This is a genomic window from Frigoribacterium sp. UYMn621, assembly GCF_040549525.1.
Lineage (GTDB): Bacteria > Actinomycetota > Actinomycetes > Actinomycetales > Microbacteriaceae > Lacisediminihabitans.
The window spans coordinates 57,672-114,510 of the sequence record NZ_JBEPTM010000008.1 but is presented as its reverse complement, the minus strand read 5'-3'; the positions used below and the strand labels follow the sequence as shown (position 1 = coordinate 114,510).

Sequence of the window (56,839 nt, the reverse complement as noted above, 5' to 3'; positions counted from 1 at the left end):
CTCATCGACACCGCCGATGCGTACACGACGGATGCCGACGGCCAGGGCCACAACGAACTGCTGGTCGCGGAGGCCCTGCGCGGTCGCACCGAGCAGGTGCTCATCGCCACGAAGGGCGGCCTGCTCTTCCGCGACGGCGGACCCTGGGATCGCAACGGCACACCGGCACACCTCAAGAAGGCCGCTCGAGAATCCCGCGCCCGCCTCGGCGTCGACGCGATCGGCCTCTACCAGTTCCATCGGCCGGACCCCTCGGTGCCGTATGAGGAATCCATCGGAGCGCTGCGCGAACTCCTCGACGAGGGTGTCATCCGCCTTGCGGGCATTTCCAACGCCACGGTGACTCAGATCGCCCTGGCCGACCATGTGCTCGGCGGCCGACTCGTCTCGGTGCAGAACCAGTTCTCACCGGCCTACCGGTCGAGCCTCGGCGAGCTCGACTACTGCGTCGCCCACGAGATCGCCTTCCTGCCCTGGAGCCCGCTCGGTGGCATCGGACGGGGCTCCGATGTCTTCGATGAGGACAGCGCTTTCAGCGAGGTCGCGGCGGAGCTCGGGGTGAGCCCGCAGCGCGTCGCCCTGGCCTGGGAACTCTCGCTCGGCCACTGCGTCATCCCGATCCCGGGGGCCAGCCGGCCCGAGACCATCACCGACTCCGCCGGTGCCGCGGAACTGACGCTGAGCTCCGAACAGCTGGCGAGACTCAGCGCGCCCTGAGGGCTCCCTCGTAGAGATCCCTCTTGCCGAGCCCGGTGGCGTCCGCAACTTCGGATGCCGCGTCCTTGAGCTTCGATCCGGCCGCGACGAGCGACTGCACCTGCGCGATCCCGGCGTCGAGATCGACCTCCTGCGCAGACCCACCCTCGACCACGATGCAGATCTCGCCCCTGACGCCCAGAGCGGCCCACTCGGAGAGTTCTGCGGCGGTTCCCCGACGCACTTCCTCGTAGAGTTTGGTCAGCTCACGACAGACCGCGACCCGGCGATCGGGCCCGAAGGCCGTCGCGATGTCTCCGAGGGCATCGGCCAGGCGGTTGGGCGACTCGAAGAACACCATGGTGCGGGGTTCCCTGGCGAGCTGCCGAAGTGAGGCGAGACGCCCTTTGCGCGGCAGGAAGCCCTCGAAGGTGAATCGATCGGTGGGCAGCCCTGACAGCGCGAGAGCGGTGATCACGGCCGAGGGGCCCGGCAGCGCGGTGACGGTGACACCGGCGGCCGCGGCCGCCGTCACGATGGAGAACCCCGGGTCGCTGATCGCGGGCATGCCGGCATCGGTGAGCACGAGCACATCGGTGTCGCGCGCGAGTTCGGCGATCTCGGCGGCCTTCTCGACCTCGTTGTGCTCGTGAAGGGCGATCAGTCGCGGGCGGTTCTCGATGCCGAGGGCGCGCATGAGGTGGATGGTGACGCGCGTGTCTTCCGAGGCGATGACCTCTGCATTGGTCAGGGCCTCCACCAGCCGGCGAGAGGCATCGCCGAGATTGCCGATCGGAGTCGCTGCGAGGATGATCATTTGCCCATCCTTGCAGCGAACCCTCGTTACCATTGCACCTGTGACCAGAGCCGACTTCGATGCCGTTGTCGGCGCCCCGCGAGCCTCTGGGCCTTCCTCGCATCCGGCCGAACCGACCGGCACCCGGCTCGACGCGTGGTGGGGTCGACGTCTCGACCTCCCGGGGGCGCAGCGGCTCTGGTACTGGGGCGGTCCGATCGCCGTCACCCTGCTCGCGGCCGTGCTACGTCTGGTGCGCCTCGGCGATCCGCGGTCGCTCGTGTTCGACGAGACCTTCTATGTGAAGGATGCCTGGACGCTCCTGCACCTCGGCTACGAGGGGTCCTGGCCCAATAATGCCGACCAGGCCTTCAACGCCGGCAATGTCAACATCTTCACAACCGACGGATCCTATGTCGCCCATCCACCCCTCGGCAAGTGGATGATCGCCCTCGGCCTGCGCGTCTTCGGCGCGGAGAACACCGTCGGCTGGCGCATCAGCACCGCTCTGGTCGGCATCCTCGCGGTGTTCATCCTGGTGATCGTCGCTCGCAAGCTCTTCAACTCCACCCTGCTCGCCACCATCGCCGGCGGCCTGTTCGCCATCGACGGTCACGCCATAGTGATGTCGCGAACCGCGCTCCTCGACAACTTCGTCATGATTCTCACGCTGCTGGGATTCGGGGCCGTACTGCTCGATCGCACTCAGAGCTCGGCACGCCTGTCACTGTGGCTCGCCCGCCGGGCAGAGGCCGGCCGCGGCATCGACTGGGGGCCCGCGATCTGGTGGCGCCCCTGGCTGCTCACCGCGGGCATCCTCTTCGGGGCCGCCACCGCCGTCAAGTGGAGCGGGCTCTACTTCCTCGCCGCCTTCGCCGTCCACACGCTGGTGGTCGATGCGCTGGCCCGGCGAGCGGCGGGCATCCCCTTCTTCGTCAGCGGCACGATCTTCAAGCAGGGCCCCGTCACCTTCCTTCTCACCATCCCGCTCGCGGCGGCGACCTACCTCGCCAGCTGGACCGGATGGTTCGTCACGAAAGACGGCTATTTCCGCAACTGGGCGGACGTGCCCGGCAACGCCGCGACGGGGTTTTTCGCCTGGGTGCCCCACTCGGTGCAGAGCTTTCTGCACTACCAAGCGAGCGTCTACGACTTCAACGTCAACGAACACAGCGCCCACCCGTACTCGGCGAATCCCTTCACCTGGCTCTTCCTCGTGCGTCCGACCGCGTTTTACTACGTCGGCCAGACCTCGGGGCAGGGCGGATGCACCGTCTCGAGTTGCGCGGAATACGTCACCTCCATCGCCAACCCCATTCTCTGGTGGGCGGCGACGGCCGCCCTGTTCTATCTCGTCTACCGGCTCGTGCGTCGGCGGGAGTGGCGGGTCGGCCTCATCCTGATGGGCATGGTCGCCGGCTACCTCCCCTGGCTGCTCTACTCCACCCGCACCATCTTCCAGTTCTACGCGATCGTCTTCGAGCCGTACATGATCCTCGGACTGGTGTTCGTGATCGGACTGGTACTCGGGCGACCGCAGGACTCCACCTATCGCCGAACCCGCGGCATCGGCCTCGTTGCCGTGTTCCTGTTGCTCGTCGTGCTGGTCAGCGCCTTCTTCTACCCGGTCTGGACGGGCCTCCAGGTGCCGGAGATCTTCGCGCGACTCCATTACTGGCTTCCCGGCTGGCGCTGACCCGCCGGGGGGCGGGCCGCACAGGACCGTCCCGTAGCATGACGCCATGTCCGCGCGTTCCGTTCTCGCCTACGTCACCGTCGCCCTTCCGCCCCTCGCACTCGCCGCCGTCGGGGTCACCCACCCGATGCATCTCACCGCGACGTCGGCGGAATACTGGCGGAACCTGCACATCGCGATACTGCCGGTCTTCCCTCTTCTCGCCTTCGCGCCGTGGCTGGTGGCGCGGGGTGCCGGTGCCCTCCTGGCCTGGATCGTCGGCATCCTCGGCTTTGTCTATGCCGCCTTCTACACCGCGCTCGACGTGCTCGCGGGGATCGGCGCCGGCGGACTCAAGCTCGACGGCATGGGCATGGCGACGGGCACGGTATTCGGGCTCGGCAACCACATCGGCGAGGTCGGCAGCGTGTCATTCATCGCGGCCAGCGCGATCGCGGCGGCGACGGCCATCGCGCGATTCCGCCTGGTCGCCCTTCCCGGTTCGGCACTCGTGGTCGTCGGTGCGGTGCTCTTCCTGCAGAACCACATCTACTTCCCCATCGGGGTGATCGGCCAGCTCTGTCTCGCACTCGGCTGGCTGTGGCTCTGCGGAGTGATCGAACGAACCGCGCGCGACCGCGAGCCTGTCGTCGAGCACGTGGACAACGCCGCGGTTCGGACCGACTGAGGCTCGGCCGACAGAAGGCTCGGCCAACAAACGGCTCGACCCACAAACGGATCAGCGGAACAGATCGAGGGCCTCGGCCAGATCCGGAGCTTCGACGATGGGAAGTCGGCAGACGAAGTCCCTGCACAGGTAGGCCGCTTCGCGATCCCGTCCATCGAACAATTCGAAGCCGGCCACCGCGAAGCGTACAGCCTGCGCCGGCGTCACCACAATGCTGAGCAGACCGCTGCGGAAGCGGGACCGGGCGAGGTCGGCCAGATCCGAATTCCGGTCCTCCCCCACCACGACGAGCTGCGCGATCGGCTGAGTGAGCGCGGAGGCCACCGCGAGGGTCGCACCGAACGACACCGGGCGCGGCACGGCGAGGGGCAACAGGCGCCGGACTACCCGGTCGGCGGCTTCCCGGTACCGCGGGTCGCCACCGAGCAGATGCAGTGAGACGCAGGCTCTCGCCAGAGCGCTCAGCCCGGAGGGGTAGGCCCCCTCCGAAGGGTCGTTCTCGATGGCGGTGCCCTGCGCCACCAGCACGGGGTCCGCACCTCCCGGCACGCCGAAGACGCCGGAACCCGCAGCGCCGAGAGTCAGATCGATCAGCGATCGGGCCACCGAGGCGTAGTGCACCTCCCCGGTCGCCGTCGCGAGGTCGAGCAGCCCGGAGGCGAGCATTCCGTAGTCTTCGAGGGTGGCGTGAGCCGACGACATCCGTCCGCCGATGGATGCTCTCACCAGCGTCCCGTCGGCGCGCAGGTGCGTGTCGATCACCGCGTCGGCTGCCCGTCGGGCGGCCACGATCCACTCGTCCCTGGAGAGCACGAAGCCGGCGGTCGCCAACGCTCCGATTGCCAGCCCGTTCCAGCCGGTGAGGATCTTGGCATCGATCGGCGGAGGCTCCTGCGCAGCACGCGCCTCTGCCCCGAGGGCGAAGTACGCCCCTTCCCGCCGCACGCCGTCGATGCTGCTTTCGCTGTCCTGCGCCGAGGCGAATCCCCCGCCCGGCCGCTGCATGACCCCCATGAGGAACGCGGAGATCCCCTCCGCGACCTCGACGGCCCAGTCCCGCGCCTCGGCATCGAGCTGGGCGAGCCTCGTGAACGCGGTGAGCAGCTGGGCGTTGTCGTAGAGCATCCGCTCGAAGTGGGGATCGGTCCAGTCCCGTTTCGTGGCGTAGCGGAAGAATCCGCCCTCCAGGCGGTCCCTCAGCGCGGCGGTCGGCTGGCCGGGGGCGGCATGTCGACCGGAGAGCGCGGCGAGCGAGCGGGAGGCGAGTGCCAGGGCCGGTGGGGCGTCGACGCCCCGCTCGAGCAGGAAGAGCAGCACCGGCGCGACCGGGAATTTGGGGGCGCCACCGAAGCCCCCGAATTCGGAGTCCTCGTAGGCAAGCAGTTCGGCGACCGCCGAATCGAACGGGCCCGTGCCGATCTCGCCGGAGACGGCGGTGTGCCCATCGAGCGACTGTCGCAGTGAGTCCGCGATCGCGGTCGCCGTGGATTCCACCTGGGGGCGTCGAGCGGTCCAGGCATCCGCCACCGCATCGAGCACCTGCCCGAACGACGGAATGTCTCCCACCGCCGTCGGCGGCCAGTAGGTCCCCGCGTAGAACGCCTTGCCCTCTGGCGTGACGAAGACGTTGAGGGGCCACCCCAGGTTGCCGGTGAAGGCTCCGGCCGCGGCGAGGTAACTCGCGTCAACATCGGGATGCTCTTCCCGGTCCACTTTCACCGCTACGAAGTGCGCGGCAAGGCGGGAGGCGATCACCGGATCGCTGAAGGACTCCCTCGACATCACGTGACACCAGTGGCAGGTCGAGTACCCGATCGACACCAGCACCGGCACATCCCGTCGCCGGGCTTCGGCAAAGGGCTCGTCGCCCCAGGGGAACCAGTCGACGGGATTCGCCGCATGGGAGCGCAGATAGGGGCTCACAGCATCCGCGAGTCGATCGGCCATGTCTCCAGCGTAGGCTCGCACTGTGTCTACGACAGCCATCACGTTAATCGGCGGCCCCACCGTACTTCTCGAGTACGCCGGCCTGCGGATCGTCACCGATCCCACCTTCGACGCTCCCCAGGTCTATGAAGATCCGGACGAGACCACCCTGGAGAAGACTGCCGGTCCGGCCATCGCCCGGACGGATCTCGGCCGCGTCGACCTCGTGCTGCTCTCGCACCACGGCCACAAGGACAATCTCGACTGGGAGGGTCTCGAGCTCATCGCGCAGGGCATCCCCACCCTGAGCACACGGCAGGCCGCCGACGACCTTTTCGGAGGCAGCGTCATCGGCCTCGACAACTGGGAGAGCTACGATTTCGGCGTCGTGACGATCACCGCGATGCCCGCCCTGCACGGGCCGCCCGGCTCGGAACCGATGGTCGGCCCGGTCATCGGGTTCATGCTCGAAGCCGAGGGTGAGCCGACGGTGTACGTGAGCGGCGACAACGCGTCCCTGCCGCTTGTGCGCCAGATCGCGGATCGGTTCGCCCCGGTGGATATCGCGCTGCTGTTTGCCGGGGCGGCCCGCGTCGACGAGATCGATGCCGACCTCACCCTCAACTCGACGGATGCCGCCGCCGCGGCCCACACGCTGGGGGCCCGGCTGGTGGTGGGCCTCCACACCGAAGACTGGACCCACTTCAGCCACACGCGACCCCAACTCGAGGCCGCCTTCGATGGCAGCGATATCCTCGCCGACACCCCCCGCGGCGTCCGCGTCGAACTGGGGGGTTAGGCGAAGCCTCGGCTACCGCGACGGGCTGTCGAGTCCGCGCGCGGTGTCGATGAGTTCGCGAGCGTGCTGGAGCCCGCTCTCTGATCCACTCAGACCGGAGAGCAGCCGCGCCATCTCCTCGATCCGCTCTTCCCCCTCGAGCTGTTGCACGCTCGAGGCGGTCACTGCCCCGTCGCTGTCTTTCACGACGCGCAGATGGTTGGTCGAGAAGGCGGCCACCTGGGCGAGATGGGTCACCACGATCACCTGGGCAGAGTGTGAGAGCCTGGCCAGTCGGCGGCCGATCTCGATGGCAGAGGCACCGCCGACGCCGGCGTCCACCTCGTCGAAGATGAAGGTGGGCACGGGATCGGTGCCGGCGATCACCACCTCTAGCGCCAACATCACCCGCGAGAGCTCTCCACCGGAAGCCCCTCGGCCGAGAGGGCGCGGTTCCGCGCCGGGATGCGGGGCGAGCAGGATCGCCACGACATCCCGTCCGCTGAGCCCGTAGTCCTGCCGCTCCGTGACCTCGACCGTCAACCGCGCGTTGGGCATCGCCAGCGCGACGAGCTCCTCGCTCACGCTCTCGCCGAGCTGGACTGCAAACTCGCGCCGCACCCTCCCGAGTTCGCCGGCGAGCTCGATCACCCGCGCGCGATCTGACTCGACCTCCGCGCGAAGGCTGTCGATGCGGTCGGAGTCCTGATCGAGTTCGAGCAGCCTCGAGCTGCCGCTGTCGAGATAGCGGATCGCATCGTCGAGGGAGGGCCCGTACTTGCGGCTGATCTCCCCCAGCTCCGAGCGCCGGTCCTGCACGGTCTCCAGTTCGCGGGCGCTGTCGCCGTCGAGGCCACCGAGGTAGCTCGAGAGCTGCGCGGACACGTCGGCGACGAGATAGCTGGCGCTCGCCAGCGCTTCCATGATCGGGGCGAGGGTCGAGTCGTGGCCCGATACCCGTTCGAGCTGGCGACGAGCCGAGTCCAGCAGCCCGAGCGCATCCCGAGACTCCACCAGGTCGTCGGATGACACGAGCTCGTGCGCCTCGGACGCCGCGAGCCGCAGGTCCTCGAGGTTCGTCAACCGGTCGGCCCGTTCGGCGAGCTCCCCATCCTCACCGGCCTGGGGCGCCACGGACTCGATCTCCGCCATCGCCTGGCGGAGTTCGGCGGCCTCGCTCTGGCGTGACTCCTGTTCGGCCACGATCACGTCGAGTTCGCCCTGGTTCGCCTGCCAGCGCCGATAGGTTGCCTGGTAGTCGTCGAGCACTGTCGACAGCGCGACTCCGGCGAAGCGATCGAGTGCCTCACGCTGCGCTGTCGCCGAGCGCAAGCGCACCTGGTCGGACTGACCGTGCACGACGACCAATTGCTCGCCGAGCTCTGCGAGCACACTCACCGGCGTGGTGCGGCCGCCGACGGTGGCGCGGCTGCGTCCCTCCTGCGAGACCGACCGGGCGAGGATCAACTCCCCCTCATCGAGGTCGCCACCGGCATCCCGCACCCGTTCCGCGACGGCGCCCTCTGGATCGACCAGCCAGCGCCCTTCGACGACAGCCGAGCCGCTCCCGTGACGGAGCACCGAACTGTCCGAGCGATCACCAAGGAGAAGGCCGAGAGCGGTGACCACCATGGTCTTTCCCGCACCGGTCTCGCCGGTGATGGCCGTGAACCCGGGACCGAGGGGAAGCCGAGCTTCGCCGATCACTCCGAGGTCGCGGATGAAGATCTCTTCGATCATGCGATCGCGCCGTCGCCCGGACCACGCCATCCGCTGGTCGGAAGGTGAAATTTGTTCACCAGCCGGTCGGTGAACGGCCCCCGGTGCAATCGCGCGAGGCGCACCGGCACCGGTGAGCGGCGCACGATCACCCGGGCGCCGGGCGGCAGGTCGTGTGTGCGCCGTCCGTCGCACCAGAGCACGCCGGTGCCCTGTGTGCGCGCGAGGACCTCCACCGCGAAGACCGACTCGGGCCCGACTACGAGCGGGCGGGCAAACAGCGCATGCGGGCTGAGCGGCACGAGCAGCATCGCCTCGAGCTCCGGCCAGACGATCGGTCCCCCCGCCGAGAATGAATAGGCCGTGGATCCTGTGGGCGTCGACATGACCACTCCGTCGCAGCCGAAGGAGGAGAGCGGTCGGCCATCCACCTCGATCACGACCTCGAGCATCCGCTCACGGCTGGCCTTCTCGACCGTCGCCTCGTTGAGAGCCCAGGTCTCGTAGATCACCTCGGCGTCGACCTTGACGCGCACGGCAAGCGTCATGCGCTCTTCGACCTCATAGTCGCGGCCCAGAGCGCGTCGCACCGTGTCAGTGAGGTTGTCGCGCTCACTCTCGGCCAGGAAGCCGACGTGGCCGAGGTTCACCCCGAGAAGAGGAGCGGAGCAGCCCCGCGTGAGCTCCGCAGCCCGCAGAATGGTGCCGTCACCGCCCAGCACGATGGCCAGCTCGACGTCCGCGACAGTCACACTGTCGCCGAGCACCGCCATGGCACTCAGCTCCGGCGCATTGTCGAGAACATCGTCGTGCTCGTCCTTTTTCATGACGGGCGTGACTCCGGCAGCCAGAAGCTGCCGGGAGACCGTCACGGCCGCATCGAGGGAGTCCTGGCGCCCCGTATGGGCGACAACGAGCATGAAGCGTTCGGACACCGGTTCTCCTTGTGCTTCTCGGGCGATCGCCGGCTGGGGATCACTGTCGGGGTCACTCACTGTCGAGATGGTCACTGCGGGACGTTCACTGTGCGGATGTTCACTGTGCGGTTTTCCCTGCGCGGTTCTTCACGGCCGCACCTCAGCGACTCAGGTGGGGATGGGTCGAGAGAGTTCGAGGACCCGCTCTCTCCATTCTGTCGGATTGCTGCCCGTGAGCGCGCTGAACCAGACCAGATACTCATGGTTTCCGGCGGCGCCGAGGATTGGTGAGGAGATGAGACCCGCCGTGGGCAGCCCCACATCCCAGGCTGCCCAGAGCACGTCGCTGATCGCGTCGGCACGAAGCCCCGGATCGTGCACGATGCCTTCCTTCACGCCGGTGCGGCCGACTTCGAACTGGGGCTTGATCAGCAGGAGATAGTCCGCCTCGGTGCCCACGGTGGCCACAAGCGCCGGCAGCACGGTGGTCAGGGAGATGAATGAGAGGTCCGCCACCACGATGCTCACTCGCACGGCGTGGCCGGCCGCGGCATCGAGCGCCGGCACGGTGAGCTCGCGCGCGTTGAATCCTTCGATCACCGTGACGGCCGGATTGTTGCCGATGAACGGATCCAGCTGACCGTGGCCCACATCGAGGGCGACGACCGAGTGAGCGCCGCGCTCGAGCAAGACCTGGGTGAATCCGCCGGTGGATGCCCCGACATCGAGGGTGTCGCGACCGGTCACCGGCACCGCGAAGGTGTCGAGTGCCGCGAGGAGCTTGTGGGCGGCCCGACTCACGTAGTGGTCGATCGCCGTCAGCGCGAGCACCTGGTCGTCCCCCACTCGGGCTGAGGGCTTGATCACCGTGCGGCCGTCGACGGTGACCGACCCCTCTGCTATCAGTCGAGCGGCATGGGTGCGGGACCGTGCGATCCCGCGTTCCGCCAGGGCGGCATCCAGTCGCGCCTCAGCCATGCGAGTTCGACGTGTCGACGCCCCCGTCTCGAACCGATCCCTCGAGCGTTGCCTGCAACCGGTCGTGGATCTGCACGAACGCGGCAGCCCGGGATTCGAGCGGTTGGTCCTCGATCACGCGCAGGCGCGGCAGCAGGGCGCTCGCATCGTCGGCAGAAGCACCGGGTGCTGCGGCAGAGGCATCGTCGATCGACTCAGGAGTCATGGTCCAACGGTACCGTCACGAATACAGCTCCGGTGCGACGTCGAGTCCGTAGATCGGCAGTCCGGATCCCCAGATGAGAGCCGTCGCCGCGCGCAGCAGATTGATCGGACGTTCGCCGGCGCGATCGATCGTCACAGTGGTCTTGGCGAGACGCACCGCCGCACCTCCCACGGTGACGACAGTGTCGCCGGTTCGCGGATCCGTGGTGCTCACGGCTCGGGGGTACTCCTCGGCAAGCTCGCGGAGATCGCCGAGAATGTAGGTGGGTCGGGACTTGGCATTCGCCGCGAGGGCCTGCTTTCGCCCGTCGATGCCCGTGAGCACGAGAACCGACTCCATCCCGGCGCGATTGGCCCCGAGGATGTCGGTGTCCAAGCGATCCCCGATGAACAGGGCCTTGGTGCCCCCGAAGCGGCGCACCGCTTCCTCGAAGATGGCGATCTCCGGCTTGCCGGCAACCACAGGCAGGCGTCCGACGGCATTGTGCACCGCACCGACCAGGGTGCCGTTGCCGGGGGCGATCCCTCGCGCGACGGGAATCGTCCAGTCGGTGTTGGTTGCCACCCACGGTCGTTCGGGGTCGTCGTTGAGCGCGAACGAGGCCTCCGCCAGGTCCTTCCATCCCACATCGGGAGCGAACCCCTGGATCACGGCAGCCGGCTGATCCAGCGCCGACCTGGTCACCACGAAGCCCGCCTGCTCGACGACCGAGGTGAGTCCTTCGCCGCCAACGACCAGCACTGTGGCGCCCGAGGGAACGAGCTCGGCGAGCAGCCGGACGGCGGCCTGAGGGGAGGTGACGACGTCGTCCTCCACCGCGGTCAGCCCGAGGCTCGCCAGGTGTTCGGCGACGGATGCGGCGGTACGGGAGGCATTGTTCGTCAGGTACCCGATGCGCCGTGTCTGCCCTTCGCCACCGCCATCGTCGCCGCCGCCGGCAGCGTTCAGACTCTCGACCGCGTAAGCGATGGCGGCATCGCCCTTGTAGACCACTCCGTCGAGATCGGCGAGCACGAGGTCGACACCGTCGAGCGGCGTGCGGCCGGTCATGCCCTCAGTCAACCGCGGGCTCCTGCTCGTCTTCTTCGAGAACAACACCGTCCTGGCCTTCCTCCACGATCTCGATCACGTCGTCTTCCGGCTCACGGTCGCCGGCCTCGATGGCATCTGACGCCCGCTCGGACCTCTGCCACCACTCCTCAGCCTCGGCTTCGCGACCCAGGTCCTCGAGCACGGCCGCGTAGGCATCGAAGAGGGCAGGACTCCACGAGAAAGCGGTGTTCGGATCGAGCTGCGGAATCTGCAGTTCGTCCAGGGCCGCATCCGTCTGCCCCAAGTCGAGGCGAGCCCCGGACATCGCGATGGCGAGCAACACCTGCACCTCGACGGCGAGGGAAGCCCTCGGCACGGATCGACCGAGCTCGAGGGCTCGGTCCGGTCGCCCCAGGCCGCGCTCGCTGTCGACCATGAGCGGCAGCTGGTCGTCACGGCCCGAGATCCGCCGATAGGTTCGCAGTTCACGCAGGGCGAGCGCGAAGTCGCCGATGGAATAGGCCGTGATGGCCAGGGTCTCTCGCACCACCGCTATCCGTCCGGCCCGACGGGCGGCGGACACCGCATGCGCATGGGCGAGCACGGGGTCTGTGTCGATCAACCGCGCCACCATCGCCAGGTGCTGGGCTACGCCGTCGGCGTTCTCCTTGCTCAGGGTCTTCAGCTGGGCTCTGGCCACTCGGTCGAGATCCTTGGGCTGCACGTCGTCCGGGATGACCGGGTCGTCGTGACGCGACCGCACCGATTTCGTGCCGAAGGGATCGCGGTCCTCGATCTCCTGAGCGGAACGTCCCTGGTATCCGGTGCCGGGCCGACGCTCGCGCGGATTCTTCGACAGGTCTGCGTCGGGGCGGCCGCGCTGCGGTCGCTCCCCCTGGCCGGCGGGACGTGGCGGCCTGCCCGACGCCGGGGCGCCACGCTGGGGACGACCATCGGCTGCACGCGAGGCGGCGGGACGGTCGCCCGGCCGCTGGGAGCGATCTTGGAATTCGGACACGAATTACCCCTGGATCTGTCGTCACTGGTGAAGTTATGGAATCGGAGAACGGGGCACGAAACGTGCCCGTTAACGCAAAATGACCACCCAACCGCGTCTATTAAACGTGGTGGGTGGCCATCTTACAAAGAAGTCCGGCGGTGTCCTACTCTCCCACAAGGTCCCCCTTGCAGTACCATCGGCGCAGAGAGTCTTAGCTTCCGGGTTCGGAATGTGACCGGGCGTTTCCCTCTCGCTATGGCCGCCGAAACACTATGGATATAGGTTTCGAATTAGCCAACAGCTCAGCGGCTCAGGCCTCTCGAAAGAGACCATCACAACTGGTGTTGTGCTGATTCCCGACCGTACATCGGGAACCACTCAGTGGACGCAGAGCATCTCATTCCCACCGGTACCCTCGCGGGCCCAGGATGGGAAGAAAAGTGTTATCAAGTTATCGGCTTATTAGTACGGGTCAGCTCCATGGGTCTTTAGTCCCCACTTCCACATCCCGCCTATCAACGCAGTAGTCTAGCTGCGAGCCTCTCGACCTAAGTCATGGAAATCTCATCTTGAAGCTGGCTTCCCGCTTAGATGCTTTCAGCGGTTATCCATTCCGAACGTAGCTAATCAGCGGTGCTCCTGGCGGAACAACTGACACACCAGAGGTTCGTCCATCCCGGTCCTCTCGTACTAGGGATAGATCTTCTCAAATTTCCTGCGCGCGCAGAGGATAGGGACCGAACTGTCTCACGACGTTCTAAACCCAGCTCGCGTACCGCTTTAATGGGCGAACAGCCCAACCCTTGGGACCTACTCCAGCCCCAGGATGCGACGAGCCGACATCGAGGTGCCAAACCATGCCGTCGATATGGACTCTTGGGCAAGATCAGCCTGTTATCCCCGAGGTACCTTTTATCCGTTGAGCGACAGCGCTTCCACAAGCCACTGCCGGATCACTAGTCCCGACTTTCGTCCCTGCTCGACTTGTCAGTCTTACAGTCAAGCTCCCTTGTGCACTTACACTCGACATCTGATTGCCAACCAGATTGAGGGAACCTTTGGGCGCCTCCGTTACTTTTTAGGAGGCAACCGCCCCAGTTAAACTACCCACCAGGCACTGTCCCAGAACCGGATTACGGTTCGTAGTTAGATATCCAAAGTGACCAGAGTGGTATTTCAACAATGACTCCACCTGAACTAGCGTCCAAGCTTCACAGTCTCCCACCTATCCTACACAAGCCACTCCGAACACCAATACCAAGCTGTAGTAAAGGTCACGGGGTCTTTCCGTCCTTCTGCGCGTAACGAGCATCTTTACTCGTAGTGCAATTTCGCCGAGTTCGCGGTTGAGACAGCTGGGAAGTCGTTACGCCATTCGTGCAGGTCGGAACTTACCCGACAAGGAATTTCGCTACCTTAGGATGGTTATAGTTACCACCGCCGTTTACTGGGGCTTAAATTCTCAGCTTCGCCTTGCGGCTAACCGTTCCTCTTAACCTTCCAGCACCGGGCAGGCGTCAGTCCGTATACATCGTCTTGCGACTTGGCACGGACCTGTGTTTTTAGTAAACAGTCGCTTCCCACTGGTCTCTGCGGCCGTATGGTGCTCCAGGAGCAAGTCCTTTCACACCGCGGGCCCCCCTTCTCCCGAAGTTACGGGGGCATTTTGCCGAGTTCCTTAACCACGATTCTCTCGATCTCCTTGGTATTCTCTACCTGAACACCTGAGTCGGTTTGGGGTACGGGTGACTTGAACCTCGCGTCGATGCTTTTCTTGGCAGCATAGGATCACTGATTTCGTCCGTGAGGACTACCCATCGGGTCTCAGGCTATGTGAACGACGGATTTGCCTATCGTTCGCCCTACATCCTTAGACCGGGACAACCATCGCCCGGCTCAGCTACCTTCCTGCGTCACACCTGTTAATACGCTAAACGCACCAGCATAGGGTCGCACGCTAGGCCCCACGCTTCACCCCGAAGGGATCCATCTAGGGGATTCAGATGCTTAGCATTACTGGATTATCTTGGGCGGTTCTTCGTCAGTACGGGAATATCAACCCGTTGTCCATCGACTACGCCTGTCGGCCTCGCCTTAGGTCCCGACTTACCCAGGGCGGATTAGCCTGGCCCTGGAACCCTTGTTCTTTCGGAGGACGGGTTTCTCACCCGTCTTTCGCTACTCATGCCTGCATTCTCACTCGTGTGGCGTCCACGGCTGGTTTACACCGCCGCTTCACTCGCCACACGACGCTCTCCTACCACTCCGTACGCCTGGACCCACAAGTGGGCCGGGCTACTATACGAAATCTACAACTTCGGTGGTGTGCTTGAGCCCCGTTACATTGTCGGCGCGGAATCACTTGACCAGTGAGCTATTACGCACTCTTTCAAGGGTGGCTGCTTCTAAGCCAACCTCCTGGTTGTCTATGCAACTCCACATCCTTTCCCACTTAGCACACGCTTTGGGACCTTAGTTGGTAGTCTGGGTTGTTTCCCTCTCGACGATGAAGCTTATCCCCCACCGTCTCACTGCTGCGCTCTCACTTACCGGCATTCGGAGTTTGGCTAACGTCAGTAACCTTTTGGGGCCCATCAGCTATCCAGTAGCTCTACCTCCGGCAAGAAACACGCAACGCTGCACCTAAATGCATTTCGGAGAGAACCAGCTATCACGAAGTTTGATTGGCCTTTCACCCCTATCCACAGCTCATCCCCTCCATTTTCAACTGAAGTGGGTTCGGTCCTCCACGACGTCTTACCGTCGCTTCAACCTGGCCATGGATAGATCACTTCGCTTCGGGTCTAGACCCAGCGACTATTTCGCCCTATTCAGACTCGCTTTCGCTACGGCTACCCCACTCGGGTTAACCTCGCCACTGAGCACTAACTCGCAGGCTCATTCTTCAAAAGGCACGCTGTCACCCCTACTAAGGAGGCTCCAACGGTTTGTATGCAAACGGTTTCAGGTACTATTTCACTCCCCTCCCGGGGTACTTTTCACCTTTCCCTCACGGTACTTGTCCGCTATCGGTCTTCTGGGAGTATTTAGGCTTATCAGGTGGTCCTGACAGATTCACACGGGATTTCTCGGGCCCCGTGATACTTGGGATACTTCTTCAGCCATTGCGACATTTCGACTACGGGGTTGGCACCCTCTGTGACTGGCCTTTCAATGCCATTCGTCTATATCGCGTTGTAACTGTTGCAGTACGGCAGTAACTGCTAAAAAGTCCCGCAACCCCGACCATGCAACGCCTGCCGGCTATCACACATGATCGGTTTGGCCTCTTCCGGTTTCGCTCGCCACTACTTACGGAATCGCTTTTGCTTTCTCTTCCTGTGGGTACTGAGATGTTTCACTTCCCCACGTTCCCTCTATCCACCCTATATATTCAGGCGGAAGTCACCAGGTCGTATTGCTACGCCTGGCGGGGTTTCCCCATTCGGAGATCCTCGGATCACAGCTCTATTATCAGCTCCCCGAGGCTTATCGCAGATTTATACGTCCTTCTTCGGCTCCAGAAGCCAAGGCATTCACCGTTTGCACTTAGAAACTTGATGACAAAATTACACAAAGAACCAGCAAATGCGTTGAATTAACAACGCTTGCTAGATCTTTATTGAAGAGATCAACCCGTCAAGGCGGAAACCAACCTAAGCCGGTAACCATTTTGACGGGCAGTCTCTAAGATGCTCGCGTCCACTGTGTAGTTCTCAAAGTACGGGCGGTACTTCGTCTTACCTGTGCTTGCCGTGTCATGAGTAATCATGGGCCGGTAGTTCGCCAGGGATCGAAGTCCGAGGTCCGTGGTGACTCCCCCGAAGGGCAGTCTCCAGCGGGTCCAGAGGTCGGTATCCGACCCGCCCCGTAAAGGGAAGGCCGGCCCGGTCCCTCAGGACCCAACAGCGTGCAGAAGACCAGGTTGATGATTCGAAGTTTTCCTAACCCCTGTAAACAGGGGTTGTACTGGCTTGACGAATCTTCGTCCTGGTCACAATGTCAATGTTCCACCCATGAGCGCCACCGGAGAACGTATGCCTCCGAAATGGCTTGGCAGTTAGTTCCAACGAGCGGATGCCTGTAAACAGGGCGTCTTCAGTTGGACTGCACGTGCTCCTTAGAAAGGAGGTGATCCAGCCGCACCTTCCGGTACGGCTACCTTGTTACGACTTAGTCCTAATTACCGATCCCACCTTCGACAGCTCCTTCCTTGCGGTTAGGCCACTGGCTTCGGGTGTTACCGACTTTCATGACTTGACGGGCGGTGTGTACAAGGCCCGGGAACGTATTCACCGCAGCGTTGCTGATCTGCGATTACTAGCGACTCCGACTTCATGGGGTCGAGTTGCAGACCCCAATCCGAACTGAGACCGGCTTTTTGGGATTCGCTCCACCTTGCGGTATTGCAGCCCTTTGTACCGGCCATTGTAGCATGCGTGAAGCCCAAGACATAAGGGGCATGATGATTTGACGTCATCCCCACCTTCCTCCGAGTTGACCCCGGCAGTCTCCTATGAGTTCCCACCATTACGTGCTGGCAACATAGAACGAGGGTTGCGCTCGTTGCGGGACTTAACCCAACATCTCACGACACGAGCTGACGACAACCATGCACCACCTGTATACCGACCTTGCGGGGCGACTGTTTCCAGCCGTTTCCGGTATATGTCAAGCCTTGGTAAGGTTCTTCGCGTTGCATCGAATTAATCCGCATGCTCCGCCGCTTGTGCGGGCCCCCGTCAATTCCTTTGAGTTTTAGCCTTGCGGCCGTACTCCCCAGGCGGGGAACTTAATGCGTTAGCTGCGACACAGAATCCGTGGAATGGACCCTACATCTAGTTCCCAACGTTTACGGCATGGACTACCAGGGTATCTAATCCTGTTCGCTCCCCATGCTTTCGCTCCTCAGCGTCAGTTACGGCCCAGAGATCTGCCTTCGCCATTGGTGTTCCTCCTGATATCTGCGCATTCCACCGCTACACCAGGAATTCCAATCTCCCCTACCGCACTCTAGTCTGCCCGTACCCACTGCAGGCTGGGGGTTGAGCCCCCAGTTTTCACAGCAGACGCGACAAACCGCCTACGAGCTCTTTACGCCCAATAATTCCGGATAACGCTTGCACCCTACGTATTACCGCGGCTGCTGGCACGTAGTTAGCCGGTGCTTTTTCTGCAGGTACCGTCACTTTCGCTTCTTCCCTACTAAAAGAGGTTTACAACCCGAAGGCCGTCGTCCCTCACGCGGCGTTGCTGCATCAGGCTTGCGCCCATTGTGCAATATTCCCCACTGCTGCCTCCCGTAGGAGTCTGGGCCGTGTCTCAGTCCCAGTGTGGCCGGTCACCCTCTCAGGCCGGCTACCCGTCGTCGCCTTGGTGGGCCATTACCTCACCAACTAGCTGATAGGCCGCGAGTCCATCCTTGACCGAAATTCTTTCCAACTCCTAGCCATGCGGCTGAAGTTCGTATCCGGTATTAGACACCGTTTCCAGTGCTTATCCCAGAGTCAAGGGCAGGTTACTCACGTGTTACTCACCCGTTCGCCACTAATCCAGGGAGCAAGCTCCCTTTCATCGTTCGACTTGCATGTGTTAAGCACGCCGCCAGCGTTCATCCTGAGCCAGGATCAAACTCTCCGTAAATGTTTGATTGCACGAACGACCGAAGTCGAACGGCACATCTAGTGCAACCAGCCACCGGAATGGGCGGACAGGTTGCAAGTTTGAAACTGACAAGAACAAACCAAACCGAATAAATCCGGACTGACTTGCTTTGTTGTTTTATATCTTTTCCAAAGGAATCCGATGCGGTTCGACGGCTAGAAACCGCCTACACCGCATACGGGTTTTTGGCATTTGACATTGTGCACGCTGTTGAGTTCTCAAGGATCGGATGCTCCTGGTTTTCACCTCGCGGCTTCTACCCAGGGCCATACCATTCGCAGCAAGTGCGCCATAAAGGCGCTGTTTGACTGCAGTAAAACTTGTGTTTGTCACCCTCGCTCTCGCGCCGGGCAACTTGTCTAACTTACCACCTTCACGGTACTTGTCAAATCGACCTTCGCGGCTTGAAAAGCGCGCGACGAACCGTTTGGACATACTCACGAGGTGGGTTCTTCATCATAAGATCTGAAGACGATCTCCTACAAGAGGTTGACCGCTATTTGACTTAGATTGTGTCCCTCTTGAAGCCGGTAAGCTCTTCCGCTTTCCGAACCTTTGGGGTGACAAGAAAGAAGATTACGTGTCTATCGGGGGTCGGTCAAATCACGGCCGCAACCCGGGCGTGTCGCCCGTGAATACGGGGTTTTTGACCGGATGGCGCGGGTTCTCGACCGCGCCGCTATTCGATGAAGATGCCGGCGAGGGTCTTCTTGCCCCGGCGGAGCACGGCCATCCCGCCCGGCAGGGCATTGCCCGCGAGCGTGGCCGCAGCATCCGTGACCTTGGCGTTGTTGAGGTAGACCCCACCCTGCTCGATCGCCCGGCGTGATTCGCTGAGACTGCCGGCGAGCCCTGTGTCGAAGAGCAGCTGGGCCACGGGCGTGCTCTCGATGGTCGTCGTGTTGGGGAGCTCCCGCAGCGCGGCCTCGAGGGTCGAGGCATCCAACTGGTCGAGTTCGCCCTGGCCGAACAGGGCCGCGGATGCCGCAATGGCCGCCTCCGTCGCGCCCGTGCCATGAACGAGACTCGTCACTTCTCGCGCCAGGGCACGCTGAGCCTCCCTGCGGAACGGTTCCGTTGCGACCAGCCCAGCGAGCCTGTCGATTTCGGCCCGAGTGTTGAAGGTGAAGATCTTCAACCGTTCGATCACGTCGGCATCATCGGTGTTGAGCCAGAACTGGTAGAAGGCGTAAGGACTGGTGAGCGCAGGATCGAGCCAGACCGCATTGCCCTCGCTCTTGCCGAATTTCGTGCCGTCGGAATTGGTGATGAGGGGTGTGCCGATCGCGTGGGCCGAGGCCCCTTCCGCCTTGCGGATGAGGTCGGTGCCGCTGGTGAGATTGCCCCATTGGTCGCTCCCCCCGGTCTGGAGCACACAGTCGTAGCTGCGGAAGAGCTCGAGGAAGTCCATTCCCTGCAGGATCTGGTAGCTGAACTCGGTGTAGCTGATGCCGACATCGCTGTTGAGGCGCGCGCTGACGGCATCCTTCTTGAGCATGGTGCCGACCCGGAAGTGCTTGCCGACATCCCGAAGGAAATCGATCGCGCTGAGAGGGGCGGTCCAATCGAGATTGTTGACGAGCCTGGCCGGGTTGTCTCCCTCGAAACTCAGGAACTTCGATACCTGCGCCTGGAGGTAGCCGACGAACTCGGCCACCGTCTCCTTGGAGTTGAGAGTGCGTTCGGCCGTCGGCCGCGGATCACCGATGAGTCCGGTGGATCCTCCCACCAGGCCGAGCGGCCTGTGCCCGGCGAGCTGGAATCGGCGCATCAACAGAAGCTGCACCAGGTTGCCGAGGTGCAGGCTGGCGGCCGTTGGGTCGAATCCGCAGTAGTAGGTGATCGGGGCACCCGACAACAGCGACCTCAGTTCGGCCTGGTCGGTGGAGACATGCACGAGCCCGCGCCAGACCACCTCGTCCCAGACCGTATCGAATGACTCGTCATTGCGCTGGGAGGTCAGGACTTCGGATGCTGGCACGGCCCAAGATTACCAGTGGGCCACCGATCAGGGCCGGGCGGCCGCCTCGCTCGCCTCGAGCGCGCGGGGCGGGTACACCCACGCCACCAGCACCACGGAGATGATCATCAGCAGCACCCAGGACACGAGTTTGGTTATCGAGACCGGTTGCCAGCCGTGCAACTGGTTCGGGTAGGACCATGCGTTCGCCCAGGTCGCGATGTTCTCGGCGATCCAGATGAAGAGAGCCACGAGCACGAAGGCGAGCACCGTCGGCATCCGCAATCGAAGTTGGAAGACCCGGAAGTGCATGACGCTGCGCCCGAAGAGCAGCCCGACGGCGATCAGCAGGATCCAGCGGAAGTCCCAGATGTAGTGATGCGTGAAGAAGTTGGCGTAGATGAGAGCCGCGAGCACTGCCGTGAGCCAGCGGCGCGGGTAGCGGTCGAACCGCAGGTCGAACAGGCGGAACACCCGAACCATGTAGGAGCCGACGGCGGCGTACATGAAACCACTGTAGAGCGGCACGGAGTAGAGATGCAGCACCCCCGGCCCCTCGTAGATCCAGGATCCGACGCTGGTCTTGAACAGCTCCATCCCCGTTCCGACGAGATGGAACAGGATGATGACGCGCAGCTCTCGGACGGTTTCGAGCCGGAGGGCGATCATGAGCACCTGGATGACCACGGCCGCGATCGTCACGAAGTCGTTGCGAGCGAGGGCCGCGCCATCGGGATACCAGAGCCGGGTGGCGAAGAGCACCGCGAGCAGCGCCGCCCCGAAGATGCAGGCCCAGGCCTGTTTGAGCCCGAACACGAGGAACTCGACGATGCCGCGCCAGATCCGGCTGTCCGGCGCCCGGGCGAGGAGGGCGCGGGCCCGCGTGTCGATGAAACGCTCGACCGGCGTGAAGCCCGCATCCCCCTCAGCGCTCATCGGTTCAGGTTATCCGAGGAACTGAATCGCGCCGCGACATATCACCCTTCTGGGGTTGATTTCTCAATATCAAGTGCTTAGGGTTGATTTGTTCGGATCAACCCCCCGGGCATGTGCGGAGGCGAGGATGTTCGCGATCACCGCGGATCAGGTAGACAGTCGGCACCGACCGGATATTGCCGCTGCGACGATGCGCGCACTCGAAGCATTGCTCGGCGACGGGCTCGTTCTTCCGGTGGATCGCACGGCCGGCGACGAGATCCAGCTGCTTCTGGAAACATCCGACACCACCCTCACCGCGATTCTCGCGCTCACCCGGGATGGCGAATGGAGCGTGGGATGCGGGATCGGCGAGGTCACCATCCCCCTGCCGGAAAACGCGCGCGAAGCCGGCGGGGCCGCGTTCGTCGCGGCCCGGGAGGCGGTGAACGACGCGAAGAAACGGGACACCCGCTTTGCCCTTCGCAGCCCGGCGACGACCGAAGCCGCGGATGCCGAGGCCTTCGTCGACCTGCTCCTGAACCTGCGGGGGCGGCGCAGCGTCGAGGGCTGGGAGATCTTCGACCTCCTCCTTGCCGGCAACAGCCAGGCCGAAGCGGCGAAACTGCTCGGGATCACGCCCCAGGCCGCGAGCAAACGCGCCCGCAGCGCGGCACTCCGCGTCGAGTTCGCGGCGAGGTCCCCCCTCGAACGTAGGCTCGCTGCCGTAGACCTCAGTGCAGGCGAAGGGAGAACGTCGTGATCGTGCAGGTCGTGTTGTGGGTCCTGGCCATCGCCGTCATCGCCGCGGCGCTCGCCGTCTGTCTCGCCGCCATCCGCTTTCGGTTGCCCTCCCTTGCGCTTCTCGCCGCGGTGCCGGTGATCGCTGGGCTCGTCGGGCTCGCCTTCCGCGCGGGAGTGCCTGCGCCGAGCAACGCCGTGGCCGTGGTCGCGGGAATTCTCCTCGCCCTGCTCGGCATCATCGGCGGGAGCCCGGTCACCATCGCCGTGCTCGGCTTCTCCAGCCGGGGATCCGCGCCGGCGGTCGCGGGAGAACACGGCGGAATCGTGGTGAACGAAGGGGTCCCGCCGGAGATGCATCGCGCCGAGGTGCTGCGGGGCGGCACGATCATCGGCTACCTCGAACGGTTGGCGCTCATCGCCGCCATCGTGCTCGGCCACCTCGAGATCGTGGCGGTGCTGATCGCGGTGAAGGGGCTCGGCCGGTTCTCCGAGCTCGACAGTCCGGAGATCCGGGAGCGCTTCATCATCGGCACACTGGTCAGCCTGGTCTGGGCGGGCGCGTGCGCCCTGCTCATCGTGCTCTGAGGACTCATCAGGCTCGCTTCTTCGGCACATGCGCCCTGTAGGGCGAGACGCTGCGCTCCCCCGGCAGCCAGAAGCGCCAGGGGTAGGCGTCGGACCCTCCCGCGCCGGACACCCCGGTGCGCGGACCGGTCGCGAACGGCAGCGGATGCTGCGGCAGGCTCAACTCGAACGGTGGCGAAGCGAGATCCGCTCCCCCTTCGTCGAGGGTGATGCCCAGCGCCACGACCAGTCGGGCGGGCCCGCGCGCCAGGTCGGCATCCGTCTTCGATGTCGTGCGCCGCGCTCGCGCCAGCTCGACTCCGTTGATCACCTCACCGCCGCGCATCAGAACGGCGGTCGCCGTGCCGGCGGGCGAGCACGTCACGTTGGCACAGACGTGCATGCCATAGGTGAAGTAGGTGTAGAGATGACCCGGTTCGCCATACATCACCGCGTTGCGCTTGCCCGGGCCGCGATACGCGTGCGATCCGGGATCGCGCTCTCCCAGGTAGGCCTCGACTTCGGTGAGGCGCACCGCGACGGTGCCCTCGTCGGTGCTGTGGCTCAGGATCGCTCCGAGAAGCAGCGGCGCGACCTCGATCGATGGCGCTTCGAAGAACTGCCGGTCGACCATCGCCGGGCGGTTAGAAGAGCCTCGCGCCGCTGGTGACGAAGAGGATCGCGGCGATCACGAAGAGCACGGCAGCCACACCGAAGACGCTCCACATCACGATCTTCTGGGTGCGATTCTGTTCCGGCTTCTGCGGACGGTTGTCTTTGCTGAGAGTCATTGCCAGGCCTCCTTGAGGGTTCGGATGCGGCGGGTGAGCGCTGCGAGCTGCTCCGCGACACGCTCTGGCGCTGTGCCGCCGGAGCCGGTGCGGCTGCCGATCGATCCGGCTACCGTGAGAACGCTCCGCACACCGGCGGTGAGGTGCGGGGATATCTCCAGGTAGTCGGCATCCGTCGGCTCGTCGAGTTCCAGGCCGTGTCGCTCACAGAAACTCACCAGCGTGCCGCTGATCTCGTGGGCCTCTCGGAACGGAACACGCTGGGTGACGAGCCACTCGGCCACGTCGGTCGCGAGCGAGTATCCCTGTGGCGCGAGTTCCGCCATGCGCTCGGTGTCGAACACGAGGGTGGCGACCATTCCCGAGAAGGCGGGGAGAAGCACCTCGAGGTTCTCGACCGAGTCGAACACCGGCTCCTTGTCTTCCTGGAGGTCGCGGTTGTAGGCGAGCGGCAGGCCCTTGAGGGTGGCGAGGAGTCCGGCGAGGTTGCCGATCAGGCGCCCCGATTTGCCCCGCGCCAGTTCGGCGATATCGGGATTCTTCTTCTGCGGCATGATCGACGACCCGGTCGAATAGGAGTCGTGAAGGGTGACGAAACCGAACTCGCGGGTGTTCCAGAGGATGATCTCCTCGGCGAACCGGGAGAGATTGATGCCAACGAGGGAGAGGATGAAGGCGAATTCGGCCACGACGTCGCGGCTCGCGGTCGCATCGATCGAGTTCTCCATCGGGCCGGTGAGTCCGAGCTCGGTCGCGACCAGCTGTCCGTCGAGTCCCAGAGAACTCCCCGCGAGAGCACCGGAGCCGTAGGGCGAGAAGGACGCCCTCACCGACCAATCCCTCAAGCGTTCGAGATCGCGCACCAGGGGCCAGGCGTGAGCGAGCAGATGATGGGCGAGGAGCACCGGCTGGGCATGCTGCAGGTGCGTGCGACCTGGCATGGCGGCATCCGGATGCGCCTCCGCCTGGGACGCGATCGCGTCGATGAGGTGGGTGAGCAGTTCGGCGATGGCCCGGCCGTGATCGAGCAGGTAGAGGCGCACCAACGTCGCGATCTGGTCGTTGCGGCTGCGCCCGGCGCGCAACTTGCCGCCGAGCTCGGGGCCGGCGATGTCGATCAGCCCGCGTTCGAGGGCTCCGTGCACGTCTTCGTCCGACTCACGCTCGACGAAGCTCCCGTCGGACCAGGCCTCGCGCAGGGTCTCGAGGGCGGCATCCATCACGACGAGTTCGTCGGCCGTGAGGTAGCCGGCCGCCGCCAGCGCTTTGGCGTGGGCCCGGGATCCCAGGATGTCGTAGCCGCCGAGTTGCCAGTCGAACTGTGTCGACTTGCTGAGGCGGGCGAGCTCGGGCGACGGGCCGGAAGCGAAGCGGGCGCCCCAGAGGGCCCCCTCTGTCGTGGATCCGATATCGCCGCCCGAGCCTGTGGTCACGACTACTTGCCCGACAGGTCGCGGCGCGCGGAGATCTTGCTCGGCAGCGACCAGATCTCGATGAATCCCTTGGAGAGCGACTGGTCGAAGGTGTCGCCGGTGTCATAGGTCGCGAGGTTGAAGTCGTAGAGGCTCTGCTCACTGCGCTGGCCCGTCACGGTGGCCCGACCGCCCTGCAGCGTGAGGCGGATGTCTCCGCTCACGTACCGCTGGGTGTCGTCGATGAACACATCGAGAGACCGCTTGAGGCTCGAGAACCAGAGCCCGTCGTAGACCAGGTTCGACCATTCAGCCTCGACTCCGCGCTTGTAGCGTCCGAGATCGCGCTCGAGCGTCAGGCTCTCCAACGCTTCATGCGCTTGGATGAGGGCCATCGCCGCCGGGGCTTCGTAGACCTCGCGGCTCTTGATGCCGACGAGGCGGTCCTCCACGACGTCGATGCGGCCGACGCCATGTTTTCCCGCGAGTTCGTTGAGCTTCTCGATCATCTGAAGGGCGCTGTAGGACACGCCGTCGAGGGCGACGGGGATGCCGGAGGCGAAGGTGATCGTGACCTCGTCCGCCTCCTTCGCCACGGTCGGATCCATCGTGTACTCGTAGAGCTCTTCGATCGGGGCGTTCCACGGATCCTCGAGGAAGCCGGTCTCGACCGCGCGACCCCAGACGTTCTTGTCGATCGAGTACGGGCTCGCTGCGCTCTGGCGGATCGGCAGGTTGTGCTCGTTGGCGTAGATGATGGCCTTGTCGCGGGTGAGCGCGAGGTCGCGCACCGGGGCGATGCTCGTGAGCTCCGGAGCGAGCGCTGCGACAGCCGCCTCGAAGCGCACCTGGTCATTGCCCTTTCCGGTGCAGCCATGGGCGACGCTGTCGGCGCCGAGCTCTTTCGCGACGATCGCGAGATGCTTTGCGATGACCGGTCGGCTCAGCGCGGAGACGAGTGGATACCGCTTCTGGTAGAGCGCGTTGGCCTTGAGCGCGGGCATCAGGAAGTCGTCGGCGAACTCGTCCTTCGCGTCGACGACTATCGCCTCGACGGCGCCGCAGTCGAGGGCGCGCTGACGGATGTCCTCCATGTCTTCGCCACCCTGGCCGACGTCGACGGCGAGAGCCACGACCTCCTTGCCGGTGGCGTCCTTCAGCCAGCCGATGCCCACCGAGGTGTCGAGGCCGCCGGAGTAGGCGAGGACAACGCGTTCTGCCATGTGTGGTGCTCCTTCTTATCGTTTGTCAGTTTATTCGGTGCGCTACTGCTGCAGCAGCCAGGCCATCAGGGCCTTCTGCGCGTGCAGGCGGTTCTCCGCCTCATCCCAGACCACGCTCTGCGCACCGTCGATGACCTCGGCGGTGACCTCGTAGCCCCGGTCGGCGGGAAGGCAGTGGAGGAAGAGCGCATCGGGCTTCGCCAGCGCCATCAGCTCGGTGTCGACCCGGTAGGAACCGAGCGTGGTGAGACGCTCGGCCTTCTCCTCCTCTTTGCCCATCGACACCCAGGTGTCGGTCACGACCACATCGGCACCCGCGACGGCTTCCACCGGATCCGTGTAGAGAGTGACCGATCCACCGGTCTTCGCCGCGGCGCGATCGGCGGCCTCGACCACTGAATCGGTGGGAGCGTAGTCGAGCGGGGAGGCGACCCGCACGTGCATGCCGGCTGTCGCACCCGCGAGCAGATAGGACTGGGCCATGTTGCTCGCGCCGTCCCCGAGGAAGGTGACGGTGAGACCCGCAAGGGATCCTCGGTGCTCGCGGATGGTGAGCAGGTCAGCCAGCAGCTGGCAGGGATGGAAATCATCCGACAGCCCGTTGATCACCGGAACCGTGGTGCCGAGAGCCATCTCCTCGAGCCCCGACTGGGCGAAGGTGCGCCAGACGATGGCCGCGACCTGGCGTTCGAGCACGCGCGCCGTGTCGGCGGCTGTCTCCTTGCCCCCGAGCTGGCTGTTGGCGGTGGAGATGATGAGGGGGATGCCGCCGAGCTCGGCGATACCGACGGCGAACGAGACGCGCGTTCGGGTCGACGACTTGTCGAAGATCACGGCGACCGTCTGCGGACCCGCCAGGGGACGCGTGCCGAAGCGATCCCGTTTGAGCTCGACCGCGAGGTCGAGGATCGCGGTCTGTTCGGCCTGGCTGAGGTCGTCGTCGCGCAGGAAGTGTCGGGTCATTTCGCGTCCAATGTGAGGCTCTGAAGGGCGAGGCTGAACTTCTCGCGGAACTCTTGCAACTCGGCGTCGCCGACGATGAGCGGCGGGGCAATTCGGATGCTCGAGTCGTTGGGGGCATTGATGATGAGCCCGTTGGCGAAGGCCGCAGCCGAGAGTGCCCCGGCGACGGGCTGGGAGAGACCGAGGCCGATGAGTGCTCCCTGGCCACGGATCTCGGCAATGAGGGGCGAGCCGATGTCGTCGATGATGGCGTGCAGCTTCGCGCCGATCGCCGAGGCGTTCTCGATCAGTCCGGCCCGCTCGATCTCGCCGAGCACGGCATTTCCCGCCGCTGTCGCCAGCGGGTTTCCCCCGAACGTGCTTCCGTGCTGGCCGGGCTGGAACAGCTCGGATGCCGCCCCGAAGGTCACGAGTGCCCCGATCGGAACCCCTCCGGCGATGCCTTTCGCCAAAGCGAGCGCATCCGGTACCACATCGGTCTGCTGGAAGGCGAACCAGGTGCCGGTGCGTCCCACGCCGGTCTGGATCTCATCCAGGATCAGCAGCGAGCCGTTCTCGGTGGCGAGCTCACGGGCCCGGCGGAGGAAGCCCTCCGGCAGGTCGAGCACACCCGCCTCGCCCTTGATCGGCTCGATGAAGATCGCCGCGACCGTGTCATCCATCGCCGCTTCGAGCGCCTCGATGGTCGTGTCGATGTGCTCGACTCCGGGCAGCAGCGGTTCGAAGGCCTCACGCAACGCGGTCTTTCCCGTGAGCGAGAGCGAGCCCATGGTGCGCCCGTGGAAGGAGTTGATCAGGGAGAGGATGCGCGTGCGCCGGCCGTCTCCCCGGTTGAGGCGGGCGAGCTTGATCGCCGCCTCGATCGCCTCGGCCCCCGAGTTCGCGAAGAACACCCGGCCCGCATCGCCCGCGCCCGTGATGCGACGCAGGCGTTCGGCGAGCTCGAGCTGCGGCGGGGAGGCGAAATAGTTGGAGACGTGCGCGAGCGTCGCGACCTGGCGGCTCACGGCATCCACGAGCACCGGATGCGCGTGACCGAGCGCGTTGACGGCGATGCCCGCGAGGAAGTCGAGGTAGCGGTTGCCGTCGACGTCCCACACGTGGGCGCCTTCACCGCGTTCGAGCATGGCGAGCGGGGGCGCAAGGGAGCCCATCATCGCGTCGCCGAAGCGTTCGCGCCAGTCGTTCGTGTCCATCACAGGTCCTTTCCGGAAACCACTTCGGTGCCGATCCCCTCGGCGGTGAACGCCTCGAGCAGGATCGAATGCAAAACGCGACCATCGATGATCGCGGCCTTGGGAACCCCGCCGTCGACCGCGTCGAGGCACGCTGTCATCTTGGGGATCATCCCGGATTCGAGAGACGGGAGGAGCTGACGCAACTCCGTCGCATCGATCGTGGAGATGAGGGAATCGCGATCGGGCCAGTCGCGATAGAGACCGGCGACGTCCGTGAGGATCACGAGCTTCTCCGCCTGGAGGGCGATGGCGAGGGACGCGGCGGCCGAGTCGGCATTGACATTGAGCGACTGGCCGGGCTTCTCGGCATCCGGAGCGATGGAGGAGATCACCGGGATCTGGCCGGCCTCGAGGATCGCGTGGACGACCGCCGGATCCACGGCCGTTACGTCACCGACGAGCCCGAGGTCGACGTCCTCGCCGTCGACCATCGTGCCGCGCCGGGTTCCGGAGAACAGCCCGTCGGTCTCTCCCGACAGCGCCTGCGCCTCGATGCCGTGCGAGTCGATGAGTGCCGCGATCTCCGGGCCGACGCGAGTGGTGAGCACTTCACGCACCACGGAGATGGCGTCCACGGAGGTCACTCGAAGCCCTCCACGGAATTCGTTCGGGATGCCCCGGGCCGCGAGCTCGGCAGAGATCTGGGGTCCGCCGCCGTGCACGACGACCGGACGCACTCCCACCTGGCGCAGGAAGACCATGTCCTCGGCGAAAGCATGCTTGAGCTCGTCGTTGACCATGGCGTTGCCGCCGAACTTGACCACGATGGTCTTGCCGTGGAACCGCTGCAACCACGGAAGAGATTCGATGAGGGCGGATGCCTTCGCGGATGCTTCCCTCGAGTGCGCGCCCATCAGCTGGAGTACGCGCTGTTCTCGTGGACGTAGTCGTGGGTGAGGTCGTTGGTCCAGACCGTGGCGGTCGATGACCCGGCGTGCAGGTCGATCAGCAGGTGCATGGCGCGGCCGGTGAGGTCGACGCTCTCCCGCGGCTGGTCGGGCTCGCCCCGGTGGGCGACCCGGACGCCGTTCATCGACACATCGATGTCGTAGGGGTCGAAAGCGGCCTGCGTCGTGCCGACGGCCGCGAGCACCCGGCCCCAGTTGGGGTCGTTGCCGAAGATCGCGGCCTTGAAGAGGTTGTTGCGGGCGACGGCCCGGCCCACCTCGACGGCCTCGTCTTCGGAGGCCGAGTTGACCACCTCTATCGTGATGTCATGGGCCGCGCCCTCGGCATCCTTCTGCAACTGGGTGGCGAGGTCTTCGCAGAGCCCGGTAAGGGCGGTCGTGAATTCGTCGAGCGACGGCGTGATGCCGGAGGCAGCCGAGGCGAGCAGCGCGACGGTGTCGTTGGTGGACATCGCGCCGTCGGAGTCGAGGCGATCAAAGGTCACCCGCGAGGCGTGGCGGAGTGCCGCATCCAGTTGACCGGAATCCAGCGCGGCATCGGTAGTGATCACGACCAGCATGGTCGCGAGTCCCGGTGCGAGCATGCCGGCACCCTTCGCCATGCCACCGATCGACCAGCCCTCCCCCTGGGCGACGGCCTGCTTCGGATGCGTGTCGGTGGTCATGATCGCGGTCGCGGCATCCAGCCCCCCGTCTTCACGCAGGAACGCGTGGGCGGCGGTGACACCGAAGCTCACCTTCTGGAGGTCGAGCTGATCGCCGATGAGGCCGGTGGAGCAGACCAGGATATCGGTGGCGGAGCTGCCGAGAAGGGCTGCCGCGTGCTCCGCGGTCGCGTGGGTCACCTGGAATCCGCGCGCGCCGGTGTAGCAATTCGCGCCGCCCGAGTTGAGCACGACCGCGGTGACGATGCCGTCAGCGATGACCTGCTGCGACCAGATCACCGGGTTCGCCTGTGCACGGTTGCTCGTGAAGACCGCCGCCGCGGCCTGGCTCGGCCCCTGGTTGACGACGAGTGCGACATCCTTGCCGCCCTTGCCCTTGAGGCCCGATTCGACTCCGGCCGCGACAAAACCTCTGGGGTGGGTGACGCTCATGGTGCAACTCCGTCGATCGGAAGGCCGCTGGTCTCGTCGAGACCCAGGGCGATGTTGGCTGATTGGATGGCGGCGCCCGCCGTGCCTTTGACGAGGTTGTCGAGTGCCGTGACGGTGACGACCCGACCGGCGGCCTCGTCGACGGCGAGGCCGATGAGAGCGGTGTTGGAGCCGAGCACGTCACCGGTTCGGGGCATCCTCCCCTCGGGCAGGACGTGCACGAAAGGTTCGTCGGCGTAGGCGGACTCCCAGGCCGATCGGATGGCGGAGGCCGAGGTGCCCGGAACGATGCGGGCCGTGGAGGTGGCGAGGATGCCACGCGCCATCGGCACGATCACCGGGGTGAAGGAGATGGTGGGCGAGGTGGCACCGGCCGCACGCAACGACTGCTGGATCTCGGGGATGTGACGGTGGGTGCCGCCGACAGCGTAGGGGTTGGCCGAGCCGAGGATCTCGCTCGCCAGGTTCTCGAGCCTGAGACTCTTGCCCGCCCCGGAGGGTCCGACCGCGAGCACCGAGACGAGGTCGCGCTCCTCGATCACCCCGGCCGAGATACCCGGCGCGAGAGCGAGCGAGACCGTGCTGGCGTTGCAGCCGGGAGCGGCGATGCGGGTGGCGCCGACGAGGGCGGCCCGCTGCTTGCCGGCTCCCACCGGGAGTTCCGGCACGCCGTACGCCCAGGCGCCGAAGTGCTCGCCGCCATAGAACGCGGCCCAGGCCGCGGCATCCGAGAGGCGGTGATCGGCCCCACAATCGACCAGGACACTGTCGTCGCCGAGGTGGGCGGTGAGCTCCCCCGACCTGCCGTGGGGAAGGGCGAGGAAGACGAGGTCGTGGCCGCTCAGCACGTCGGCGGTGGTCGGCTGGAGAGTGAGCGATCCGTAGGAGCGCAGGTGCGGCTGGACCTCGGACAGCGCCTGGCCCGCGTTTTGGAAGGCGGTCACCGTGACCACCTGGAACTCGGGATGCTGGGACAGCAGCCGAAGCAGCTCCCCGCCCGCATAGCCGCTGGCACCGGCCACGGCAACGGAATAGGACATGGTTACACCTTATTGAGAGTGGATCGACGAGGCCTGGTGCGGCGGCGCTGGTGTCGGATCATGATGCCGGATTCGGCAGGAGATCAGACGGAGAGCGTCGCCTGCAGTCGCTGTCCGCGACGGTCCGAGCGCAGGCGCAGACCGCGGCGCACGGACGTGCGGCGTTCGGTCGAACCGGTGAGGCGAAGGATGTCCACCGCTCGAGCCTAGCGGACATCCACCGGCCTCCCACTACTCGCGGATGCTCGCGCCGAATCGCTCGGCGGCGAGGGCGGCTCCGGCGAGCTTGGCCTCGGTGGCCTCCGGCGCCGTGAGCGTGCGGTCCGCGGCCCGGAAACGCAGGGCGAACGTGAGTGACTTCGATCCCTCTGGGATGCCCTGTCCACGGTAGTCGTCCACGAGCTGTGCGACCTCCAGCAGCGGGCCGGCGCCCTCGACGATCGATGTGAGCACCTCGCCGGCCGGGACGTCGGCCCCGAGGACGAGCGAGAGGTCCTGGGTCGCTGCGGGGTAGGCGGCGATCGTGCCTGGCGACACTTCGGTGGCGGCCAGTTCGATGAGCAGGCCGAGCTCGAGCTCGAGCACCGCGGTGACCCGGGGAAGGTCGAGTTCGTCGGCGAGGGCCGGCAGGAGCTCGCCGGCGAATCCGACGCTGCGATCGCCGAGGAACAGCTCCGCGGTGCGCCCCGGGTGCAGGGAGTGGTGTGAGCCCGTGGCGACCGAGATCGTGGCACCGAGCGCCTGGCCGACCTGGCGGGCCGAGTCGAGCGCATCCGCGATGCCGTGCTGGATCGCGGGCTGGCCGGGCTGCTTCGAGACCGCGGCGCCGGTGAACAGCGCCGCGACGCGAAGGGGCTGAGGCGGGATGCTGCCGAGCAGGTCTGCGAGCTCCGCGCTCGTCGGGCGGATGATCCCCGAGGGCAGGTCACCGCTTCCGTACCGCACGCCGGCCTCCGGTCGGAACACCGATCCGATCTCGTAGAGCGCGAGGTCAACGAGTCCGCGGGAGAGGTTGCGGCGGGCGATCTCGATGAGCCCCGGAAGCAGTGACGTGCGAAGGAACGGCGCCTCGCCGTCGAGCGGGTTCGCCAGACGGATGGCGGGGACCACTCCAGCGAGGGATGCGCCGAAGGTGTCGTTGGCGCGCTTCGACACGAAGGGATAGGAGAGCACCTCTGTGGCACCGGCGGAGGCGAGGAGCTGCGCCGCGGATCGGCGAAGACGCTGCTCGCGCGTGAGCCCGCGCCCCGGAGGGGCCGTGGGAAGCACCGCGGGGATGCGGTCGTAGCCCACGATGCGAGCCACCTCCTCGGCGAGTGTCGCCTTGTCGGTGAGGTCAGGGCGCCAGCTCGGAGGGGTCACCGACAGGGCGTGATCGACAGGTTCGATCGATCCGCCGATGTCCGTGAGCGAACGCAGGATCTCGACATCCGAGTAGTCGGCGCCGATCAGGCCCGTGATGTAGCCGTCCGGCAGCATGATCGGCTCGCGCGGGGCGACCTCGAACAGGCGGGAGCTCTCCTCGTCGGCCCGTCCATCGGCGAGCTGCACGAGCAGTTCTACGACCCTGGCGGCTGCGGCATCCGCGACCTCGGGATCGACTCCGCGCTCGAACCGGCGGGACGCCTCACTCGGCAGTTTGTGACGGCGGGCGGAGCGGGCGATCGACACGGGGTCGAAGTTCGCCGCCTCGACGAGAACGTTCGTGGTGGTCGCACCGATCTCGGTGGAGCCTCCGCCCATCACGCCGGCGAGGCCGATCGGCCCGGAGTCGTCGGTGATGAGGAGGTCCTGGGGGTGCAGCGTGCGCACCTGCCCGTCGAGGGTCTCGAGCTTCTCGCCCGGCTGCGCGCGGCGCACCACGAGGCCGCCGTTGAGAGCGTCGAGGTCGTAGCCGTGGATCGGCTGGCCGAGCTCGAGCATCACGTAGTTGGTGATGTCGACGACCAGCGAGATGGAGCGGATGCCGGCGAGGCTCAGTCTCGCGATCATCCACGGCGGGGTGGGGCGGCCGGCATCGATGCCGCGCACCGTGCGGGTGACGAAGACCGTGGAGCCGACGCGGCCGCGGATGGGGGCGCGGTCGTCGATTACGGGTGCGGGCCTCGACCCGGGTGTCGATACGCGGGCTCCGTCGTCGCTCGCGACTCGACCACCGAGAACGGCGGGGTCGCGGAAGGCGGCACCGGTGGCGTGCGCGTACTCGCGGGCGACGCCGCGGATGGAGAACGCGTAGCCACGGTCGGGGGTGACGTTGATCTCGACGGCCCAGTCGTCGAGGCCGAGCAGGGCCGTGGCATCCGCTCCCACCTCAGGATCGAGGCCGTGCGAGGCGAGGCGCAGGATGCCGTCGTGCTCCTCCCCGAGTCCGAGTTCGCGCGCCGAGGCGATCATGCCGTCGGAGACATGCCCGTAGGTCTTGCGCGCGGCGATGGGGAAGGGGCCGGGCAGGATCGCCCCGGGCAGGGAGACGACGACCTTGTCTCCGACGATGAAGTTGTGGGCCCCGCAGACGATTCCTCGGGGCTCGGCCTCGCCGACATCCACCTGGCACCAGTTGATGGTCTTGCCGTTGCTCTGCGGCTCGGGGGTGAACTCGAGCACCCTGCCGACGACGATCGGCCCACTGAGACCGAAGTCGTGGATGGTCTCTTCCTCGAAGCCCACGCTCACGAGCGCGGCGTGCACCTCGTCGGGAGTGACGTCGAGCGGAACGTCGACGAACTCGCGGAGCCAGGAGATCGGGACGCGCATCAGACCACCATTCCGAACTGCTGGGAGAAGCGGATGTCGCCCTCGACCATGTCGCGCATGTCGTTGAGATCATTACGGAACTGCAGGGTGCGCTCGATCCCCATGCCGAAGGCGAAGCCCTGGTACTCGTCCGGATCGATACCCGCCGCCCGCAGAACGTTCCGGTTGACCATGCCGCAGCCGCCCCACTCGACCCAGCGCGCGCCGCCCTTGGCGTTCGGCTGCCAGACGTCCATCTCGGCGCTCGGCTCGGTGAAGGGGAAGTAGTTGGGGCGCAGGCGGATCTTCGCCTCCGGCCCGAACATGATGCGCGCGAAGTGCTCGAGCGTGCCGCGCAGGTGCGCCATGGTGAGCCCCTTGTCGATGGCGATGCCCTCCACCTGGTGGAACACCGGAGTGTGCGTCGCGTCGAGCTCGTCGGTGCGGAACACCTTTCCGGGCGAGATCACGTACACCGGGAGCTCCCGGGTGAGCAGCGAGCGGATCTGCACCGGGCTGGTCTGGGTGCGCAGCACGAGGTGGGAGTCGACCGGCTCGACGAAGAAGGTGTCCTGCATCGCCCGGGCCGGGTGGTCCTCGTCGAAGTTGAGGGCGTCGAAGTTGAACCACTCGTTCTCGAGTTCGGGCCCCTCGGCCACCTCCCAGCCCATGCCGACGAAGACGTCGGCGATGTACTCCTGCAGGAGATTGAGCGGATGACGCGCGCCCGGTGTCCAGCGGGACGCCACGGCCGTGACATCCACCGCCTCCGCCGCGAGGCGCGCGGTCTCCTCCGCGGCGAAGAGCTCGGACTCCCGCGCGGCGAAGGCCTGGTTTGCGCGACCGCGGGCCTGACCGACGAGCTTTCCGAAGGCGGCCTTGTCAGCGGGCGCGACATCCCGGAGCGTGGCGTTGAGCTTCGCGAGCAGGGACGCCTCACCGAGGTGCTCGGTCTTCACCCGCTTGAGCGCGGTCACGTCTGACGCGTTCGAGATGGCGTCGAGCGCCGCGTCGAGAGCGGCACCGACCGTGGATTCGGAGATCGACGGGGGCGGCGGAGTGGTGGGGTCTGACACGGGTCCCAAGCTTAATGCCAATGGGCCGAGGCATCGGCCGGAGCTAGCGGGAGACCCGCTTGCGCGCGAGGCGACGGGCGAAAGCAGACAGCGACAGGTTGATCGCGAGGTAGATCACCAACGTGACGATGAAGAGTGAGAGAAGGTAGCGGTTGCCGTAGAAGCTCGACATGCTGTTCATCGTCGTGCGGATCAATTCGTTGTACCCCACGATGTAGCCGAGACTCGTGTCCTTGAGCAGGACAACCAGCTGGGCCACGATCACGGGCAACATCTGCCGGAACGCCTGGGGGAATTCGATCATGGTCTTCGTCTGAAGGCGCGTGAGACCGAGGCTCAGGCCCGCCTCGCGCTGGCCGCGAGGAAGCGAGGCCAGACCGGCTCGCAGGATCTCGCCGATGATCGCACCGTTGTAGAGCGCGAGGCCGAGCACCACAGCCCAGAAAGCACCGAAAGAGCTCGCCAGCAGAATGAACAGCATCAGCAGGAGCACCGGCATACCGCGGAAGAACTCGAGCACAACGGTGGCGGGCACCCGCACCCACGCGAAGACCGAGGTTCGGAGGGTGGCGAAGCCGACGCCGATGGCGAGCGCCAGCGCCGCGGCTACCGCGGCCGCGCGGAGGGTCGCAAGCACGCCAAGGCCGATGTCCCGCCAGACCCGCGGATCGAGGAAGATGTCCCAACGACTCGAATCGAGCGAACCGGGGAGCGTGATGCCGGAGGACTGGCGCGGAGCGGCGAGCGTCAGCACGGCCCAGAGCAGCACCCCCGCCACGATGATGATGGCGACTATCGAGAAGATCAGCGATCGACGCCGGGCCTTCGGGCCGGGAGAGTCGAACAGCACCGAGGAGGTCATCGGGCAACCACCCATCTCTTTTCCAGTCGTGACGAGAGGATTCCGAGCGGGATCGTGATCACCAGGTAGAAGAAGGCGACGCCGAGCAGGATCGGGACTATCGAGTTGCCGTTCGCGTTGGCGAGCGCCTTGCCCACGGTGAAGAGTTCCGCTACGAAGAATCCGCCCGCGACCGAGGTGTTCTTGGCCAGGGCGACGAGCACGTTCACCAGGGGCGGGATCACCATGCGGAAGGCCTGGGGAAGGATGATGAGCGTGAGCGCCTGACCGAAGCCCATGCCGAGGCTGCGTGCCGCCTCCGCCTGCCCGATCGGCACGCCGTTGACGCCGGAGCGGAGTGCCTCTGCGACGAAGGGCGCGGTGTAGAGGGTGAGCCCCACCAAAGCCGCCGGAAAGTACGGTATCCGGGGGGTGAGCTGTGGAAGAACGAATGCGAAGAACAGCAGAACGAGCGTGAGCGGCGTGTTCCGCAGTATCTCGGTGTAGGCGGCTGCCGCTCCGCGGAGCCCCGCGACCGGGGAGATGCGCATCGCCGCGACGATGGTGCCGAGGACGATCGCGGAGACACCGGCAATGACGAACAGAGACAGCGTGACGCCGAACCCCTGCAGGTACAAGGGCAGGTTGTCGATCACCGCGTTCATGGATCGTTCCCGTCGAGAGTCGTGGATCGGGGTGGTGAGCCGCCGCGGCAGCCAACCACCCCGATGGGCGATGAATCGCTTACAGCGAGTAGTTGTCTACTGCGGGAGGGGCGACATAGGGCAGAACCTTGCCGGCGGTGTCCTCCCATGCTTTCTTGTAGCTTCCGTCTTTGTATGCCTTGGTGAGCACATCGTTGATGAAGGTACGGAAGTCACTATCGTCGTGCTTGAGCCCGATTCCGTAGGGCTCCTCCGTGAACGGCTTGCCCGCGATCTTGAACTCCCCCTCGTTCTGCGCGGCGAGGCCGGCGAGGATCACGTTGTCGGTGCTGACCGCCACTACCGCACCCGAACGAAGCGGCTCGAGGCAGTTGGAGTAGGTGTCGGTGAGCAGCGGCTTGGCGCCGATCTCGGCGAGCTTCGCGGCCGGGGTCGAGCCGGTCACCGAGCACACCGGCTGCCCGACCAGGTCTTTCTCGGACTTGATCGAGTTGTTGTCGGCCTTCACCAGGATGGACTGGCCGGCCGAGTAGTACGGCCCGGCGAAAGAGACGACCTCCTTGCGCTTGTCATTGATCGTGTAGGTAGCGATCACCAGATCCACCTGCCCGGATTCGATGAAGGGCTCGCGGTTGGCGGAGACGGTCTCGGTGAAGGTGATGTCAGAGGCCTTGATGCCCAGGCTGGCCGCAATGAGCTTGCCGATCTCTACGTCGAAGCCGACGGGGCCATCCGGTCCCTTGAGCCCGAACAGCGGCTGGTCGAACTTGGTGCCGATGGTGATCTTGCCGGCTTCGGCCAGTTTCGCCATCGTGCTGCCGGCGGCGAAGCTGGCGACCGGCTTGGGGTCTGCGGCCGGCTCGTCAGTGCCGGCACATCCGGCCAGGATGAGCATGGATGCTGCGGCTAGTCCGATGACGGACAGCATTCTCTTCTTCATGGATTCGTACCTCTCTCGTGCTGTGATGGGGTGCGGGTGGGTCTAGTGATCGAGGATCTTCGACAGGAAGTCCTGAGCGCGCGCGGTCTGCGGATTCGTGAAGAATTGCTCCGGTGTGGCTTCTTCCTCGATGCGGCCGGCGGCCATGAAGAGGACGCGGTCCGCGGCCTTGCGGGCGAAGCCCATCTCGTGGGTGACGACGACCATGGTCATGCCGTCCTTTGCGAGGCCGACCATCACGTCGAGCACCTCGTTGATCATCTCCGGGTCGAGCGCGCTGGTCGGCTCATCCATCAGGATGAGCTTCGGCGTCATGGCCAGCGACCGGGCGATGGCGACGCGTTGCTGCTGGCCACCAGAGAGCTGGGCGGGCATCTTGCCGGCCTGGTCGGCGATGCCCACGCGGTCGAGCATCTCCATGCCGCGCTTGTCGGCGTCGGCCTTAGAGAGCTTGCGCACCTTGATCGGCGCGAGAGTCACGTTCTCGAGGATCGTCTTATGGGCGAAGAGGTTGAAGGACTGGAACACCATGCCGACATCGGCTCGAAGCTGCGCAAGCTCGGAGCCCTCTTCTGGGAGGAGTTCACCGTCGATGGTGATCGTTCCGCTGTCGATGGTCTCCAGCCGGTTGATCGCCCGGCAGAGGGTCGACTTACCCGATCCGCTCGGTCCGATCACGACGACGACTTCGCCGCGGTTGACCACGGTGTTGATGTCGTTGAGCACGTGGAGTTCTCCGAAGTGCTTGTTCACCCCGTCGAGAATCACCAGTGGTTCTCCTCGAACCACGCTGATGTTCGAGGTCGGGGGCTCGCTTGCGCTTGTCTCCATGCCCCCCAATATAGGGGAGACGAGACCCTCCACTCCCATCGAGGGTCAAAGGGTTGCGTGATCGTTAGCGTTCGGCCGAGCACACCGACGCGGCGAATTTACGGCTGAGCTATTGCCCACTCCGCTGAGCGAAGGCACTCTCGTAGAGGCACACCGAAGCGGCGGTCGCGAGGTTCATCGATTCCGCGTGGCCGTAGATGGGCACGGTGATCGCCCGGTCCGCGAGCGCGAAATGCTCGTCCGACAGGCCACGGGCCTCGTTGCCGAAGAGCCACGCGGTCGGCGAGTCGAGCACGCCGTCGACCCGGGCAGCAAGGAGGTCCTCCCCCTTGATGTCCGCCGCCAGCACGGTGAGCCCTGCCTGCTGCACTTTGAGAAGCACGGCCTCGAGCTCCACTCCGACCGCAACGGGAACGTGGAAGATCGAGCCCGTCGATGCGCGCACGACTTTGGGATTGTAGAGGTCGACGCTCCGGCCGGTGAGGATGACCGCATCCGCTCCCGCGGCATCCGCCGCCCGGATGATCGTGCCGGCGTTACCCGGATCGCGCACCTCTTCGAGAATCGCGATCAGCTTCGGCTGCGCGGCCAGGATGTCTTTGAGCGAGGTGGGGAACTGGCGACAGACCGCGATGATCCCCTGGGGGGTGACGGTGTCAGCCATCGTGTCGAGCACCTGCTCGGTGACGAATTCCACGTCGATGCCGGCATCCTCTGCGCGCTGCGCGATGTCGGTGTACCGGTCGAGGGCGGTCGGCGTCGCGAACAGCTCGACGACGAGCTCTGGACGGAACGTCAGCGCCTCCGCAACGGACTGGGGACCCTCGAGCAGAAACTGCCCGCTGGAGATTCTGCCCTCGCGCTTCGCGAGCTTGGCAACGCCTCTGACTCGCGGCGAACGGGGATTATCTAGCACGGGAGCAGTCTATTCTGGCGACCTGAATTACCCGTGGAGGTCGGATTCCCCGGCGCGTATATGTCGGCCCCCTCTCGAGTGTTCCCCTTCGTCAGGATCGGGCCAGCTCGACGAGGCCCATACCTGACAAACGGGAACATTCGTAAAGGCTCGGCGCGCGGTTTACAGTCGCGGGCAGCACGAAGGCCCCCGCGCAGCGCGCGAGGGCCTTCGAGACAGAACGACTGCGGGCTACGCGAGCACCTTCGGAGCGGAGGTGTCGGCCGGGAGAGCGGCCTTCGCGGTGGCCACGAGCGCCGCGAACGTGGCGGGCTCGGTGACGGCGAGGTCGGCGAGGATGCGACGGTCCACTCCCACTCCGGCCAGGTTCAGGCCCTGGATGAGGCGGTTGTAGGTGAGGCCGTTCGCTCGGGAAGCCGCGTTGATGCGCTGGATCCACAGGCGACGGAAGTCACCCTTGCGGGCACGACGGTCACGGTACGCGTAGACGAGGGAGTGAGTGACCTGCTCCTTCGCCTTGCGGTACAGACGCGAACGCTGACCGCGGTAACCCTTGGCGCGCTCGAGGATTACCCGACGCTTCTTGTGGGCGTTGACGGCCCTCTTTACTCTTGCCATTTCCGTTTTCCTTTAGTTCTGGGGCTCGACGTTAGATGCCGAGAAGCTTCTTGATGGCCTTGACGTTCGCCGGGGCGATGACCTGGTCCTGGTTGAGGCGGCGCTTGCGCTGGCCCGACTTGGTCACCAGGTTGTGGCGCATGCCAGCCTGCTGCTTCATGATCTTTCCGCTACCGGTGACCTTGAATCGCTTCTTGGTGCCGGAGTGCGTCTTCTGCTTGGGCATATCTCTCCTTTTTGGTGCTACTCGTCGGAACTAGTCCGACGACACATCTGCTGGTGCAGTCTTGGGCGGAACCGCGCGCGGCTTCGGCGCGTTTCCGGGGGTGGGAGCCGGGCGGGGTGCCGGCTTGGAGGCCGTCGCCGGCGTGGGCTTGGACGCCGCGGCCGGGGTGGCGCTCGCGCGCGGTGCCGGGGCGGCCTTGGGGGCGGCGGCCGGGGCAGCCTTCACGGCCGCGGCCGGCGAGGCTGCAGCGGGAGCAGCCGCGGCGGGCGCAGCCGTGGTCGCGGCAGCCGGTGTGGCGGCAGCCGGGGCAGCCTTCACGGCCGGAGCGGCCGTGGTCTCGGCCGCTGGTGCCTTCCGTGCCTCGACGGGAGCCGCGGCCGGAACCTCGACGACCGGGTGGGCTGCGGCATCCGTCGCTGCCTTGACCGACTCGGGCGGCAGGGCAGGAAGCTCCGCGCTCGCCGGACGCTCCGTGCGCTCCGGCTTCGACTTCGCGATCTTGGCGTCATGCTCTGCCTTGACCTCAGCCTTGGTCTTGAGCGGCCCGATCACCATGACCATGTTGCGCCCGTCGATCATCGGGGTCGACTCGACGCTTCCGAATTCCGACACATCCTCCGCAAAACGCTGAAGGAGGCGCACACCCTGCTCGGGGCGCGACTGCTCGCGACCGCGGAACAGGATCATGGCCTTCACCTTGTCGCCGCCCTGGAGGAATCCCTCGGCGCGCTTGCGCTTGGTCTCGTAGTCGTGCACATCGATCTTGAGGCGGAACCGCACCTCTTTGAGGATGGTGTTGGACTGGTTGCGCTTGGCTTCTTTCGCCTTCTGCGCTGTTTCGTACTTGAACTTGCCGAAGTCCATGATCTTGGCAACGGGAGGCTTGGAGTTGGGAGCAACCTCAACCAGATCCAGGTCTGCCTCCTGGGCAAGACGAATGGCGTCTTCAATGCGCACTACACCGACCTGTTCGCCATTGGGGCCAACAAGTCGGACCTCCGGAACGCGGATTCGGTCATTGGTACGGGGATCGCTGATGCGTAACTCCTTAGTCGGTCGTGTTGGCCTGTGGATTCGGCGATGTGCCGGACTCACGACGACTGAAGAAATTCACGCGCCCTCGGCATCCGACTTTCTTCGGACACTTCGGCACGGCGACCTGACTACCCGCACCCCCGTGAGGAGGAACAGGCGGACCGCAACAACCCGGTAACCTCGTCATCAGCGATGTTTAGTAAAAACATCACTCAGCGGTCAAGCGCGGGTGGGAGAATCTCCACTTTCGTTCCGGGATCCCTTGCAGGGCCCGGAGCCAGCGTTCAGTGTAACAGAGGAAACGCCCGATGAACCAGCAGGATCATTCAGAACCCGGCCACACCCACGAGAATGATGCGGCGCGGGATATCGCGGACGTTCCCGCGATCGAGGTCATCAACACGGTCGCCGTGCATCTGCTCAGTGCCGCCGCGGTGAAGTGCGGACTTGCGGACGATCCAGACTCCCAGCTCGACCTCGATGAGGCCCGCAAGCTGATCAATGCCCTGGCCGGCCTGATCACCGCGAGCGCCCCCGATCTCGGCGACCAGCACGCCCGGGCGCTGAGGGACGGACTGCGTTCGGTGCAGCTCGCCTTCCGTGAGGCGTCCACGATTCCGGATGCCCCCGGACTCGGGGCCGGCGAGAAGTGGACCGGCGCAGTCAACTGAACGCCGCCGCACCGCGCGACCGGTGACGAGACCGGCGACGGAATCGGGTATCCGGAGCGGCAATGGTGGGAGATGGTGGGAGACTGTGCTGCACGAGCCATCGAGCAAGCCCCACCGAGCCAGAGGGATGCGACACCGTGCAGAAGACATCGTTGACAGCACTTGCGAGAACCGAACTCCATTCAGCCCTCGAGGCATCGAGCGGCCGCAGCGCGAAGACCGTGTACGGCGGCCACGAGCACGTGCTACGACAGACCCTGATCTCACTGCGGGCCGGCGAGGCGCTCGCCGAGCACAATAATCCGGGTGAGGCCACGGTGCAGGTGCTGCACGGCCGCGTAGTGCTCGCGGCGGGCGAGGAATCCTGGTCCGGCTGGACCGGCGACCTGATCATCGTTCCGGACGCGCCGCACTCGGTGACGGCTGTCGAGGATTCGAGCATCCTGCTCACCGTGGTCAAACTCCGCTGAACCCGATGCCGGCCCGGCGGATCGCGATCAGTCGCTGAGGATCTCGGCGAGCACGGCCGCCTCGCTGATGGCCGGGTCCTTGGTCGCCGTGAGGAGGGTGACCGCGCCGCCTGCGACGAGTTCGCGCAGGTGGGCGAGCGCAGCCGCTCGCTCCGGCTCCCCCAGCTCGACGCGGTACCGATCGGCGAAACCCTCGAAGCGTTCGGGAACGTGGCCGTACCAGGTGCGGAGTTCCGCCGACGGTGCGACGTCTTTGCACCACTCGTCGAGATGGGCCCTCTCCTTGCTGAGGCCGCGCGGCCAGAGACGATCGACGAGCACCCGGGTGCCGTCGGTGGGATGAGGTTCTTCGTAGGCTCGTCGTACTTTCACGCGGGTGGATGTCATGGTGTGCTCCTCGCCCGCCACCCTAGACTCCTTCCCCGCCAGGGGCCATCGTGACGAATGCCCCGGGTATCGACGTGCGAGCGGGCGGGTATCGGCGCGATCGTATCCGCAGCGGGTGAATGGGCCTAGGCTCCGGGCATGCCCCCGACTCCGCAGGACCAGCCCATCCCCGCCGCCGACCTCGGCGCGGGGGGATCCAAGGCGAGCTTTCGATCGGAGCTCGACCAGCGCCGCTACAGCGTCGTGAACGAGGATTGGGCCGGTGGAATCCCCGCCCAGTACGGTGTCGCGCCCCGGGTGCGGATCGGTCGCTCGAAGTGGTTCAACCTGTTGTGGCTTCTTCCGATCGCCGTGCTTCTGCTCCTTATCGCGATCGCCGTCGCCAAGGGGCTGAGGGGCGTGCCTGCGGTGCAGGACTTCCTGCGCAGCTTCCCCGGCGAATCCGAGTTGCCCGGCGACGCGCCGGTCGGCTTTCCGGCCTGGCTCGGATGGCAGCACTTTCTCAACCTGTTCTTCATGATCTTCATCATCAGGTCGGGAATCACTATCTTGAGCGACCACCCCCGGCTCTACTGGACACGCCACTCGACACCCGGCAAGGACTGGTTCCGCATCCAGAAACCGGTGCCGGCCAACCCGCTCTACACGGCGAAGGAAGACTCGATCACCCTGCCGAACGGGGTCGGCCTGCCCGGACGCCGCCATTCGATCGGTCTCGCGCGCTGGTGGCATCTGGGCATCGACACGCTCTGGCTCGCCAATGGAATCGTGTTCTACGTGCTGCTGTTCGCGACCGGACAGTGGATGCGGCTGATCCCACTGCACTGGGATGTCATCCCGAATTCGATCTCGGTGGGCATCCAGTACCTGTCACTCGATTGGCCGAGTGAGAACGGGTGGAACAACTACAACAGCCTGCAACTCATCGCCTACTTCATCACCGTGTTCATCGCGGCACCCCTGGCGCTGGTGACCGGTCTCGGCATGTCTCCGGCCCTGTCGACCCGGTTTCGACGCGTGAGTTCGGTGTTCAGCATCCAGGTGGCCCGCTCGCTGCACTTCCTCGTGCTGTGCTGGTTCCTGTTCTTCATCCTCGTGCACGTCTCACTCGTCATCACCACCGGCGCCCTCCGCAACCTCAACCACATGTATGCGTCGCAGAACACCGAAAGCTGGGTCGGGTTCTGGATCTTCGCCGCGTCGATGGTGGTGGTCATCGTCGCCTGGGTGGCCGCGACCCCGTTCACCTACCGCCACCCTCGGGTGGTGCAGCGCGTCGGATTCGCCCTGATCGGGCCGGCCCAGCGTCTCTTCGAACACATCGACTCCAAGCCCGGCCAGTACAGCGAAAAGGACATCTCGCCGTATTTCTGGCACAACGGCAAATATCCGGACACTGAGGAGTACACGCAGCTGGAGGCCGGCCTGTTCGCCGACTACAAGCTCGTCGTCAACGGTCTCGTCGAACACCCGGTCGAGCTCGACCTCGAGCAGTTGCGTGCGCTGTCGCACCACGAGCAGATCACCCAGCATTTCTGCATCCAGGGCTGGTCGGGGGTCGCCAAGTGGGGTGGGGTGTCGATGCAGACGATCCTCGACACGGTGAAGCCCACCCCTGAGGCGAAATGGGTGATCTTCTATTCGTTTGCCCACGGCCCGGAGGGGGGCCTCTACTATGACGCGCAGCCGATCGAGCAGATGAGCTACCACCTCACGATGCTCGCCTACGACATGAATGACGCACCCGTCTCGTTCGGCCACGGGGCCCCGTTGCGCCTTCGCAACGAAACGGAATTGGGCTTCAAGATGGTGAAGTGGATCAAGGGAATCGAATTCGTCGCGGACTTCGCCGAGGTCGGTGGAGGGCTGGGCGGCTACAACAACGACCACGAGTTCTTCGGATACCGGCAATCGATCTGAGCCGCGGTTGGCGGGGCACGGCCAGGGGGCTGCCCTCCGCCGCCTTCTCCTTCGTGATGGCGACCGGGATCCTGTCGTCAGCATTCGCCCTCATCGGCTGGTCGGCGCCCTCGTTCGTGCTGCTGATCATCGCTCTGGTGGGGCTGGCTGTTCTCGTCGCTCTCGCCACCACCCGCGTGATGCTCTTCCGCAGCGAGATCGCCTCGGATGCCCGCGATCCCGCTCGGGCGTTCGGATTCTTCACCACCGTCGCCGCGCTCAACGTCGTGGGCATCCGGCTCTATACGCCCGCGCAGCCCTGGGTGACGATCGCGCTCGCGGTGATCAGTGTGCCGCTGTGGGTGCTCCTGGCTTACGGGATCCCCGGTGCCCTGATCCTCGGCCCGCGGGAGGAGCCCGTCGCGAATCGCGTCGACGGCAGCTGGTTTCTCTGGGTGGTCGGAACGCAGTCGGTCGCCATCGTGGCGGCCATCACCGGAGCGAGCACCGGCAACAGTCTGCTGGCGGATGTCGCCGTGGCGCTGTGGGGAATCGGTGTTGTTCTCTACCTTCTGCTTGCGGCCCTGGTGTCACTCCGACTGTTGACGACGCGCAGCGAGCCGGGCAGCTTCAGCCCCTCGTATTGGATCTTCATGGGCGCCACCGCGATCTCCGTGCTGGCCGGCTCGCAGATCCTGCTGCTGCCCGCGACCCTGCCGGTAGTGCGGGCAACCGCTCTGCTGGTCTCCGGCATCAGTTACGTTTTGTGGGCCTTCGGTACGGCCTGGGTGCCACTGCTGGTGATCTTCGGCGTCTGGCGCCACCTGGTGAAACGAGTGCCCTTCCGTTACGAGACGAGCCTCTGGAGCGTAGTTTTCCCCCTCGGCATGTACTCGGTGGCGAGCCTGCATTTCGGAGCGGTGGCCAACCTGCCCCCGCTGTCGGCAATCGGTGAGGGCGCCGTCGCGGTGGCCGCGCTGGCGTGGGCGGTTGTAACCGTCGTCGCTCTGCGCGCTGTGCCACACGGCGCCGGGCGTTAGCGCGCGGCCTCGAGCATTAGCGCGCAGCTGCGTCGTCGTCCCGGTCGTGGTCGAAGAGGTTCGGCGGACCCGGCCGGTTGCGCCGGTTTCGGGCGGTCACCACGAATCCCACGGCGACCCACGCGATGCCCACCACGAAGAACCACGGTTGCGCGGACGCGCCGAGCAGAAGCCCGAGGAGCACCACGACGAAGCCGAGGTTCAACCAGAAATAGACCGACTTCTTCGGCACCGCGCGCTCTCCTAGGACAGGTGACGCTCGTTGGGCCCGTTGTAGAGGCTGAGCGGGCGGATCAGTGCGTTCGATGCGAGCTGTTCCATGATGTGCGCGGTCCAGCCGGTGATCCGGCTCGCCACGAACAGCGGCGTGAACATCTCGGTGTCGTAGCCGATGAGGCTGTACGCCGGTCCAGAGGGGTAGTCGAGGTTGGGCTTGATGTTCTTGGTCTCCCCCATCGCCGCCTCGAGGGTGTCGTAGAGGTCGGCCAGGGGCTGGGCGTCGTACTCGACGATGAGCGTGTCGAGCGCGGCCTTCATCGTGGGCACTCGCGAGTCGCCGTTCTTGTAGACCCGATGACCGAATCCCATGATCTTGCGCTTCTCGGCGAGCGCCTGATCGAGCCAACCCCTCGCCTTGTCGGCGGTGCCGATCTCGTCGAAGACGTGCATGACGGCCTCGTTCGCCCCACCGTGCAATGCGCCCTTGAGCGCCCCCACGGCCCCGACGACGGCGGAATACAGGTCGGAGAGGGTGGAGGTGATCACCCGGGCGGTGAAGGTGGAGGCGTTGAAGGAGTGCTCGGCGTACAGGATCATCGACACGTCGAAGGCGTTCACCACCACGAGGTCGGGAACGTCTCCGAAGGTCATGTGCAAGAAGTTGGCCGAATAGCCCAGATCGTCCCGCGGCTCCACCAGGTCGAGGTCACGGCGACGACGCTGGTCGTACGAGACGATCGCGGGCAGCTTGGCCAGCAGCGAGATGGACTTGGCCAGGTTCGATTCTGGGGATGCATCGGCGGCATCCGGATCGTTGGCACCGATCACACTGACCGCGGTACGCACGACATCCATCGGGTGGGCGGTGAGGGGCAGATCGTCGATCACGCGCTTGATGTTGTCGTCGAGACCGCGCAACGAGCGCTCCAGGGTCTCGAAATCGGCGAGCTGGCGCTCATCCGGCAGCTCGCCGTGCCAGAGGAGGTAGGCCACCTCTTCGAACGAGCACTTCGCCGCGAGCTCCTGCACGGGGTATCCGCGATAGAGCAGGGAATTCGTGTCGGGATTCACCTTGGAGACGGCGGTGTAGTCGACGACGACCCCGGCGAGGCCCTTCTTCGGTGCGGTTTCCGTGCCGGCTGAATCTGCCATGTGCGTGCTCCTAGCTCAGGGTGAAGTTGAAAACGCTGGTGTCGAAGGCGTTGTACGCCTCGTAGTCGAGCAACTCGTAGAGCCGGGCACGCGTCTGCATGTTCGGCACCTCCGAATTCAGTGAACCCTCCCGCTTGATGGTATCGAGACCGCGCTCGGCCGCGCCCATCGCGAGTCGGAGGAGGCTCACGGGGTAGATCACGAGGTTGATGCCGACTCCCGCGAGCTGGTCGTTCGTGAACAGCTCGCTCTTTCCGAACTCCGTCATGTTGGCGAGGATCGGCACGTCGACCGCGGCGCGGATCGCCTCGAACTCCGCGAGATCCTTCATGGCCTCGGGGAAGATCGCATCTGCCCCGGCATCGACGAGGGCCTTCGCCCGGTCGATCGCCACGGCCAGACCGTCGACCGCTCGGATGTCGGTGCGAGCCATGATCAGGAGGTTCGGGTCGCGGCGGGCATCCACGGCGGCGCGGATGCGCTTGGTCGCCGTGTTCGCGTCGACGACGGCCTTGCCATCCAGGTGCCCACAGCGCTTCGGGTTGACCTGGTCTTCGATGTGGAGGCCGGCCACGCCGGCATCCTCGAGTTCCTGCACGGTGCGGGCGACGTTCATCGGCTCACCGAAGCCGGTGTCCGCATCCACGAGCGCCGGCAGGTCGGTCATGCGGCTGATCTGCTTCGCGCGGTTCGCCACCTCCGTGAGGGTGGTGAGGCCGATGTCCGGGAGCCCGAGGTCGGCGGCGATCACGGCTCCGGAGATGTACACCCCGTCGAAGCCCCTGTCTTGGATGAGCTTCGCGCTCAGCGGGTTGAACGCCCCGGGCACGAGCTGCAGCTTTGCACTGCCGAGCGCGGACCGGAAGGTCGCCCGCTTCTCGGCCGCGGTGAGAGAGGAATACAACATCAGAAGAGTCCCTTCGGGCCGACTCCGAGAAGGCCGGGTTTCGCTGTGACGGTGAGGCCGCCGAGCTCCTCGGCGGTCAGCTCTGGCAGGCGTTGTACGAGTTCGAGGAAGCGGTCGGTCTCCGCGGGCTCGAGGATATCCGCGGCGAGCGCCCGGAATTTGGCGATGTAGTGCTCGCGGGCGAACGGCCGAGCGCCGAGCGGGTGGGCATCCGCCACCGCGATCTCGTCGACGATGGTCGTGCCGTCGAAGAGGGTGATGACCACGCGGCCACCGAAGGCTTTCTCCGCCGGATCGTTGGAGTGATAACGGCGAGTCCACTCGGCATCCTCAGTGGTTGTCACGCGGTTCCAGAGCGCGACGGTGTCGGCGCGGCCGGCCCGCTCCGGGGCATAGGAGCGCTCGTGGTGCCATTCGCCATCCTGAAGTGCGACGGTGAAGATGTACGGTATCGAGTGATCGAGGGTCTCACGGCTGGCGGTCGGGTCGTATTTCTGCGGATCGTTCGCGCCCGATCCGATCACGAAATGAGTGTGGTGGCTCGTGTGGATGACCACCGACGCGATCGAGTCGGTGCCGAGGGCCGGGTACTCGTTGTGAAGCTTTCGGGCAAGGTCGATCCAGGCCTGCGCCTGGTACTCCGCCGAGTGCTCCTTGGTATAGGTGTCGAGGATGCCGCGCTTGGCCTCGCCGGCCTCGGGAAGCGGCACCTCGTAGTGCGCGTCCGGTCCGTCGAGCAGCCAGGCGATCACACCGTCCTCGCCCTCGTAGATGGGGGTCGGGCTGGTCTGGCCGCGCATCGCGCGATCCACAGCTTCGACAGCCATCTTGCCGGCGAAGGCAGGAGCGTAGGCCTTCCAGGTAGAGATCTCGCCCTTGCGGGACTGGCGGGTGGCTGTGGTGGTGTGCAGCGCCTGTCCGATCGACTGGAAGATCACCTCCGGCGAGAGGTGGAGCATCGTGCCGATCCCCGCCGCGGCCGACGGGCCGAGGTGGGCCACATGGTCGATCTTGTGGGCGTGCAGGCTGATCGCCTTCACCAGGTCGACCTGGATCTCATAACCGGTGGCGATTCCGCGCACGAGGTCGGCTCCGGTGCATCCGACGTGCTGGGCGACCGCGAGGATCGGGGGGATGTTGTCGCCCGGGTGGGAGTACTCGGCCGCGAGGAAGGTGTCGTGGTAGTCGAGTTCGCGAACGGCGACTCCGTTGGCCCAGGCCGCCCACTCGGGACCGAATCGTCCGGGGATGCCGAACACCGTGGATCCGGGCTCGTAGGGGTGGTCTTCGGCCTGCGCCCGGGCGGCGACGGCCGGGGCGCGGGTGAGGGAGGCGGTGGCCACCGCTGCGTTGTCGATCAGCCGGTTGATCACCATCTCGGTGACCTCCGGGGTGACCGCCACGGTGTCAGCGGCGACTTCGGCGATCTTCCAGGCGAGCTGGTGTTCGCGGGCGAGGTTCTCAGAACTCGGGTGGACTCTGACGGAGTGCAGTTTCACGGTGTTCCTTTCGGGGCGGGGCTGGTGGCGCCCGCCGACTGGTGGAGGTGTGCCATCTTCTGGATGTTTCGGAGGGCCTGGTGCAGGTGAACCTGCGTCGCGTGGGCGGCGAGTTCGGCATCGCGGGCGGCGATCGCCTGCACGATCAGCAGGTGCTCCGCCGCCGCGGCCGAGAGCCGTGCCGGATCGTCGACGGCGAGACGGCGCACGCGCACGAGATGGGTGCGGAGCGTGGACAGTGCCGCCGCGAGATAGGAGTTGTCGACGGAGTCGTCGATGGCTTCATCGAGGCGGGCGACGAGGCCGTAATACGCATGACGGGCCGGGTCATCGTGTTCGAGCAGGTCATTGACGGCGGCGAACTCGATCTCGAGCTGCTCGAATACCGCCGGGTCACCGCGCCGGGCGGCGAGACGTGCCGCCTGCTCTTCGAGCGCCTGCCGCACCTCGAAGATCTCCCGGATGCTGGCAAGCGACAGCTCGGTGACGACGAGACCGCGCCCGGACTGGGGCGACACGAGGCCATCAGCCATCAGACGGGCGAGTGCTTCGCGCAGGGGGGTGCGGGAGACTCCGAGCCGGGTGGACTGCTCGACCTCGCCGAGTACGCTCCCCGGGCGCAGCTCCCACTCCACGATCTCATCCCGAAGGGTCTGGTATGCCCGGTCGCTTGCGCGCTGAGTGACTGCCATTGCTTCCCTCCGTTGCGACCGCAATTTGCATCTGTGTACACATTATGGCCCACCAGGACCGCATTTGCCCATCCTGTGTCATACTTCATCCACATTCTGTATACAGAACCGGTAGGGCAACTTCGATGGAGAGGTATTCCGTGAGTGCACCACTCGAGCAAACTGTGAACTCCGGCGGCTACCGGCGGGCCTTCGACCAGAGCGTCGACGACCGCGAGGGCTTCTGGCTCGACGCGGCGAAGCTCGTGGACTGGACGGTCGCACCGACCACCGCTCTCGACAGCAGCGCCGCGCCCCTCTACCGGTGGTTCGCTGGTGCGCAACTCAATACCTGCTTCAACGCGCTCGACCGCCATGTGCTCGCGGGGCGCGGGGAGAGCATCGCCCTGATCTACGACTCCCCCGTTGTCGGCAAGAAGAAGAGCTACAGCTACGCGACTCTGCTCGACAAGGTCTCCAGGTTTGCGGGCGTGCTCGCCGATGCCGGGGTGGCCAAGGGCGACCGGGTGATCATCTACATGCCGATGATGCCGCAGGCCCTCGTCGCCATGCTGGCCTGCGCGCGACTCGGGGCGGTGCACTCCGTGGTGTTCGGCGGCTTCGCTGCCAAAGAACTCGCCGCCCGCATCGACGATGCCGAGCCGATCGTGATCGTGACCGCCACCGGCGGAATCGAGCCGAATCGCGTGGTCGAGTACCTTCCCACCATCGCGGCCGCGCTGAAATTGAGCACGCACACTGTCGGAACCGTGATCGTGAAGGACCGTCCGGAGGTGCCGGGGTGGGCCTCTGATCACGCCACCGAGGGCACGGCCTGGTGGGACTGGGACGAGCACTCGATGACGGCGACGCCGCGCGCTGCCGTTGCGGTGGCCGCGACCGATCCGCTCTACATCCTGTACACCTCCGGCACGACGGGTGCACCGAAGGGCGTGGTTCGCGACAACGGCGGCCATGCGGTGGCCATGGCCTGGTCGATGAAGAACATCTACGACATCGGGCCGGGGGATGTGATGTGGACGGCGAGCGACGTCGGCTGGGTGGTGGGCCACTCCTACATCGTCTACGGTCCCCTCATCGCCGGGGCGACGACGGTGCTCTACGAGGGAAAGCCGGTGGGAACACCGGATGCCGGTGCGTTCTGGCGCGTGGTCTCTGACTACCGCGTGAAGACCCTCTTCACCGCGCCGACCGCGCTGCGCGCCATCCGCAAGGCCGATCCGCACGCCGCGCTCTCCCACCAATACGACCTCAGCTGCCTGGACGCCCTCTTCCTCGCCGGCGAGCGCCTCGACCCCGACACCTGGACCTGGGCGACCGCGCTGCTCGAGAAGCCGGTGATCGACCACTGGTGGCAGACCGAGACCGGCTGGGCGATCTGCGCGAGCCCGCGGGGGCTCGAGGAGCTTCCGCTTCGTGCCGGATCGCCATCCTTCCCCGTGCCCGGGTACAACGTAAGCATCGTGGACGAGCACGGCCAGACCGTGCCGCACCTCGACGAGGGGAACATCGTCATCTCCCTCCCGCTGCCCCCCGGCACCCTCGCCACCCTGTGGAATGGCGGCGAACGCTATGTGCACCAGTACCTCTCGGTGTTCCCGGGCCACTACCTCACGGGCGACTCGGGCTACTTCGACCGCGAGGGCTACCTCTACGTCATGGGCCGAACCGACGACATCATCAATGTGGCGGGCCACCGGCTCTCGACGGGAGCGATGGAGCAGGTGCTCGCGCAGCATCCGGCCGTCGCCGAGTGCGCGGTGATCGGGGTGCATGACGAGATCAAGGGCCAGAAGCCGATGGGCTACGTGGTGCTGAAGAGCGGAACGGACATCACCGACGATGCCCTCGCCACCGACCTGGTCGCGATGGTGCGGGAGCAGATCGGCGCCGTCGCCGCGTTCCGCGACGTGGTGGTGGTCTCCGGACTGCCGAAGACCCGGTCGGGCAAGATCCTGCGGAAGACCATGCGCCAGATCGTGAACGGCGAGGACTATGTGGTGCCCCCGACGATAGAAGACACGCAATCGATCGCGGTGATCACCGCGACGGTCAGTCGCTGAGACCGGCGCGCTGCCGCAACAGCGGCGCCGTGCGATAGGGCACCATCTCCCGCATCGACAGCGAGACCTCGGTGCGCTCGATTCCGGGTGAGGCCAGGATGACCCCGGCGATGCGGTACAGATCGTCGGTGTCCTGCGCCACCACGCGGATCATGATGTCGGCGTCCCCGGCGATGCCGTGCACCTCCACCACCTCGGGGATGCCGGTGAGCGCGGCCTCGATCTCCTGCAGGCGGTGCTGGTCGACCCTGGCCGTGACGAAGGCGGTGAGTGGATAGCCCAGGGCCCGGTGCTGCACGCGCTGATCCATACTGCCGAGCAGTTGCCCGGCCTCGAGCCGCGCGAGCCGCGACTGCACAGTGTTGCGGGAGAGACCGAGGCGCTGGGCGAGCTCGACGCCCGAGAGCCGGGCGTCGTCGCTGAGGGCGAGGAGGATGCGGGCGTCGGTGCCGTCGAGGTCTTGCATGTATCGCAGTCTGGCACGGTTGGACGCGCTCACGGTGTGCATTCTGCTCAACGCTCGAGAGATAGGTTGTGCAGTATCGCCGCAGGGCGCACTATTCATGGGACAACTGGCCACAAGCCAGACAGGCACTGACGCCAGCATTCATACACGTCAACGAGGACGGTAGCCATGAGCATCGCATCGATCGAGACCACCGAGCACACCGAGCACACCGAAACGGTGGCGCTGTTGCCCACCGCCGGCGGTGACCTGATCTCCCATCCCGTCTTCTCGAGTTATGTCAGCGACATCGGGGACGCCGAGCTGGTGCAGTTGTACACCGATCTCGTTGTCGTGCGGCGCATCGACGCCGAAGCCACGGCGCTGCAGCGCCAGGGCGAGCTCGGCCTCTGGGCGCCGATGCTCGGCCAGGAGGCCGCGCAGGTGGGATCCGCCCACGCCCTGCGCTCGAAGGACTTCGTCTTCGCCAGCTACCGTGAGCATGCCGTCGCATACGTGCGCGGAGTGGACCCCACCATGATCCTGCGGTTTTGGCGCGGATCGACCCACTCGGGCTGGAACCCCTACGAGGTCAACATGACGACCCCGGCGATCGTCGTCGGTTCGCAGATGCTGCAGGCGGTCGGCTATGGGATGGGTATCCGTCGCGACCGCTCCGACGACATCGCGATCACCTACTTCGGTGACGGGGCCACCAGCCAGGGTGACTTCTCCGAGGCCCTCGGATTCGCCGCGAGCTTCACCGCCCCGGTCGTCTTCTTCTGCCAGAACAACCAGTTCGCCATCTCGGCTCCCGTCGGAGTGCAGACCACCGTTCCGATCGTGCGCCGCGCCGCCGGCTTCGGCATCGAGGGGGTGCAGGTGGACGGCAACGACGTGCTCGCCGTGCTCGCCGTCACCCGCTACGCCGCCGAGCGCGCGCGCAACGGCGACGGACCCACCTTCATCGAAGCCGTGACCTACCGCATGGGGCCGCACACGACATCCGACGACCCGACCCGCTACCGCGATGCCGAAGAGCTCGCCCGCTGGAAGGAACGCGACCCGATCGACCGGCTGCGGCGCACCCTCGAGCACCGTGGGCTCGCGACCCCGGAGGCGCTCGCCGCCGCCGAAGCGAAGGCCGCCGAGTTCGCGGCCTCGGTTCGGGCCGGATGCCTCGGAACCGTCGAACCGGCACCGGAGTCGATCTTCGAGAACGTCTACTGCGAACCGCACCCGCTGCTCGAGGAGGAGCGGGTCGAATTCCTGGCGTACCACGGCATCCCCGACACGAAGGCGGCCGACAAGTGACGACCCTCTCCCTGGCCAAGGCCATCAACGCCGGACTGCGCCGCTCGCTCGACTCCGACGACCGCGTCATGCTGATGGGCGAAGACGTCGGCGCCCTCGGCGGCGTCTTTCGGGTGACCGACCAGCTTCAGGCCGAATTCGGCCGGGAACGGGTGTTCGACACCCCGCTCGCGGAATCCGGCATCATCGGCACCGCCATCGGACTCGCGATGCGGGGCTACCGGCCCGTCTGCGAGATCCAGTTCGACGGCTTCATCTACCCGGCTTTCGACCAGATCGTGTCGCAGCTGGCGAAGATCCATAAGCGCACCGACGGGGCCGTCACCGTGCCCCTGACCATCCGAGTGCCCTACGGCGGGGGCATCGGAGCGGTCGAGCACCACTCCGAGTCGCCGGAGGCCTACTTCGCGCACACCGCCGGCCTGCGAGTCGTCTCGTGCTCGTCGGCGGATGACGCCTACGGCATGATCCAGCAGGCCATCGCCTCCGACGACCCGGTGCTCTTCTTCGAACCGAAGCGCCGCTACTGGGACAAGCAGGATGTCGACCTCGACGGCAGCCCGACGCTCGGGCTTTTCGACGCCCGGGTGCTCACCGAAGGGACCGACCTCACGGTCGTCGCCTACGGCCCGATGGTGGCCACCGCCCTCGCCGCCGCCCGCGAGGCGGCCACCGAGGGCACCTCGGTCGAGGTCATCGACCTGCGATCACTCTCCCCCATCGACTTCGTCACCATCGAGCGCTCGGTCGCGAAGACCGGTCGGCTCGTCGTGGTGCACGAGGCACCCGCGTTCCTGGGGCTCGGGGCCGAGATCGCCGCCCGCATCTCCGAGCGCTGCTTCTGGATGCTCGAATCCCCCGTGATCCGAGTGGGCGGGTACTCGACGCCCTACCCGCCGTCCAAGGTGGAGCAGTATTACCTGCCCGATATCGACCGGGTACTCGACGCGATCGACCGAAGCCTGGCGGTGCAGTGATGGCTACCGACTTCCTGCTCCCCGACCTCGGCGAAGGCCTGGCCGATGCGGAGATCGTGCGCTGGCTCGTGAAGGCCGGCGACGAGGTGGCGCTCAACCAGGTCATCTGCGAGGTGGAGACCGCCAAGGCACTGGTCGAGCTGCCCTCGCCGATCGTCGGGGTGGTCTCCTCGCTGCGCGTCTCGGAGGGCGAGACGGTGATGGTGGGGGCGCCGATCATCAGCTTCGGCGCCGATGACCTCGCACCAGAGTCGAGGGAAGAAGACGGCCGGTCGAACATGCTCGTCGGCTACGGCCCCGGCGAGACCGACCACAGGTCCGGCCAGCGCCGTCGAAAGAGTGCCCCGGCTGCTTCCGCTCCCACTGCCGCACCCGCCCCACCCGCGTCGTCACGAGTGCTCGCCAAGCCGCCGGTGAGGGATCTCGCCCGGCGGCTCGGGCTCGATCTCACAACCGTCATCGGCACGGGATCGAATGGCGCGGTCATCCGCTCGGACGTCGAGGCCGCGAGTGCTGCTGCTCCGGCCGCTGTCGCCGGCACCGCCTCCCCGGCCGTTCCCCGCCAGGAGGAGACCCGCGTGCCGATCGGCGGCGTCCGCAAGCGCACCGCCGCGGCCATGGTCGCGAGCGCGTTCACCGCGCCCCATGTCACCGAGTTCGTCACCGTGGATGTCACCCCCACCGTCGAGCTGGTGGAGCACCTGCGAGCGCACCCGGCATTCGAGGGCGCGCGGGTCACTCCGCTGCTGCTCGTCGCGAAGGCGTTGGCGATGGTGATTCTGCGGCATCCGGAACTCAACTCCCGGTGGGACGAGGCGAGCCAGGAGATCGTGACCTACCGGGCGGTCAATCTCGGCATCGCGGTCGCAACGCCCCGCGGCCTCATGGTGCCGAACATCCGGGATGTCAATTCCCTGACACTCCGCGAGCTCGCCGATGCCCTCTCGGGCCTGGCGACGCGCGCGCGCGACGGCAAGACCGCCGTCTCCGAACTCGCAGGCGGCACCATCAGCCTCACGAACATCGGGAGCTTCGGAATCGACAGCGGAACCCCGATCATCAATCCCGGGGAGGCTGCGATACTGTGCACCGGAGCGATCCGACGGCAGCCCTGGGAGTTCCGCGGGGAGATCGCGCTGCGCTCGGTGATGACCCTGAGCGTCTCCTTCGATCATCGTCTCGTGGACGGGGCCGAGGGCTCGGCCTTCCTCGCAGAGATCGGTCGTATCCTGGCCGATCCGCTCGAACTCATCGCCCTCGGATAGGAGCAGCATGAACATCACCGACACCGTGGCCGTCGTCACGGGAGGGGCCTCCGGCCTCGGGCTGGCCACCGCCCGCGAGCTCGCCTCGGCCGGCGCTCGCGTGGTCATCCTCGATCTGACCGCACCCGCCGAGTCGCTGGAGGGCACGACCTTCGTCGCCGCCGACGTGACGAGCGAAGCGGAGGTCGCGGCCGCGGTGACGACGGCAACGGGGCTCGGCACCCTGCGCATCCTCGTCAACTGCGCCGGCATCGCGCCCGCGAACCGTGTGGTCGGCCGGGAGGGGCCCCTCTCCCTCGATGTGTTCGAGCGCGCCATCCGGATCAATCTGATCGGCACCTTCAACGTGCTGCGCCTGGCCGCCGCGGCCATGCAGCAGAACGAACCGATCGACGGGGAGCGCGGGGTCATCATCAACACGGCCTCCGTTGCTGCCTTCGACGGGCAGATCGGCCAGGCCGCCTACTCGGCCTCCAAGGGTGCTGTCGCGGCCATGACGCTGCCGATCGCGCGTGAGTTCGCCGCGCACCTCATCCGCGTGATGACCATCGCGCCCGGGGTCTTCGAGACCCCGATGATGGCGGCAATGAGCGAGGAGACGAAACTCTCGCTCGGCAGCCAGGTGCCCCATCCCGCACGACTCGGACGGCCGCACGAATATGCCGCGCTCGTGAGGCACATCGTGGAGAACCCCTACCTCAACGGGGAGACGATCCGCCTCGACGGCGCGATCCGGATGACGCCGCGATGAGTCTGCAGTCCGACACCACCCTCGCGGACGCCCGCCGCCCCCGACCTTCCGACGACTTCCTCGACTACCGCGGCCTGCTCACGACCGCGGAGCAACGCCGCCTCGCCGACGCCACCGCGACCTTCGACCGGGAGGTGCGCCCGGTCATCGGTTCCCACTGGGATGCCGCGACCTTCCCCTTCGAGCTGCTGCCGACCCTCGCCGGTCTCGACCTCATCGGCATCCCCGACGCGGGAGGCAGCCATCTGCTGCGGGGATTCCTCCATCTCGAACTCTCG

Annotated in this window: 52 protein-coding genes and 3 rRNA genes (2 of these 55 only partly in view); 16 read left to right on the top strand and 39 right to left on the bottom strand. The window is 65.8% G+C overall.

From position 1 onward, the window contains the following. Positions 1-717 carry the 3' portion of an aldo/keto reductase gene (locus tag ABIB54_RS13640; protein ID WP_354576060.1) on the top strand. 135 nt of this gene lie to the left of the window's left edge, so 717 of the gene's 852 nt are visible here — the last part of the coding sequence; its start codon lies off the left edge, out of view; the stop codon is at positions 715-717. On the opposite strand, the gene rsmI is transcribed toward ABIB54_RS13640, so the two are convergent. Next, entirely contained in the window at positions 704-1,513 is an 810-nt protein-coding gene (rsmI, locus tag ABIB54_RS13635) for a 16S rRNA (cytidine(1402)-2'-O)-methyltransferase (RefSeq protein ID WP_354576059.1), read from the bottom strand. The two genes, ABIB54_RS13640 and rsmI, sit on opposite strands and share 14 nt — an antisense overlap. A gap of 40 nt (positions 1,514-1,553) precedes the next feature. Here rsmI and ABIB54_RS13630 point away from each other — a divergent pair, with 40 nt between their 5' ends. Together ABIB54_RS13630 and ABIB54_RS13625 are read left to right on the top strand one after the other, a co-directional pair. After that, complete coding sequence (locus ABIB54_RS13630) at positions 1,554-3,188, top strand: dolichyl-phosphate-mannose--protein mannosyltransferase (protein WP_354576058.1); 1,635 nt, start codon at positions 1,554-1,556, stop codon at positions 3,186-3,188. Between the two features lie 46 nt (positions 3,189-3,234). Next, the gene (locus ABIB54_RS13625; protein WP_354576057.1) at positions 3,235-3,855 is read left to right on the top strand and encodes a hypothetical protein; all 621 of its coding nucleotides are present in this window, start codon (positions 3,235-3,237) and stop codon (positions 3,853-3,855) included. Positions 3,856-3,906: 51 nt separating this feature from the next. Here the strand turns inward: ABIB54_RS13625 and ABIB54_RS13620 are convergent, their stop codons facing one another. Next, positions 3,907-5,802 carry a thioredoxin domain-containing protein gene (locus tag ABIB54_RS13620; protein ID WP_354576056.1) on the bottom strand — a complete coding sequence of 632 codons (1,896 nt, stop codon included), beginning with the start codon at positions 5,800-5,802 and terminating at the stop codon, positions 3,907-3,909. A gap of 22 nt (positions 5,803-5,824) precedes the next feature. On the opposite strand from ABIB54_RS13620, the gene ABIB54_RS13615 reads away from it, so the two are divergent. Continuing rightward, positions 5,825-6,580, top strand: a complete 756-nt coding sequence (locus ABIB54_RS13615; RefSeq protein ID WP_354576055.1) for an MBL fold metallo-hydrolase — start codon at positions 5,825-5,827, stop codon at positions 6,578-6,580. A gap of 12 nt (positions 6,581-6,592) precedes the next feature. On the opposite strand, the gene recN is transcribed toward ABIB54_RS13615, so the two are convergent. The 11 genes from recN to ABIB54_RS13560 form a co-directional block, all read right to left on the bottom strand. Further along, positions 6,593-8,299: a DNA repair protein RecN gene (gene recN, locus ABIB54_RS13610; RefSeq protein WP_354576054.1), complete on the bottom strand. Its 1,707-nt coding sequence runs from the start codon at positions 8,297-8,299 to the stop codon at positions 6,593-6,595. Continuing rightward, positions 8,296-9,198, bottom strand: a complete 903-nt coding sequence (locus tag ABIB54_RS13605) for an NAD kinase (RefSeq protein WP_354576072.1) — start codon at positions 9,196-9,198, stop codon at positions 8,296-8,298. Before ABIB54_RS13605 ends, recN begins: the two co-directional genes overlap by 4 nt. Before the next feature lie 165 nt (positions 9,199-9,363). After that, positions 9,364-10,173 (bottom strand): TlyA family RNA methyltransferase, encoded by an 810-nt coding sequence (locus ABIB54_RS13600; protein ID WP_354576053.1) that lies wholly within the window; start codon positions 10,171-10,173, stop codon positions 9,364-9,366. After that, positions 10,166-10,378, bottom strand: coding sequence for a hypothetical protein (locus ABIB54_RS13595; protein WP_354576052.1), 213 nt, complete (start codon positions 10,376-10,378; stop codon positions 10,166-10,168). The genes ABIB54_RS13600 and ABIB54_RS13595 overlap by 8 nt, the downstream gene beginning before the upstream one ends. A gap of 15 nt (positions 10,379-10,393) precedes the next feature. Beyond that, entirely contained in the window at positions 10,394-11,428 is a 1,035-nt protein-coding gene (locus tag ABIB54_RS13590; protein ID WP_354576051.1) for an HAD-IIA family hydrolase, read from the bottom strand. Positions 11,429-11,432: 4 nt separating this feature from the next. Continuing rightward, complete coding sequence (locus tag ABIB54_RS13585) at positions 11,433-12,428, bottom strand: tetratricopeptide repeat protein (RefSeq protein ID WP_354576050.1); 996 nt, start codon at positions 12,426-12,428, stop codon at positions 11,433-11,435. Positions 12,429-12,560: 132 nt separating this feature from the next. After that, positions 12,561-12,677, bottom strand: a 5S ribosomal RNA gene (gene rrf, locus ABIB54_RS13580). 175 nt (positions 12,678-12,852) lie between these two features. After that, a 23S ribosomal RNA gene (locus tag ABIB54_RS13575) occupies positions 12,853-15,973 on the bottom strand. Between the two features lie 561 nt (positions 15,974-16,534). Then, a 16S ribosomal RNA gene (locus ABIB54_RS13570) occupies positions 16,535-18,053 on the bottom strand. Together the 16S, 23S and 5S rRNA genes form the textbook arrangement of a ribosomal RNA operon. 700 nt (positions 18,054-18,753) lie before the next feature. Further along, on the bottom strand, positions 18,754-20,055 hold the full coding sequence (tyrS, locus tag ABIB54_RS13565) for a tyrosine--tRNA ligase (RefSeq protein ID WP_354576049.1): 1,302 nt from the start codon (positions 20,053-20,055) through the stop codon (positions 18,754-18,756). A gap of 27 nt (positions 20,056-20,082) precedes the next feature. After that, a complete protein-coding gene (locus tag ABIB54_RS13560) occupies positions 20,083-20,970 on the bottom strand; it encodes a DUF817 domain-containing protein (RefSeq protein ID WP_354576048.1) in 888 nt (295 codons plus the stop codon). A gap of 127 nt (positions 20,971-21,097) precedes the next feature. Between ABIB54_RS13560 and ABIB54_RS13555 the strand changes: the two genes are divergently transcribed. Beyond that, complete coding sequence (locus tag ABIB54_RS13555; protein WP_354576047.1) at positions 21,098-21,712, top strand: DNA-binding protein; 615 nt, start codon at positions 21,098-21,100, stop codon at positions 21,710-21,712. After that, a complete protein-coding gene (locus ABIB54_RS13550; protein WP_354576046.1) occupies positions 21,709-22,278 on the top strand; it encodes a hypothetical protein in 570 nt (189 codons plus the stop codon). Before ABIB54_RS13555 ends, ABIB54_RS13550 begins: the two co-directional genes overlap by 4 nt. 7 nt (positions 22,279-22,285) lie before the next feature. On the opposite strand, the gene ABIB54_RS13545 is transcribed toward ABIB54_RS13550, so the two are convergent. The 19 genes from ABIB54_RS13545 to infC all read right to left on the bottom strand — a co-directional run bounded on the left by ABIB54_RS13545 (position 22,286) and on the right by infC (position 40,870). After that, positions 22,286-22,891, bottom strand: coding sequence for a DNA-3-methyladenine glycosylase (locus ABIB54_RS13545; RefSeq protein WP_354576045.1), 606 nt, complete (start codon positions 22,889-22,891; stop codon positions 22,286-22,288). Between the two features lie 10 nt (positions 22,892-22,901). Continuing rightward, complete coding sequence (locus ABIB54_RS13540; protein ID WP_354576044.1) at positions 22,902-23,048, bottom strand: hypothetical protein; 147 nt, start codon at positions 23,046-23,048, stop codon at positions 22,902-22,904. Continuing rightward, complete coding sequence (gene argH / locus ABIB54_RS13535) at positions 23,045-24,481, bottom strand: argininosuccinate lyase (RefSeq protein ID WP_354576043.1); 1,437 nt, start codon at positions 24,479-24,481, stop codon at positions 23,045-23,047. The genes ABIB54_RS13540 and argH overlap by 4 nt, the downstream gene beginning before the upstream one ends. A 2-nt stretch (positions 24,482-24,483) precedes the next feature. Further along, positions 24,484-25,683, bottom strand: coding sequence for an argininosuccinate synthase (locus tag ABIB54_RS13530; protein ID WP_354576042.1), 1,200 nt, complete (start codon positions 25,681-25,683; stop codon positions 24,484-24,486). 42 nt (positions 25,684-25,725) lie between these two features. Continuing rightward, positions 25,726-26,646, bottom strand: a complete 921-nt coding sequence (argF, locus tag ABIB54_RS13525) for an ornithine carbamoyltransferase (protein ID WP_354576041.1) — start codon at positions 26,644-26,646, stop codon at positions 25,726-25,728. Then, positions 26,643-27,842, bottom strand: coding sequence for an acetylornithine transaminase (locus ABIB54_RS13520; protein WP_354576040.1), 1,200 nt, complete (start codon positions 27,840-27,842; stop codon positions 26,643-26,645). Before ABIB54_RS13520 ends, argF begins: the two co-directional genes overlap by 4 nt. Beyond that, entirely contained in the window at positions 27,842-28,738 is an 897-nt protein-coding gene (argB, locus tag ABIB54_RS13515; protein WP_354576039.1) for an acetylglutamate kinase, read from the bottom strand. The genes ABIB54_RS13520 and argB overlap by 1 nt, the downstream gene beginning before the upstream one ends. Then, a complete protein-coding gene (argJ, locus tag ABIB54_RS13510; protein WP_354576038.1) occupies positions 28,738-29,889 on the bottom strand; it encodes a bifunctional glutamate N-acetyltransferase/amino-acid acetyltransferase ArgJ in 1,152 nt (383 codons plus the stop codon). Before argJ ends, argB begins: the two co-directional genes overlap by 1 nt. Further along, positions 29,886-30,929, bottom strand: a complete 1,044-nt coding sequence (argC, locus tag ABIB54_RS13505; protein ID WP_354576037.1) for an N-acetyl-gamma-glutamyl-phosphate reductase — start codon at positions 30,927-30,929, stop codon at positions 29,886-29,888. Before argC ends, argJ begins: the two co-directional genes overlap by 4 nt. Positions 30,930-31,160: 231 nt before the next feature. Continuing rightward, a complete protein-coding gene (pheT, locus tag ABIB54_RS13500; protein WP_354576036.1) occupies positions 31,161-33,683 on the bottom strand; it encodes a phenylalanine--tRNA ligase subunit beta in 2,523 nt (840 codons plus the stop codon). Then, on the bottom strand, positions 33,683-34,738 hold the full coding sequence (pheS, locus tag ABIB54_RS13495; protein ID WP_354576035.1) for a phenylalanine--tRNA ligase subunit alpha: 1,056 nt from the start codon (positions 34,736-34,738) through the stop codon (positions 33,683-33,685). The genes pheT and pheS overlap by 1 nt, the downstream gene beginning before the upstream one ends. 43 nt (positions 34,739-34,781) lie before the next feature. Next, a complete protein-coding gene (locus ABIB54_RS13490) occupies positions 34,782-35,600 on the bottom strand; it encodes an amino acid ABC transporter permease (protein WP_354576034.1) in 819 nt (272 codons plus the stop codon). After that, positions 35,597-36,244 (bottom strand): amino acid ABC transporter permease, encoded by a 648-nt coding sequence (locus ABIB54_RS13485; protein ID WP_354576033.1) that lies wholly within the window; start codon positions 36,242-36,244, stop codon positions 35,597-35,599. The genes ABIB54_RS13490 and ABIB54_RS13485 overlap by 4 nt, the downstream gene beginning before the upstream one ends. A 79-nt stretch (positions 36,245-36,323) precedes the next feature. After that, positions 36,324-37,184, bottom strand: a complete 861-nt coding sequence (locus ABIB54_RS13480) for a glutamate ABC transporter substrate-binding protein (RefSeq protein ID WP_354576032.1) — start codon at positions 37,182-37,184, stop codon at positions 36,324-36,326. Positions 37,185-37,226: 42 nt separating this feature from the next. Beyond that, the gene (locus ABIB54_RS13475) at positions 37,227-38,015 is read right to left on the bottom strand and encodes an amino acid ABC transporter ATP-binding protein (protein WP_502917133.1); all 789 of its coding nucleotides are present in this window, start codon (positions 38,013-38,015) and stop codon (positions 37,227-37,229) included. Between the two features lie 109 nt (positions 38,016-38,124). Further along, complete coding sequence (locus ABIB54_RS13470) at positions 38,125-38,931, bottom strand: TrmH family RNA methyltransferase (protein WP_354576031.1); 807 nt, start codon at positions 38,929-38,931, stop codon at positions 38,125-38,127. A 231-nt stretch (positions 38,932-39,162) separates the two neighbouring features. After that, complete coding sequence (gene rplT, locus ABIB54_RS13465; RefSeq protein WP_185201498.1) at positions 39,163-39,549, bottom strand: 50S ribosomal protein L20; 387 nt, start codon at positions 39,547-39,549, stop codon at positions 39,163-39,165. 31 nt (positions 39,550-39,580) lie between these two features. Beyond that, the gene (gene rpmI / locus ABIB54_RS13460) at positions 39,581-39,775 is read right to left on the bottom strand and encodes a 50S ribosomal protein L35 (RefSeq protein WP_185201499.1); all 195 of its coding nucleotides are present in this window, start codon (positions 39,773-39,775) and stop codon (positions 39,581-39,583) included. A gap of 30 nt (positions 39,776-39,805) precedes the next feature. After that, a complete protein-coding gene (gene infC / locus ABIB54_RS13455; RefSeq protein WP_354576030.1) occupies positions 39,806-40,870 on the bottom strand; it encodes a translation initiation factor IF-3 in 1,065 nt (354 codons plus the stop codon). 248 nt (positions 40,871-41,118) lie between these two features. Between infC and ABIB54_RS13450 the strand changes: the two genes are divergently transcribed. After that, on the top strand, positions 41,119-41,481 hold the full coding sequence (locus tag ABIB54_RS13450) for a DUF1844 domain-containing protein (protein WP_354576029.1): 363 nt from the start codon (positions 41,119-41,121) through the stop codon (positions 41,479-41,481). A 152-nt stretch (positions 41,482-41,633) separates the two neighbouring features. After that, on the top strand, positions 41,634-41,951 hold the full coding sequence (locus ABIB54_RS13445; protein WP_354576028.1) for a cupin domain-containing protein: 318 nt from the start codon (positions 41,634-41,636) through the stop codon (positions 41,949-41,951). Positions 41,952-41,978: 27 nt separating this feature from the next. Here the strand turns inward: ABIB54_RS13445 and ABIB54_RS13440 are convergent, their stop codons facing one another. Beyond that, positions 41,979-42,338: a DUF488 domain-containing protein gene (locus tag ABIB54_RS13440; RefSeq protein ID WP_354576027.1), complete on the bottom strand. Its 360-nt coding sequence runs from the start codon at positions 42,336-42,338 to the stop codon at positions 41,979-41,981. Positions 42,339-42,476: 138 nt separating this feature from the next. Between ABIB54_RS13440 and ABIB54_RS13435 the strand changes: the two genes are divergently transcribed. Both ABIB54_RS13435 and ABIB54_RS13430 read left to right on the top strand, forming a co-directional pair. Further along, complete coding sequence (locus ABIB54_RS13435) at positions 42,477-44,258, top strand: molybdopterin-dependent oxidoreductase (protein ID WP_354576026.1); 1,782 nt, start codon at positions 42,477-42,479, stop codon at positions 44,256-44,258. After that, positions 44,153-45,277 carry a tellurite resistance/C4-dicarboxylate transporter family protein gene (locus ABIB54_RS13430; RefSeq protein WP_354576025.1) on the top strand — a complete coding sequence of 375 codons (1,125 nt, stop codon included), beginning with the start codon at positions 44,153-44,155 and terminating at the stop codon, positions 45,275-45,277. The genes ABIB54_RS13435 and ABIB54_RS13430 overlap by 106 nt, the downstream gene beginning before the upstream one ends. A gap of 16 nt (positions 45,278-45,293) precedes the next feature. On the opposite strand, the gene ABIB54_RS13425 is transcribed toward ABIB54_RS13430, so the two are convergent. Genes ABIB54_RS13425 through ABIB54_RS13405 form a run of 5 tightly spaced genes read right to left on the bottom strand, consistent with a single transcriptional unit; the run spans position 45,294 to position 49,746 of the window. Next, the gene (locus ABIB54_RS13425) at positions 45,294-45,509 is read right to left on the bottom strand and encodes a hypothetical protein (protein WP_354576024.1); all 216 of its coding nucleotides are present in this window, start codon (positions 45,507-45,509) and stop codon (positions 45,294-45,296) included. An 11-nt stretch (positions 45,510-45,520) separates the two neighbouring features. Then, positions 45,521-46,648, bottom strand: a complete 1,128-nt coding sequence (locus ABIB54_RS13420) for a bifunctional 2-methylcitrate synthase/citrate synthase (RefSeq protein ID WP_354576023.1) — start codon at positions 46,646-46,648, stop codon at positions 45,521-45,523. A gap of 10 nt (positions 46,649-46,658) precedes the next feature. Further along, positions 46,659-47,555, bottom strand: a complete 897-nt coding sequence (gene prpB / locus ABIB54_RS13415) for a methylisocitrate lyase (RefSeq protein ID WP_354576022.1) — start codon at positions 47,553-47,555, stop codon at positions 46,659-46,661. Next, positions 47,555-49,054, bottom strand: a complete 1,500-nt coding sequence (locus ABIB54_RS13410) for an MmgE/PrpD family protein (RefSeq protein WP_354576021.1) — start codon at positions 49,052-49,054, stop codon at positions 47,555-47,557. The genes prpB and ABIB54_RS13410 overlap by 1 nt, the downstream gene beginning before the upstream one ends. Next, positions 49,051-49,746 (bottom strand): GntR family transcriptional regulator, encoded by a 696-nt coding sequence (locus ABIB54_RS13405; RefSeq protein WP_354576020.1) that lies wholly within the window; start codon positions 49,744-49,746, stop codon positions 49,051-49,053. Before ABIB54_RS13405 ends, ABIB54_RS13410 begins: the two co-directional genes overlap by 4 nt. A 164-nt stretch (positions 49,747-49,910) precedes the next feature. On the opposite strand from ABIB54_RS13405, the gene ABIB54_RS13400 reads away from it, so the two are divergent. Next, positions 49,911-51,809: an AMP-binding protein gene (locus ABIB54_RS13400; RefSeq protein WP_354576070.1), complete on the top strand. Its 1,899-nt coding sequence runs from the start codon at positions 49,911-49,913 to the stop codon at positions 51,807-51,809. Here ABIB54_RS13400 and ABIB54_RS13395 read toward each other — a convergent pair. Further along, positions 51,799-52,275 (bottom strand): Lrp/AsnC family transcriptional regulator, encoded by a 477-nt coding sequence (locus ABIB54_RS13395; protein WP_354576019.1) that lies wholly within the window; start codon positions 52,273-52,275, stop codon positions 51,799-51,801. The two genes, ABIB54_RS13400 and ABIB54_RS13395, sit on opposite strands and share 11 nt — an antisense overlap. A gap of 168 nt (positions 52,276-52,443) precedes the next feature. Here ABIB54_RS13395 and pdhA point away from each other — a divergent pair, with 168 nt between their 5' ends. The 5 genes in view from pdhA to ABIB54_RS13370 are tightly spaced (at most 7 nt apart) and all read left to right on the top strand, a layout consistent with a single transcriptional unit that may run on beyond the window. After that, the gene (gene pdhA / locus ABIB54_RS13390) at positions 52,444-53,568 is read left to right on the top strand and encodes a pyruvate dehydrogenase (acetyl-transferring) E1 component subunit alpha (protein ID WP_354576018.1); all 1,125 of its coding nucleotides are present in this window, start codon (positions 52,444-52,446) and stop codon (positions 53,566-53,568) included. Beyond that, positions 53,565-54,545, top strand: a complete 981-nt coding sequence (locus ABIB54_RS13385; protein ID WP_354576017.1) for an alpha-ketoacid dehydrogenase subunit beta — start codon at positions 53,565-53,567, stop codon at positions 54,543-54,545. The genes pdhA and ABIB54_RS13385 overlap by 4 nt, the downstream gene beginning before the upstream one ends. Then, positions 54,545-55,810, top strand: coding sequence for a dihydrolipoamide acetyltransferase family protein (locus ABIB54_RS13380; protein WP_354576016.1), 1,266 nt, complete (start codon positions 54,545-54,547; stop codon positions 55,808-55,810). The genes ABIB54_RS13385 and ABIB54_RS13380 overlap by 1 nt, the downstream gene beginning before the upstream one ends. 7 nt (positions 55,811-55,817) lie before the next feature. After that, complete coding sequence (locus tag ABIB54_RS13375; protein ID WP_354576015.1) at positions 55,818-56,561, top strand: SDR family NAD(P)-dependent oxidoreductase; 744 nt, start codon at positions 55,818-55,820, stop codon at positions 56,559-56,561. Beyond that, positions 56,558-56,839, top strand: the start of a protein-coding gene (locus tag ABIB54_RS13370; RefSeq protein WP_354576014.1) for an acyl-CoA dehydrogenase family protein. The gene runs 915 nt beyond the window's last position; the window shows 282 of its 1,197 coding nt (coding positions 1-282); it begins with the start codon at positions 56,558-56,560; its stop codon lies off the right edge, out of view. Before ABIB54_RS13375 ends, ABIB54_RS13370 begins: the two co-directional genes overlap by 4 nt.

Bases quoted from the DNA above. Each gene is read 5' to 3' on its own strand.
- rsmI (WP_354576059.1), bottom strand. From the start codon at position 1,513: ATGATCATCCTCGCAGCGACTCCGATCGGCAATCTCGGCGATGCCTCT.
- ABIB54_RS13625 (WP_354576057.1), top strand. From the start codon at position 3,235: ATGTCCGCGCGTTCCGTTCTCGCCTACGTCACCGTCGCCCTTCCGCCC.
- ABIB54_RS13620 (WP_354576056.1), bottom strand. From the start codon at position 5,802: ATGGCCGATCGACTCGCGGATGCTGTGAGCCCCTATCTGCGCTCCCAT.
- recN (WP_354576054.1), bottom strand. From the start codon at position 8,299: ATGATCGAAGAGATCTTCATCCGCGACCTCGGAGTGATCGGCGAAGCT.
- ABIB54_RS13605 (WP_354576072.1), bottom strand. From the start codon at position 9,198: ATGCTCGTTGTCGCCCATACGGGGCGCCAGGACTCCCTCGATGCGGCC.
- ABIB54_RS13600 (WP_354576053.1), bottom strand. From the start codon at position 10,173: ATGGCTGAGGCGCGACTGGATGCCGCCCTGGCGGAACGCGGGATCGCA.
- ABIB54_RS13595 (WP_354576052.1), bottom strand. From the start codon at position 10,378: ATGACTCCTGAGTCGATCGACGATGCCTCTGCCGCAGCACCCGGTGCT.
- ABIB54_RS13590 (WP_354576051.1), bottom strand. From the start codon at position 11,428: ATGACCGGCCGCACGCCGCTCGACGGTGTCGACCTCGTGCTCGCCGAT.
- ABIB54_RS13560 (WP_354576048.1), bottom strand. From the start codon at position 20,970: ATGAGCGCTGAGGGGGATGCGGGCTTCACGCCGGTCGAGCGTTTCATC.
- ABIB54_RS13555 (WP_354576047.1), top strand. From the start codon at position 21,098: ATGTTCGCGATCACCGCGGATCAGGTAGACAGTCGGCACCGACCGGAT.
- ABIB54_RS13545 (WP_354576045.1), bottom strand. From the start codon at position 22,891: ATGGTCGACCGGCAGTTCTTCGAAGCGCCATCGATCGAGGTCGCGCCG.
- ABIB54_RS13540 (WP_354576044.1), bottom strand. From the start codon at position 23,048: ATGACTCTCAGCAAAGACAACCGTCCGCAGAAGCCGGAACAGAATCGC.
- ABIB54_RS13530 (WP_354576042.1), bottom strand. From the start codon at position 25,683: ATGGCAGAACGCGTTGTCCTCGCCTACTCCGGCGGCCTCGACACCTCG.
- argF (WP_354576041.1), bottom strand. From the start codon at position 26,646: ATGACCCGACACTTCCTGCGCGACGACGACCTCAGCCAGGCCGAACAG.
- ABIB54_RS13520 (WP_354576040.1), bottom strand. From the start codon at position 27,842: ATGGACACGAACGACTGGCGCGAACGCTTCGGCGACGCGATGATGGGC.
- argB (WP_354576039.1), bottom strand. From the start codon at position 28,738: ATGGGCGCGCACTCGAGGGAAGCATCCGCGAAGGCATCCGCCCTCATC.
- argJ (WP_354576038.1), bottom strand. From the start codon at position 29,889: ATGAGCGTCACCCACCCCAGAGGTTTTGTCGCGGCCGGAGTCGAATCG.
- argC (WP_354576037.1), bottom strand. From the start codon at position 30,929: ATGTCCTATTCCGTTGCCGTGGCCGGTGCCAGCGGCTATGCGGGCGGG.
- pheT (WP_354576036.1), bottom strand. From the start codon at position 33,683: ATGCGCGTCCCGATCTCCTGGCTCCGCGAGTTCGTCGACGTTCCGCTC.
- ABIB54_RS13490 (WP_354576034.1), bottom strand. From the start codon at position 35,600: ATGACCTCCTCGGTGCTGTTCGACTCTCCCGGCCCGAAGGCCCGGCGT.
- ABIB54_RS13485 (WP_354576033.1), bottom strand. From the start codon at position 36,244: ATGAACGCGGTGATCGACAACCTGCCCTTGTACCTGCAGGGGTTCGGC.
- ABIB54_RS13480 (WP_354576032.1), bottom strand. From the start codon at position 37,184: ATGAAGAAGAGAATGCTGTCCGTCATCGGACTAGCCGCAGCATCCATG.
- ABIB54_RS13475 (WP_502917133.1), bottom strand. From the start codon at position 38,015: ATGGAGACAAGCGCAAGCGAGCCCCCGACCTCGAACATCAGCGTGGTT.
- rplT (WP_185201498.1), bottom strand. From the start codon at position 39,549: ATGGCAAGAGTAAAGAGGGCCGTCAACGCCCACAAGAAGCGTCGGGTA.
- rpmI (WP_185201499.1), bottom strand. From the start codon at position 39,775: ATGCCCAAGCAGAAGACGCACTCCGGCACCAAGAAGCGATTCAAGGTC.
- ABIB54_RS13450 (WP_354576029.1), top strand. From the start codon at position 41,119: ATGAACCAGCAGGATCATTCAGAACCCGGCCACACCCACGAGAATGAT.
- ABIB54_RS13440 (WP_354576027.1), bottom strand. From the start codon at position 42,338: ATGACATCCACCCGCGTGAAAGTACGACGAGCCTACGAAGAACCTCAT.
- ABIB54_RS13435 (WP_354576026.1), top strand. From the start codon at position 42,477: ATGCCCCCGACTCCGCAGGACCAGCCCATCCCCGCCGCCGACCTCGGC.
- ABIB54_RS13420 (WP_354576023.1), bottom strand. From the start codon at position 46,648: ATGGCAGATTCAGCCGGCACGGAAACCGCACCGAAGAAGGGCCTCGCC.
- prpB (WP_354576022.1), bottom strand. From the start codon at position 47,555: ATGTTGTATTCCTCTCTCACCGCGGCCGAGAAGCGGGCGACCTTCCGG.
- ABIB54_RS13405 (WP_354576020.1), bottom strand. From the start codon at position 49,746: ATGGCAGTCACTCAGCGCGCAAGCGACCGGGCATACCAGACCCTTCGG.
- ABIB54_RS13395 (WP_354576019.1), bottom strand. From the start codon at position 52,275: ATGCAAGACCTCGACGGCACCGACGCCCGCATCCTCCTCGCCCTCAGC.
- pdhA (WP_354576018.1), top strand. From the start codon at position 52,444: ATGAGCATCGCATCGATCGAGACCACCGAGCACACCGAGCACACCGAA.
- ABIB54_RS13380 (WP_354576016.1), top strand. From the start codon at position 54,545: ATGGCTACCGACTTCCTGCTCCCCGACCTCGGCGAAGGCCTGGCCGAT.
- ABIB54_RS13375 (WP_354576015.1), top strand. From the start codon at position 55,818: ATGAACATCACCGACACCGTGGCCGTCGTCACGGGAGGGGCCTCCGGC.